This is a genomic window from Parabacteroides sp. ASF519 (assembly GCF_000364265.2).
Classification (GTDB): Bacteria; Bacteroidota; Bacteroidia; order Bacteroidales; family Tannerellaceae; genus Parabacteroides; species Parabacteroides goldsteinii.
The window spans coordinates 5420966-5478636 of record NZ_AQFV02000006.1; the positions used below are offsets into that span (position 1 = coordinate 5420966).

Here is a 57671-nt window from a genome sequence, read left to right on the forward strand (position 1 = left end):
TTGCAACCATATAACGCACCCGATCGGAAACAAGTCCCAGGCCATCATATGTATGAAGATAAGGTTTGGCACTACACTGTTTCGTTTTCCGGTTAAATGTACCGGTGCAACCTTGCACCGGACATTTAATACAATCTTCCGGTATATCGTATCCTTCATCACCCCAGGGAGCTTCTGATTGGTTATTATAATCCAGCAACATCACAAATCGTCCGTAGGGAGCTACTGCAGTAGATTTGGTATTTGCGGTACCAGCATAATCACAAGTGACTTTTGCTGCCACACGTTCCAGATTGATGAAAGCCGGATTGTTCTCTGCTTTTTCTTTAGTAGCATAGAAGTTTCCGGGTATTAGTTCGACAAGTTTTTGGGAATTCATCATCAGGAAATAAGCCGGTTCTTCGTATGTTCCCTCTTCTCCGATCACGGTACGGGAACGGAACATACCGATAGTAGTATTGAATGCAACATCCAATGCGGTGACATGTTCTCCTTTTTCCGTTTTTGCCTTAATCGAATCATTGGGATTGATCACGATTAGCATATCATAATTGCTCCGTTCAAATGTGCGTGCTATTGTCTGAATGAAGATTCTGTTCCCATCAGTGGTCCAATTATAGAGATCACTTCCGGTAACTTTAAAATCATTGTTATCGGGCTGCACCTGTATATCCAGATCCAGACAATATTTAACAACATCACCTTCATAGAGAACCATTCTTACTCCATCTATCAGTATTTCTGAAACACTCCCCCTGTCTACTCCTTCATAGGCTTTCGTACCCATATAATCATTTGGCAAAGGTATTCTCATTGCCAGCGAAAACATATTCCCTGTACCGCTGGGAATACTTTCTTCTGGGATATTTCCAAGATCATCGATAGGGGTTTCTGTGCCCGTACAAGAGACAAGCCATAAGGCTAATCCCAACATCAAAAAAATACGATATACATACTGCTTCATTCTTCTTTCACTAAAATTAATCGCTTAACACGCCCGGTAGAATTTAAGTAAACCAGGTTTCCGCATTCACAACTTCAAACTTTATCTATATGCTGTCAAAGTTCTATTCCCTGCCCCCTTTCCACCCAGGGAAGAATAGTAAATTCAACAGATAACCAAGATTTATCTTTGTCATCCGGTTCGGGTCTGTCTTTCGGTATTTCACCCGTACCATAATTCTTTATACCGGTCAGTAACAGATTATACCAACTATTGCGGACAACTCCATAGCGACCATATGCCATAGACTCACTTTGAAGTTCGTCTCTGAAATGACGGATAGGCACATAGTAATAATTAGGTGCACCTGCCGCAAAGAAACTTACTGTTCCATTCGATTTAACAACATCTTTCGACGTATCGGGAACGTCTGTATATCCATTAAAGTCCTCAGAACCTTTCATACTATCCAAAATAGCAGGTAAAACAATAATACTGGCATTTGTAGCCTCCTCGGTAAGTACCTTCCATGTTTTACCAATACTGGTAATAATTGTCTCCGGATTACTATAAGCAGCATGAATCTGCTGTATATCCGTAAAAGTGAAAGCCATATTACGAAATAAGAAATATGGAGCACCCGGTAGTAAGGATGTGCCAAAATACGTTGTTTTAGGAGTTATAACCGCAGATATCAGAACACAGGTAGTTACATCCTCCCATTGCTCCGATGCGACCATTGTGTTTTCTGTGACATATGCTTCAGTAGGTTCATCAGATGTTGAAGGTTTAAAGGGAAGAGCTATAGTTCCGGATTTATAAATAAATTCATTTGTAAGCGAAGCTATAAGATTTGGATTACGACTATGGCTGAATCCATTCCAGTTAGGATCTGTGGCATACATATATATTCGATTCGTCGCAATAGCGACTTCAGGGATTGTTTGTGTAACAACACCGGATGAAATAGAGTTTTTGTCAAGCATAGGAGCCATATTTCTCATCCAGAATGTTTTCCTGTTAATAACATCGACATCCCATTTAATCTCACCGATATTCGCACCCAGTGTCGCCGAAGCGGCATTAAGATTATCAGCTACGCTCAAAGTCACTTTAGCCACCGCACGTTCAACGTCTAATTTTACAGGTGCAGCTTCAGCCTTGGCCTCGGTATCATAAATATCACTCTTATCCACCTCAACTAAGCCAGCAAAGTTGCTCATCAAAAAGTTGTCCCTTATCTGTTCTCCCATAGTAAGCTGGTCAACAGTGACTTCAGCCGCAGCAGTCATAATAGCTAATTTTTCACCTTTGCCCGTTAAGCCCTTCAGTACGGCAGGAGGATTAATAAATACCGCAAGTTTATAATTATCTTTTATAACTTCCTTCGCTTTTATTCTGTATGTAGTAGTATTCGTCCCCTGTAATATACTGTGGATGTCATTACCCGGCGAAGTCGGAGTACCTATATCCGTCAGCACAAACTGATACTTCACCTCACTAGTAACCGGATCATCACCATTATACAGGACAATCAGGATTGACTTCACTTTATTTTCATCCGCAGTTCCATAATGCAGAGAGTCCAGAGTTTTTGTCTCCGTACCGCGAACACTGCTATTGCTCAGTACAAGGGAGATATAACCAACCGGGCCGTCATTATCGTCTGTTTTACCCTGATCGTTTATTTCATTAGAGCAGGAAGTAAAGATTGCTCCAGCCATCAAAATAGTCAAAACTATTTTTTTGATATATATAATTTTTATAAGAATCCTCTTAATTACGCAAGCTATCATATAGTTTTTACTCTATCTAACCGTTCCAGGTTATAAATAATCATTTCTTGCAGACATGGGAGGATTTCTCCTGGTGTTCGTACTGATAGTTATAAAACTAAAATCAGGCATTTATGCCTCTACTAAAGCACCTCGATACTTTTTCGACTTTTCTAAATTTCTATTAGTGGATTAAAAACAATATTCATTAATGTGGTCTCCACTCCATGTCGCATCCATTAAACACTCATTTTTTACTCTCAATCAAATAACAATTCCTTACTTTGCTTTGTTGAGTATCAGACAAACTTAGATAAAAAGACAGATTAAAACGTACCTTATAAAAAAGTTTTTTATTTATCCTTGTTTGCTATAATAATTTAAGACTACTGTCTTAATGTAGACAAAGATAATATATAGATGTCTTTATAAAGATGTATTGAACTTAAAAAAGGTAGAAATTCAGCAATTTAATATCTATTTGCTTTTGTTAATTATAAACAAAATTGTCGACAGTTATCAGTAACATGACTGAAAACTATCGACAATCGATTTATTGGGAATATAATTTTGTCTAGTATCTATGCTAAACAAATTACATCAGGTTCTATTAAGTTTTTTATTTAATACGTCCCGTGCCATCCAGAAAGTTCAGGTAAGCCTTCTGGCCTGCCGATACGCTTATGGCTTCAGGATCACCTCCGTTCTTCCGGTATTCTATTTTATTGTTCAGGACAATAAACTCACTGCGCCACCAGTCGGTAGACGGCAACTTAACACACATACGTAATGTGCCACCGGCAACAAAAGCAGGTGAAACAAATTCACCTTCCCCGGAAGGTACTGTAAATTTACGGGCTTCATCAAACGTATCCCAACCGCCGGATGGATCACCGGTCACATAAACATCGGGAGTAAGGAATTCAAGCGTATAAACCAGATTCTTTCCATCTACAACAGTTGTCACTACCAAAATATACCAGCCGGCATTTTTAACACCGATATTCTGTCCGCCACTGCCGTCATCTACACCGGACACTCCGGCTAAAGAGGCCGATGCAGCCGGAACAAGACCTTCGGAATAAGCGACCTGATTGCCGTCCCACAAAGGTTGCGCATTGAACTTCATTACGTTATTACCACCAAAATACTGCATGGACCAGAATTTACCCGGAGTATCCGTTACCGGGATCATTTCAACCCATTTACCCCAACTGCTTCCGGAGGCAAAATCGCCGACCAGATACATCTGTTCCGGCAAAGTGACAGGAGGTTCCACATTATAACCCAACACTTTCGGTAGTTCGATGACATTGGACGTGATTTGTCCCGCTCCATTATTCGTAAGGGAAGCGTTCAGACGAACATAAACCGGCATGGGTGTCTCCGGCAATTCGGCACTATCGTTCGAAGCCTTCCACAAATCCAACAAAGCCATGGCAAAGTCAACGGCATCTATATTCAACTCAGGCAGTGGGTAAGCCGGGGATAAAGTGGCATAATTTGCTTTTGTACCGGCTGCCTCATCAGCCTCCTTAAAAGTTTCTTCCAGGGAGAGCTGTACTTTATAGGTGGTAGAAGCCACGTATCCGTAATTAGGTTGCGTACAGGTCAGTTCAATGGAAGAAAGATTCTTCAGATCATATACTTCATTTGCCTGTGCCGGTGTATTCAGGTTGAACTCGGTTGGTTCCTGAAAAACCGGATTATCGTCTCTGTCTTCTCCGCAACCGGTCCAGCATAATGAACCGGCTAAAAGGAGCACATATATATTCAGTTTCTTCATTTGTTTACAGATTTGGAAGTTATTATTTTAATGATTCATATCCCGGGTTTTGCACCAGGTTTGGATTGGCTGTTAAGTCACGGTCGCTAATCGGATAGATATTGAAGCGACTGTCGATATTTGCAACGCCTTCCAGTGTACCCCCTTTATATGCCCAGGCATAATCCTTAGTGAATTTTCCGAAACGTACGAGGTCGGAACGACGCTGTCCTTCCCAATATAATTCGCGGGCACGTTCATCGAGAATAAAATCAAGAGACAGGTCAGAGGCTGTAATATTGGCACTCTTATCACCGTTAGCACGTTCACGCAGTTGGTTTACATACTCAACGGCCTGTTCCTTATTGGTTCCGGCAGCATTGCGTACGGCACATTCCGCATAAATCAGGTAGATGTCTGCCAGACGGAACAACGGGAAGTCGGTGTTCGGATCGGGTGTCGGAGTTACTGCTGCGCCGTCCCAGCCCAGATTCGTAAATTTATGGCACAGGTAGCCGGTGTTCCAGTCCTGCATTTTCGATTCAGGAGTACGCGTTCCGGCACCATCATAGAAAGCATAACGTTTATCTTTCTTCACCAGGCTGCCATGACTGTCGGTTCCCGTGTCCGGACTTTCGTTGAAGAATCCGATCATCTGTTGTGTCGGCTTCAGGCAAGTCCACGAAGAAGACATTCCGAACCAGGTCTGGTCCATATCGCCGCCATAGGCAGCGGCTGTCAGCATAATTGTACTACCATAGCTTTTTGCATTGACATTATCGAAAGGAATCGCGTAGATAATTTCATTCTTATGCATACCCGTCAGATGGTTTTCACCACAGAAAAGGTTGGCATAATTATCTTCCAGACCGAACCCGGCGTCAATTACTTTCTGGGCATATACAGCAGCCTTGTCATACATCGGTTTGCCGGTATAAACTTCTGCATTCAGATACATTTTGGCAAGAAGCGTGTTAATAACCGGTCTGGTTACACGACCGTACGTTGCCATAGAAGGCGTTTCGTCCAAATTACCGTTTTCGGAAAGATCGATCAATTCGGCTACGATCTTGTCAAACAATGCCTCCGCCCCCATCTGTGACGGTTTCCACGACTTATCGTCTGTCGGGCTGTCATCCCAAACAACACCCGGATTGCGATAAAGGTCGATCAGGTAATAATAATTCATTGCCCGGAGTCCGCGCACCTGGTCACGATATTTCTGAATATCCGGAATGTCGCTATCTGCCGCATAAACGTCCAGGAATTCCTTGCAGTAACGAACATTCAGCATGGCACGCTGGTAGAATGAATAAGCATAAGGCAATGTATAATCCCAATTCAGCTGACATAACTCCACAATACCTTCGTCTGCCCAGTTCCAGATCGCTTCATCGGAAGGGAACAATTGCAAGGAGAGCAATCCGCGGAGAAAAACCAGCGAACCCTGGTCGCCCCCCTGCAAGTCCGGTTCGACATTCGTATCGGAAGAGTTTCCCGACAAGCCGAAACCGGAATAGATTTTAGCCAAGAAGGACTGGCAGTCGGCTTCATTATGGATAGAACTGCTGGATTTATCCAGTATCGGTTCCTGATCAAGGTCGCCCAGACAGGAAGTAGCCCATACACAACATAAAGAGGCAAGGCCCAATGATATATATTTTTTCAGTTTCATGATAGATGCATTTTAGAAATTGATGTTAACTCCGAATAATACTGTTATCGGACGCGGATATACATTGTTATCCATACCGTCGTTCACTTCAGGATCGAGACCGTCATACTTGGTTATGATGATCGGGTTCTGCACGGTTGCATAAAAGCGGGCATTCCAGCTACTTTTGATAAACTTGTCGACATTATATCCCAATGTAATATTGTCGATCTTCAGGAACGAAGCATTCTGGATATAGTAATCCGACAAACGCTGGCGTGACTGGAATCCGGTTTTCAAAGCTGATATAGGTTTATTGCTCAACGCATTGTTCCCAAACAATTCGTTGACGCCCAATGCAGCATTGGCGGCCGTCGAGTTGAAATTGTAATTGCCCAGGCTGACACGTCCGTTGAAGCCTAAATCCCACTGCTTATACGTGAATTTGGAGTTGAAGCCCATCAACACGTCTGCGGTCGGTTTCTTATAACGATAGAGGTCGTTATCGGTAATTACACCGTCACCGTTACGGTCCACATACTCACCTTCGATCGGGTTTCCGTCGGCATCATACACTTGCTGGAAAACATAGAATGTACCCGGAGCATAACCAACGCTATGGATCTTCAGACGCAAACCACCGTCACCACCAGTCGATTCAAAGCGTTTACCCGGTGAGTCGGAATTATCGTTATAAGTCAGTTCCGTAATTTTTGTCTTGTTGTAAGCGATATTGAATCCCAGGTCCCAACTAAAGTCACGACTTACTATCGGACGGGTATTGATAGAAAATTCAACCCCTTTGTTTTCGAGCGAACCGATATTCGAAACAACATATTCGGCAAAGTCAGTTCCGGCCGGCACATTCACTTCCGCATTGATAAGGTCTTTTGTCTTACGGATATAACCATCCAAAGAACCGGTAATACGGCCGTTCAGGAATCCGTAATCGATACCGACATTATAGGTCGTCGTTGTCTCCCATTTCAGATTCGGGTTGGCAGCAGTCGGTGCCAATACATTTATCCAGGTCACATTTCCGGCAGCATCATAAACAGGATACATGGCTCCCCCTTTTCCTTCCCGATAAAATGAAAGATACGGATAATCGCCCTGGTTAATATCCTGCTGCCCGGTAACACCCCAGCCTAAACGCAACTTCAATTCATCCAGGCTACTGAAATCTTTCATAAAGCCTTCTTCATTCATCTTCCATCCCAAAGCCAGCGAAGGGAAGAGTCCCCAGCGTTTATCTTTGGCAAAACGGGAAGAGGCATCATCACGCAAGGTGAAAGTCAACAGATATTTATCCATCAACGAGTAATTCATACGTCCGTAGAAAGAGGCCAGTACATATTTGGTATCTGTTTCCTTATATTCGTTGCTTACAGTCGTATTCTGTCCGAACGTTTCCGGCTTACGCGACAAATAATAAGTCACATTATCCGTCTGCGTCTGGTAACTCTGATAAGAATAACCTGCCATGACGTCGAAGCGGCTGGCTACCGACGGCAGTTCTTTGGAATACTGTGCATAGAAATCAAACAGTTTGTTTTTATGTGTACTATTATAGATACGGTTACTTCCGGTGGCGTCATCGTCCGGCTGATAAGAACCGGGAGCATTCGGGTCTATATATTTCTTTCCTTCCACAGATGTATAATCGATACCCATATTCATATTAAAGCGTAAATCCGGCAAGAAGTGCAGTTTGTAATCGAACTGCGCATTTCCGATAAACGACTTGGCTGTCGAACGGTCATCGACCATTTCCAGCATAGAAACAGGGTTGACTCCGGCCGAGGTCGCTCTGGTGCCGTCCGGTGTGTAATCGCCGGTCCAGGTAAAATAACCTCCGTATTTACTGCCGTTTGTTACCGGCTTGGTCGGGTCGAAGCTAACCGCGCTTCCCAAAGCACCCGTATCGGCAAAACGGTTTTTGATATAAACGCCTTTACCATTCAGGTTTACATTCAGGTGATCCTGAAAGAAAGAAGGAGTCAATGAAACACTTCCGGTATATCGCTGGAAATTAGATGTTTTCAGAATACCATTCTGATCAGTATAACCGAAAGAGACACGGTAAGGCATAAATTCTTTGACGGAACCGTAGGCACTGATATTATGGTCGGTCGAAATTGCCGTACGCAACACTTCATCCTGCCAGTCTGTGCTGACATTCGGGAAGAGATTCAACGCATTCAGCATACCCTCCGTCGTGTTCGGAGCATTTGTGATATAATCACGGTATTCATCCCCGCTCATTACATCCACTTTATTACGTTTCGTGCTGACAGACACATTACCGCTGTAATTGATCTTGACACTACCGCTCTTTCCTTTTTTCGTTGTAATGATGATAACACCATTCGAGGCACGGGAACCGTAGATTGCAGTAGCCGATGCATCTTTCAGGACTGTAAAAGACTCGATATCAGATGGATTTATCGTACTCAGCGGATTGCTCAACCCGTCCGGGGCACTGTTACCCATAATCACACCGTCGATAACCACCAACGGATCGTTTTTAGCAGACAGGGAAGAACCGCCACGGATACGGATCGAAGAAGAGGAACCCGGTTGTCCGGTAGAAGAGGCAACAGATACACCGGCCACCTTACCCATCAACATATCCTGGGGACTGACCTGCAAACCACGGTTCTTTTCATCCGGTTTAATGGCAATAACGGAACCGGTAGCATCATTCTTCTTAACCGTACCATATCCGATCACGACAACATTCTCCAACATTTGGGAATCTTCTGCCAGAATAATATTCATATCAGAAGCAACAGGCAATTCCTGCATCTTATATCCGATAAATGAAACAGAGATAATATCGCCTTTAGAGGCAGACAACAGAAACTTACCGTCTATATCGGTAACGGTCCCGTTCGTCGTTCCCTTTATAATAACATTCGCCCCGATAACCGGTTCTCCTGTAGGATCTTTCACAACTCCGGTCACTGTCATTTGCTGGGCAAAAACAGAAACGGACATACACAAGCCTGCGATCAGCATCAACAGTGCTTTAAACCTTAAACGTTTCATGTGCTTAAATTTAAGTTCTTTACAAGTTTACTTAATAACCTTAACAATCCTTTTACCTTATAGATTTTTTAACCCTTTTAATTCTTTCGGGTCGCTCACTTCCTGAATGCTGATAGCAAAGCCACCGCCACTGGCTGCCTTCAAATTCAATTTGCTTTTGCTTGTCAACACACCTTTCTTTATAGTATATGCCTGCGGATTATTTTTCCAGTCGGCATCTTTTGCATCGGCATAAACTACGGCCACATATTTCTTTCCCGGATCAAGGAAGTCGAAAGACAGGCGGGATTCATGTCCGTTCTCATCGGCCGTACAGCCAACGAACCAGTTACCTGTTCCTTTTGCTTTGCGGGCAATCGTGATATAGTCGCCAGGCTCTGCTTCCAGATAGAGAGATTTGTCCCAATCAAGGGCAACGTCTTTAATAAACTGGAAGGCATCGGCATACTGTTCGTAATGTTCGGGAACATCGGCTGCCATCTGGAGCGGACTGTACATCGTTACATAAAGTGCCAACTGGCGTGCCAGTGTCGAACGAACCTGAGAGGTGTTCGACGGATTCATCGCGCTGCAATGTGTTTCGAAGATACCCGGCGTATAATCCATCGGGCCACCGATCAGACGGGTGAAAGGGAGAATCGTTGTATGGTCGACATTGTTACCGCCGAACGATTCATATTCTGTTCCGCGAGCCGATTCATTACCGATCAGGTTCGGATAGGTACGGCACAGGCCGGTCGGGCGTGTTGCTTCGTGAGCGTTTACCATGATCTTGTAGTCGGCTGCTTTCTTCACGGCATACAGATAATGGTTACACATCCACTGTCCGTAATGATGTTCTCCGCGGGGAATGATATCACCTACGTAACCACTCTTCACACTGGTATAGCCATTGTCTACCATAAACTGATAGGCTTGATCCATATGACGTTCATAATTGCGGACAGAAGCGGATGTTTCGTGGTGCATCATCATCTTTATTCCTTTGCTGGCTGCATAACGATGGATTTCTTGTACATCGAAGTCCGGATAGGGAGTAACAAAGTCGAATACATAATCTTTGCTCTTGCCGAACCAGTCTTCCCAACCTTCGTTCCAACCTTCCACCAGGACGGCATCGAAACCATTGGCTGCCGCAAAGTCTATATAACGTTTTACGTTCGTTGTATTGGCGGAGTGACGGCCATTGGGTTTTGTTTTTGTATAATCGGTTTCGCCTAATTTGACACTGCTCAATTCGTCGGTATAAGCCCATGTTCCTTTGTTGGTAATCATATCCCACCATACACCGATATATTTAGTCGGCTTGATCCAGGATACATCGTCCAGCTTACACGGTTCGTTCAGGTTCAATGTGATGCGGGATGCCAGGATATTACGGGCATCATCGCTTACGATAACCGTTCTCCACGGTGACTGGCAAGGTGTCTGCATATATCCTTTATCGCCTTTTGCATCCGGTGTCAACCATGATTCGAACGTCATCGTTTTGTCATCCAGATTCAGATGCATACAGGAATAATCAACTAAAGCGGCCTCATGCAGGTTGATATATAATCCGTTATCCGATTTCATCATTAACGGAGTCTGTACACCGGTCTGCGAGAAAGGTGTTTGTGATGAGTTGGGAGTAACAGCTTCTTTCATCAAACCGCGGATCTCGCTCAGGCGAGAGGTCATGGTACTATATTCCTGTGTATCGTAATCGCCCGGCAACCAGAATGTCTTATGGTCGCCTGCCATAGCGAACTGCGACTTTTCTTCCTTGATCACGAAGTAATTCAACTCTTTTTGCTGAGGGAATTCATAACGGAAACCCAATCCGTCGTTGAACAGGCGGAAGCGAACCACGATAGATCGGTCGTTGGAAGGTTGTTCCAGCGTTACAGCCAGTTCGTTGTAATTATTACGGATTTCTTTTTCCTCGCCCCAAACCGGTTGCCAGGTTTCATTGAAACTGGAAGTACGAGTGTCTTTAATCCGAAAACCGTCATACAGATTCGTTTTCTTATCCAGTGCATCCACGTCCTTGCGTTGCTTGAACTCAAAGTCGACGGCGGCATCCGCATCTTCTTTCTTCAATTCCAATCCCAGATGGCTGGGTTTGATCACTTCTTTCTGTTTATAACTCAGGTCATAAACCGGTGCACCCTTTTCATCCAACCGGAAGTTCATTTCCAGGTTTCCGTCAGGCGACAACAATTGCTGTGCATAACTGATCGTGCTGCATCCGAGCAGGGCGATCCATATTAATACTTTACTTCTCATGGTGTTATTATATGATTTAATTAACTTTTCCGAATTCAAGGATCAATACGCCTTTACCTTTCAGCGGTAAAGAGGTCTGCAAATCGATCTGCCGATCATTCAACAGGTCGTAAGCCCGACGGGCGGGAAGCACTTCCTGATAAGGAGCCAGATCGACCGTGCGGTCGGCATCAGAACCGTTCAGGAAAACGACAACGGAATGATTTCCATACTTACGTTCGTAAACGTATACTTCGTTCTGCGTAATAAAATGTTTGAACGAGCCTTTGGCTATCGCATCATTGCCTTTTCGCCAGTTGAGCAACTTACTTATATATGTATAGGCTTCGTTCTGCTGAGGGGTACGACCGGCCGGAGTAAATGCGTTTTGCTTGTCACCAGCCCATCCGCCAGGGAAGTCACGACGCAGAACACCATCGCCTTCGGCTTTATCGGCAGCCATCAGTATTTCGGTGCCATAATAAATCTGCGGGATACCACGAACGGTCAGCAGGAAAGCCAAAGCCTGTTTGTAACGGTTCAGGTCGCCTGTAGGCGGTACTTTATAAAAACGGGAGGTATCGTGGTTATCGAGGAATACCAACAGATTCATCGGGTCGGCATACACGATATCCTGTGTCAGGTAATCATAGATACGTGCCAGTCCCCTATCCCAGCTGTTCGTCTCTTCATCGAATGCCGACGACATGATATTCATCAATGGGAAATCCATGACCGAAGGCAGGTAAGAGTTCCGGGGATAAGCCACTTTGCTGTCCTTCTGCCAGAAAGAGACACCTACATTATTTCCGATCCACGTCTCTCCTACGATATTGAAATCGGGGTATTCAGCATTAACAGCCCTACACCAGCGTGCCATCATATCGAAATCGGCATACGGATGCGTATCTTGTCGGATACCGTTGATCCCGGCATATTCAATCCACCAGATACTGTTCTGGATCAGGTAAGAAGCCACGTGCCGGTTACGTTGGTTCAGGTCGGGCATCGACTGGGTGAACCAGCCGTCTATATTTTTCACTTTGTCATAATCAGAACGGTAAGTGTCGGCCTGCGGCATCGTCTGGTAACCGGTCTGTACGAAATTATCCTGGAAGTTGAACCAGTTGTCGGACGGCTTATCGGTAAAGAAGAAATGTTCGCTTCCGCAATGGTTAAAGATCATATCCATTACGATCTTCAATCCTTTATCGTGGGCAGCACTAACCAGTTGGCGAAACTCTTCATTATCACCGAAGCGAGGATCGACTTCATAATAATCTGTAATGGCATACCCGTGATAGGAACCTTCGGTCATATCGTTCTTCAGGATAGGATTCAGCCAGATGGCGGTAACGCCCAGGTCGGAGAAATAATCCAGATGATCGGCTATCCCTTTCAGGTCACCTCCATGGCGGGCATACATATCCGTACGATCCACTTTCGACTCGCGCATTCCGGGAACGACATCATTCTTCGGATCACCGTTGGCGAAACGGTCGGGCATGATCAGGTATAAAACGTCTGAAGCATGGAAACCTTTCCGGACAGACGAATCCTTCTCGCGTTCTTTTATCTGATAAGGAATGATCGTTTGTTCCCCGTTCTTTGTCAGTTGAATGTTAAATTCTTGGGGAGCTGTTTCCGACAGATCCAGATAAAGCAGTAAGTAATTCGGATTTTGTAGCTTCACGATCTCTTTCACGCGAATATCGGAAGCAGTTATCGATACGCTATCGGTCGCGATATCCGTACCGTATAATAGGATTTGCAGTTCGGGATTCTTCATACCCGACCACCAGAAAGCAGGTTCCACTTTCTGTATTTTTACGCCTGACAAAACAGGCAGGCAAAAGCCCAGACATAATACAAAGGTTACAATTATCTTTTTCATGGAATGATTTGTTGGTGAACGATGCAAATGTAGCGGGATGGATTACCGGGAAAACGTATTAGAAAAAAAATCAAAACCTTAAAAACTCCTTTTTACCTGTAATACAACACAATAACACATTTCAATCAGGCAAAAAATCAAAACGCATTAGAAGGTATTTCAAATGTATTTCACTACCTTTGCGCTAGATGAATCAAATCAACAACATGAAAAACACGATATATTCTCTTTTTCTACTCCTTTTGTCGATATTGCCGGCATATGCATCCGGCGATAAGCCGACGATCAAATCCCTGCTCAAAGAGCTGGATCGTACTATCGCAATGAAAGCCGACTTTCACAAACAGCGGGAACACGAGATAGACAGTATCCGGAAACTGGCACATGCCACTCCTTCGCCGGAGGAAAAATACCACCTGTACAGCTCCCTGTACGGAATCTACCTACATTACCAGGCCGACTCGGCACTGCATTATCTGGAAAAAAGGAAAGCGCTCCTTCCGTCTCTCCAAAATCCACAGTACGAGAACGATTTATGGATCGCAAGAGCCGAAGTTCTGGGAATCATGGGACTTTACAATGAGGTGGCCGCCCAACTGGAACAGGTACGCCGGGATCAACTGGACAACCAGACCCTGCTTTACTATTATTATACCTGTCGTACTTACTACGGTTGGATAGCAGACTACACCCGTACCGACGAGCGACATAAGTATATCGAAAAAACGAATGCCTACCGCGACTCCATCTTATCCCTCACAACCAACCAGCTTGACCACAGTGTGGTACTGGCCGACAAAATGATCGTAGAGGGACAAGCGGATAAAGCAATCGAACTGATCGATAAAGAATTGGCAGGGTTGGACAATCAGGAGTCACTAGTCTATCTGTTATATAACCTTTCGCAGGCCTATGCCCAGAAAGGCGACACCGAAAAACAAATCTATTACCTGGCACAAACCGCCATAGCCGACCTGAAAACAGCTAAACGTGAATATATCTCCCTGCAAAAACTAGCCTTGCTGATGTTCGATAAAGGAGATATCGAACGAGCCTACAAATACCTGAGTTGCTCGATGGAAGATGCCGTTGCCTGTAATGCCCGTCTCCGTTCGGTAGAAGTAACCGAGTTTTTCCCGATCGTGGATAAAGTGTATAAACTGAAAATAGAGAAAGAGAAACAGATATCGCGCACGTTACTGATCAGTGTGAGCTTTTTATCCTTCTTATTATTGGTAACAATCATCTACCTGTACCGGCAGATGAAGAAACTTTCCCTCATGCGAAAAGCAGTCAGTGCCTCCAATGAGCAATTACAGGAGATCAATAAAGAGTTGAGCCAGGCCAGCAAAATAAAGGAAGAGTACATTGCCCTTTACCTGAACCAATGTGTCATCTATCTGGATAAACTGGATACGTACCGCCGTTCTTTAGCGAAACTGGCTATGGCCTCCAAACTGGATGACTTATTCAAAACAATCAAGTCCGAACAATTCATACGCGATGAACGGAAGAATTTCTACAATGAGTTCGATAAATCGTTCCTGAAGCTATTCCCCCATTTCATCAAATCGTTTAACGACCTGATGAGTGAGGAAGGAAAGCTATGCCCAAAATCAGGAGAGATATTATCTACGGAACTCCGTATCTTCGCCCTGATCCGCCTGGGAATCAACGACAGCAGCAATATCGCCCATTTTCTGGGTTATTCGCTGGCTACCGTTTATTCGTATCGCAGCAAAGTGAGAAGCAAAGCGCTCGACAAAGAGAAGTTTGAAGAGCTGGTTGCTTTGCTTTAAGTCTGAAGTGATTTAAAATCGATAACCCACCGACAAATTCATTCCCTGCAGGGTAAAGCTGTTTAGGGTATAGGTTGCCAGTTTCTTATTGGCACTGCCGGATATGAATTCGTAGACATCGACGGTATCGCTACGGTAACCAGCCTGTAACCCCACTTCAACATAGAAACCCCGCCAGATCGGTTGAAGCCAGCCCACGGAGATCCCGCCGCCATAGAACAAACCAGTACTGTTATCCTCCAGCTCCTCCTTTATACGTACATTAAAACTCCCATACTGCCCGTACACCCCGGCATACAGTCCACGGAAACGACTGTCGCCCCACAACCACCAGCGCGGTTCTACCTCCAGACAGGTCATGCTGAACAGATTATACTGATCCCCTTTATTGTAAGGCATTGCATAGGCAAACGACACCTGCGCCGAGAAACGCTCCATAAAGTACACCTCCGCTGCCACATTCGCTACCGGCGAATACATCGACCCGTCGGGCAACAAACCGGCAAACAACAATGCATTCGTCTTTATCCCCAATCCGACAGTCCCCAGGAGGAAATGGCTGGCTGGTACAGATTTTGAGACAGACTTCGGCGCCGGTTCAGCCACAGTTTTCACCTTCTTCGTTCGGGGTTGCCCTGCTGTAGCCTTCTGCTTGCCGGACGGTTCCATATCTTCTTCGGAAGAACTTGAAACAACCGACTGCCGCTTCGTTACGACCGGATGTTTCTTTACTTCAACAATCACGCGGTTATCCAGATCGGTACGGGCATCGACATCGAGTTCAAACAGGTCGGGATCGTCCAGGCAGCAGCTTCCCGTCAGATACTCCTGCAAAAAGGTGGCCTGTCTCATCGCCAACTCGCGGGCGGCAGAGTCGTAGCGTTTTGAGACACTCTGAAGCGCTGTCAGTGAAACGGTATATTCGCCTGTTGACAGTTGGTGGCTGCAGTCCGACAGCAACGTGATCAGCTCTTCCAGATTATTGGCCGTTTGCAGCCGTTGGTGATTGATACGTTCCGTTCCTTTGATAAAATGGATAGTGTAGCTCTGTCCGGCAGCTGTAAAGGCCAACAAACAGAGTATAGCCAGCAGTCCGGAGAATCGTGTACGTTGTTTCATTTCCGTATATTATTTGATTGATTGTTGTTTCTTTTCATTGTTTCGCCAGGCTTTTCGCCAGATTGCACGCTCGCTGCAACGATATGGGTTCGGTAGCATCTATTCCGTAGTCGGCCAGACAGGGCAGTTCCAGTTGAATACCAGAGGGAAGAGCATCGAACGATGATGTATCGAGCGACGATAATACCCTTATATTCCGGTCATAGATATAGACCCAAAACACTTCTCTCCCATAATAAAGCCGTGCCAACAAACGTAGGGTCATCCCCGGTCGTGTAATGATAGAGGCCGGAATGACAGTCGCTTTCTTTTTACGCCGGGGCTGCATGACTTTTTTGACAGTCCTTGCAGCGGACGGACGGATAGTTTCCGGACGAGTAGTTTCCGGACTAACTGGAACATGTGCGGGTGGTGGTATAGATTCAGTTTGTAACAGGGATTCCTCCGTGTCCTCCGCATTGTTTGTGTCCTCCGTTTCGTCTGTGGTATCCGCATTGCTCACCTCATCCGATATCTCTTCAGCTACCCAGAAGCAGGTGTCCTCTTCGGCAGGTGGAACAGGCGGGGGATATTGAAAATCGGTTTCCTCCGGTACAGGCTGTTTCGTTTCCTGATTCCAGCTCGATACCCACAGGAAGCCGGCCAACAGCAAAAGGTTGGCTCCCAGCAGTACACCGCCCCAAAGCTTTATTCTCTGTTGTTCTTTCCGGATATAACTCAGTTCTTTGCTCTCTTTCCGGATGTTCTCCGAATTACGATCTTCTTCCCCCATCATTACGGTATGTTTTGCTATTAATACTATCAAATATCCTCAATCGTCCATACGATATTTCCTCCTGCCTCCGGTGTTGCCTTTATCCATAACGGATCAGCCTGGTATGCTTTTTTTGCTTGCGGATTTACTTTTAGCGTACGCTGTCCCGTAATATCCACCCCGCCGAACGTTTCCGCCGGATATTCGGCATCCAGCACCGGAACCACTCCCGTACGTCGGCTGGTTACTATCGACAGCTTCCGGCAATTATAAAAGGCCCTCCGACCGATCATCGCCAGTGTTGCAGGCAGGTCGACTTCCCTAAAGCCCGTATCTTCAAAGGCGCTGGCAGCAATAAACGTCACACCCGAAGGAACCTCCAGTTTGTCAACGCTGGTCGACAAACTCGACAGGCTCTCTTTGAACACCTCCACACCGATTTCCGTCAAACGGCAGTTCGACAGGTCCAGTCCCCCCAACGCCGCACACCTCATAAAGGCACGATCGCCCAACTCTCTCAGGGAAACCGGCAGCACCAGCATCCCTGTCAGGTTTTTGCAATTATAGAAAGCCTCCGCACCGATCGTTGTCAGCGACTCCGGTAAATCAAGCGTTCCCGCCAGATTATAACATTCGCTAAAAGCCCCTTCTCCTATCTGCGACAAATTCACCGGTAATGTCAGTTTTGTCAATGTATTGCATGCCCGGAAAGCATCCTTACCGATCGTTCGCAGGCCGGAAGCCCCTACCAGATCCAGATCGTTCGATTCGCTCTCGGTGAATGCACCGGCAAAGGCACGCTCACCGATCGATTGCAGGCTGGAAATAAAAATATTATCCATCTTCAATCCGGAACACCCTTCGAAAGCCCGGTCGCCGATAACCTGCAACACACGCGCCCCTGAATACTTGAGTTCTTTCAGGCGGCTACCTGCAAAGGCCGCATTTCCTACCGACAACAACCTTTCGGGTAATGTGATCTTCTGCAATGTACGGTTTCCTTCAAACGCACTCTCCGGCAGATTCACCATAGCGACACCGGCCAGGTTTATCTCTTCGACTGCCAGCTCTTTATTGCGCAACGTATTGATATCATCCGCATTGATCCCTTTCTGCGAAACCAAACGGATAGACTTATACCTATCCATCTTTGAGAAATCAATGAACGAAGCCAGTGTTCCCGGCCTGTTCAGTTCGATATAGGCTCCTTCGGTACCACTCTGGTTGATCCGGATCTCCACCGGCTCCTTATCTTCAGGTGCCAGGTGGATCACGGCGCTACGCTTGGCGGTCGCACTATTATCATCCACCCGGAAATGAAGTTTTCCGCCACTGGAATAAATATCATGTACCCAATTTGAAGGCTCTCCGGCATCATAGTCTATCGTTGCCCGAAAAGCGCCCAAATTCACCAGTACAGTTTCTATGACCACTCCCCCTTCCAGCAAATTATACAGGCGGGGAATAAGCTCCGTGTCCGTTACTTTGGCTGCCGCCTGTGTAACGGTAATGGTCGCTTCGACAGGTACGTCGCTCTGCAAGCGCAGGACGATCACGGCCGTACGCGCTTCCGGCCGGGTATTCTCTTCGACCTTAAACCGCAAAGTGCCACCCAGTTGTACACCGGTCGACCCGGTCAACCAGGGAGCGTCTTTCGGCAACTCCACTTCAAAAGGGCCGCTGGCTACCACCGGGATATCGAATGTCTCGCCTGCTACCGCCGCTTCGTACGACTTTATTTCGGGCAGAAGTACATTCTCCCGTCCCCGCTGTACCAGTGTAAAGGTATCGGTCAACAGGGCACCTGTACTTGAATCGTTTATTACCAGGCGTGCCTTGCGCGGCTCCGTCTTAGTGTTGGGTTGAAGCGTCAACCGGATACGCTCCTCCGTCGGCACCGCCTTGCTACGAGGCGGCATGGTAATCCACGAAGCTTTGTCGAGCAGACGCAACCCGTTCGATGTCGTATTCTTCATCAGGGAGAGTTCGTACCGTGTATCGGCGGCTCCCACCGTGTCGCGACTAATCACGAAATACTAGGCTCCGCGTCCGCCCTGCGTTACCGTTACTTTTGAGGAGAGCGTGCCGCTGCTGACAGTCACCGTCGCGGTACGTGCATCATAGGTCGGATTCTCATCGTAGGCCAGCAGCAGCTTCTCTTCTTTCACCGCCTTCGTGGCGGAAGGTTTCAACCAGGCGGCATCGCTCGCAACCTCATAGTCCGCCTTGTTGGTGGCAAGGGTGAACTCCACAGAGCCTGCCGGCCAGGCCACGACAGCCGAGTTGCGGTCCAGTCCCAGTACATCCTGCTGCGCCTGCGACACTTTGATTGTACTGATTTTATGGCCTACCTGTATATCCACCTGCGCGCTTCGTGCCACCGTCGACGTATTGGCGGCCGCCGTCAATGTCAGTTCGTAGGTGCCTGCTCCGCCGCTATCCAGCGAGACAGTCAGCCAGGAACCCGACGAAACAGCCGTCCAGGCATGGCTTGTCGTAACCTTTACCGTCTGCGCTCCGGTGACCTGTGCAAACGACAGGTTTTCCTTTCCCGCTTCAATGCGTGCTGAGTGAGGCAATTCCTCCTGGCACCCAGCCAGCAGCAAGGCGATCAGGAAGATCGTTGCTAGTCGTTTTATATGTTTCATTTCCGATTGATTGTTTTGAGAAGGTCTTTACCGGATTTAAAGCCTACCGTTGTGCGCCCGTAAAACATAGCCGGAGCACCGGTCTTGGGGTTACGTACCGGGCGTGCATTTTGTTTACGGGGAGAAAAGCGGCCGAAACCCAAAAATAAAATATCTTCTTCACGTGCCAGGATTTCGGTGGTGAGTGTAAAAAAATCGTTTACGAATTTGTACATTTCAGTTACCGGCCGGTCGGTACGCTTTGCCAGCTCATTAATAAATTCCGTCTTGTTCATAACTTTATATTTTATGCTATTTTTAAATGTTGTTCATCCAGGCTTCGAACTGTTCCCGATAGCTGTTTATTTCTTCGGGTACGGTTATTTCTATATATTCGTCTCCAACCAATGCGGTCATCCGGCCAGAAAGCGAGAACAGGCTAGCCGCCGGGAAATAGATATAGACAAACTTCACACCTTCGGAAGTACTGCCCCGTATCACTTCCAGCTCGGGAAAAAGCCAGGTAGCGAAATAAGCTGAGTAGCCAAAAGCCATCAGTCGATCTTCTTTCAGGTATAAAAAAATCCTGTCCGTATTGGTTCGTTCCTTTTCCAGAATGGTATCTATTCGGTTCATATTATTTGTCCTTCTGAGGTTAATAGTCTCTAACGCATCTATATTTATAAGAAAAGGTCTTTGCTGCGGAATCCGATTGCGGTGCAGCGGTTGTGAAATCCAGATACCAAGCCTCAACCGCCGTATTCTCCGTGGCGGTCCAATACGGGCTTGCGCTTAACTGTCCGCTGGAATAAATAACATCGATCCCTGCCTTGAACAACCACATCAGCATCATCTCCCGCTGCGTAGGCAAGCGCCAGCCACTGGGAAACTCGTCTGTCTTATAACTAGCACATCCACTTGTGATTGCTGTTCCGTCCTGGCCGAGGTTACTATTTGCCGATGCATTGATTCCCATGGCCGCTGCCCAGCTTACCTCTCCGTCTGGCCCGTCTACCGGAGCAATGATAAAGCGGAAAGGTACTTTGTCATTTACAGGGATATTCTCTCCGTTGCCTTTGTCATGAGTATGGCGGATGGTAGAGCCGTTTGTACCGTCTGCATTCTTTACCAGTAACTTCATGCCCAGAGGCCAAACGGCACTTTCAGACATACCGTAAGAGTAGAATACGGCGTAATTGCTGCCAGGATTGCCAGGGTTGGTCCCTATCAGCTTCTCTTTTCTTAATTCCTGTCCGAAGGCGGTTGCGGCCGGAAGCAGGCTAAGTATAACTGCTGCTATGAATAATCTATTTATCATATATTCTGCTTTAAGGTTCATATCGATACTTTTATTTTGCGGTGTTTCCGGGGAGTAAATCTTTAACACATCTCAGGTAATACAAACCAGATGGAGATTCTCCCTTACTTCGACCGGTCCATATCTTTGTTGCCCATACATCCGTAGCATCAGTAGAAGATGTCCAGTAAGTTGCATTATGCAATGTTTTGAGTGTGCTCGAACCGGATATGTAGATACCAAGCGACTGGCCGAATGAAGGCGTATACCATTCCAGGTTAGCGGAAGTTACCCCTACTCCGTTCAGGTCGATACATTTTTGTATTGCCGGATAGTCAGCTTTCTTATCAAACAGGTCCGTCGTATTCTTCTTTCCGTCCATAAGGCTATTGGCTAATAAGGGCATGGATTTACCATCAGCCAGCCATACTCCATTTCCACTACCTACATCCGATATATAGACTTCGATGCGATTTACGTATCGCCAGGTGACGGTAGTGCGCGTGGCACTAGACAAGTTGCCATACTGGTCATACCCTTGAAGCTTCCCCCGAAGTAACCGGGGATGAACTTAATAACGCGCGAGTCGTCGTCGTTTTCGCCGGTTATGGTGATGTTGTAGGTGTATGCATAGTTGGGTGAGACGCTGTAATCGTCGGTAAAATTACTTCCCAGATGGATCTGGTAGACCACGGATTTACTGATTGTACCGCCAGTAGTCGGTTCGATTCCCATAATCTGCAGATAGGTCGAATTGAAAGGAGCGTTGGTTACCCGCTTCTCCGGGGTTGTAAACGGAACCCCATGATGGAGGTTGACCGGCAAATTCGCGGTGATGGTTGCTGCGTACGATGATGAGGCAGAAAACGATATATCACCCAATGCATACTTGCCATACTCGACAGCATCTCCGGGAAAAGCCGGCGTACGCCCTATCGCATGATAAAAACTCGTCTTAGGGATACTCGCAAACTGGTAGTTCCATACAGAATAACCTTTATCTTGCATCTTATCCCCCAGCTTAAGATTAACCGTCACCTTAGCTGTCGAGCGATAGAGCATAATGTCGGCCTGTGTATTTTCTTTTACAATAATGTCGGTACTTCCGGAAAGGACAGGACGGGAGCTACCGTCGGAAAGACTGAACAATGGGAAGTCCGGTTGACTAAAGTTGATTCCCATATTGTTAAAATACTCCAGGCTGCAACTTCCATCGGTCAGCAAACTATTAAAGGTCTCCAAATCAGCATTTGCTATTACGATAATCCTGTTCTTCTCTCCCGATGATAGAGCCAGCGTAACGGTTTTTACAGAGTTGCCTGAGTAAAAATCAGCCTTAGAGAGTGTGCTTACAGGCTCCGTACCGTCAAACTGAAACACCCAGAAGTTCTTAACTTCGTCCATATCGGCTGCCCGCGTTTCCGGAGTTTTCACCAGGCTTATCTCCATGCCTTTACATACCTCTGTGGAGCTAACGGTCTGGCTACCGGCTTTAGTGTCGGCATCGAGGGGCGATTGCAGGGGTTGTACGTTCAGCGATAAATTTACGGGTACGGACTTGCCACGCTTACCGCCATTAGCGGAAAGTGTGTCGGTATAGGTTTCGTCCGTGCAGGCTCCTAGCAGGAGGAGCAGACTTATTGTGTATAGGATTTGTTTCATGTTTGTATAATGGAATTATTTTTGGGGTTTGGGCTTGTTTTTATCTCTTACGCAACGCACGTAAAAAGATTCTTGTTTAGAAAATTTCTTTGGCCAATAATCCGCTCCGCCTTCTTTTACTTTTACTATAGCATAACATTCCGTAGCGCTAGCTTCCGTAGCACTCCAATACTCTTTGCCATTCATGAGATTGGTAGGATAATTCAACATATAGCATTCGCTAATTCTGGGTAACCGCCAGTCTGTATATCCTCCTTCCCTGAGCTCAGCGCATGCTTGTTTAGCCAGAAGGGTTCCTGTTTCTTCATCTTTCCATGAGATTTGCGCTCCCCCTGCTGCTAAGCTATTGGCAGCCTCTAAAACAGCTTGAAAAGGTTCTTCATTTACAGCCCCTCTATATCTATTACCCAACATGCCGCTTTGGGTCGTAATATTTCTGTACTCCCCGTTATTATTTTCGGCCACTTCTCCCAGATAAGTATGGTATCTATAATCGTTAGGGGCTAATTTTTTAGGAGTCACTTCAGCTTCCTGTGTCCAAAGATCAACAAAACTTAGTGCCTTGGGGGTCACATTCGCCGTCCCTTCTCCCAGCATTGTTTCTTTGATGGTGGCTGTCTGCCAACCGGATAGCGAGAGGTTCATGGCCGAGTTATTGTAAACGATGTGATAGGTGTTGTGCATGCCTTTCCGGAAACCGTAGAGAGTGGTGCTGCCAGAATTATCCTGATTCAGATGCGTTTGCGATAATGGGAAGGTGAGCACTTTTTCTTCCTCGGGAGTGTCAGCGCCAGCACTTTCGAGGGTCGTTACTTCGATCACGATATCGGAGTTCTTTATATCCGGACTCATAACAGGCGGAACAAGGAAATTGAATACAGCAGCTGAGGCGCCCGGTGCACCTTCCGTATCCAAAGCAATGGGCTGCGAACCCAGATCTATCTTCAGCGGTCCGGAAACGCTATTGACTATCTTACCTGTTTTCAGATTCAAATTTCCCTTATTTACAATCGTACCCTGCCCGGCATAGGCGTTTCCGATGTTTACGGCTTTCACTTTCACCGTGTTATTCGATGACAATTGCAACAAATTGATTGTCACCCAGCAGAAAGTGTGGGAGAATTTCAAGGGAATAGAACCCATTCCATCGGTTATGTTCTGCAGATCGGTAGGAGATGATAAATAAAGCAGGTCTGTCCAATCCTTCGGGTCCGTGCTGCTCAGGTCGAAAGGGACGGCGGTGGCGGTAGCATCCGCTGTCCACGGATAATAGCCTTTTATGATGATGTTTTCTCCGTTGTTTGCAGCCAGGGAGATGGAGGTCATACCCGTATTATCGGTATGGGTCCACGTTTGTTTGTTGCCGGACACCGTAAGTGTCGACTTCATATTATCACTCGAACCGTCAGCCAGGGCAGTTCCATCCTCGCGGGTGACGAACATACCGAATAGATGCTGCTTACCCTCGCTGAAGGCTTGTCCCGACGTAATCGTCGGCTGGGGTGGCTGCCCTGCTTTGGTGGAGGGGTTGTCGGAGATGGAGGCGGAAAAGCGCAGTTCGACTTTTGCCGCACCTTCCCCGCCTGCAGGCAACTCGCCATTGTCGCAGGCGGCGAGGTATATTCCCAGCGAGCATACGCCGATCATGGCGCATAGCCGGGTTGCTTTTTCTTTTATGGTCATATCTGTTTGCATATTTACGGTAGTTAGTTCTGTTTTCTTACTTGACGGACGCATCTTACTTTATAGGACTCCGATTTAGACACCAGCTTTATTTCCCCATCCCGGTTGACAGTATAGACCTTGTCGTTTTTTCCCTCGGAGCCAGTCCAATAAGTTTCGCCTGACTCGCCGAGCGAGGTAAAGCCTTTGGAACTGTTGATCGTTACTTTATTCATCCAGAGGAGCATCAGTTCCGAGAGCCGTGGCAGTCGCCAGTCGGACTGTCCCTGTCCGCGGTAGTCCCAGCAGACTTTTTTGGCATCGAGGATACGATCTTCTTTAGGAGCGTCCGCCCGTGTGCTTCGCCATACAACACCTTCAGATGCGTTGTCGGGGGCAATAATCAGTGTTGGGTAGGGGCCTTCCCTATCGAGCGCATCCTGCACATCCACATAGGTACCGCCGTTAGTCACTCCATTGAAGGTATTGTCACGGGCTTCCCCCATCATGCCGCTATAATTTAGAGGAATATACTTCATATTGCCATCATCCGTTTTAAAATGGTCTTTTTTCTTGAGGATAGTAAACGGTTTGCTAACTCCATTTTCAGACATATAATCTGCTACTACGGTCCCGTTTATCCCTTGGAAATTCAATCGCACGAACATATCCGGAGCGGGCGAGTCGAGGTCTTCAGTTTTCCAGTCGACAATATCGGCCGTAAAATCCAGTCCGACCGGCCTGCCCTTGTAGGCTGCCTCAGGAGTTGCGTATCCGGACTGGTTTACGTTGGTGATGGAGTAACGGTAGATATGGTTACGCAAGACATCGTGCAAGGGCACATTTGCCGCGTTGTACTTCTCGGTTGTGAAGTCGATGCGGTAGTAGTTAAGTTTACCCAGGTATGTGCCGCCGATGACGAGTGCCATGCGGTTCTCATGGTATCTATCGTAGACGGTTCCTCCTTTGAGAGTGACTTCGGGGAGGTATATTTCGGCTTTGCAAGAGGTATTGTTTGTTATAGTGTATTCTATGTTAGCACTCTGATCCCCGACCTGCGAAGGGGCGGTGACGGAGGGGATGTCGTTTACATCGTATCCAAAATTGCTTAAAACCGGTATGAGCATATACTTATTTTGAGGTTTGAATACGTAGATTTTTTGCAAATCGAAATTGACACCCCCTTTGTCCCATTCACCGCTTTCCTCCTTATAAGCTCCTACTCCCACGTCCACCCGGGCTACGGCACGCAGCAAGTTGGCGGAGAGTGGTGGCATACCTTCCGTTATTTCCAGTGCTTTGTCGGGGCTGTTACCGGCAAAGCCGAACATCGGTATCCCGTGTTCAGCAAATGCCGGTGCAGCCAACTCCCCACTAGTCAAAGCTGCTTGTACCCCCTCGTATGTCATGCCAATATTTACCAGTGGATAAGGGTTTAGGTTAGCGACCAGGAGCAGCTTCGTATCGGCTGCTCCTGATACGCTTCGACGGAGGCTGAAGCTGAATTGTCCACCGCCACCGCCGCTTACCGGTCTCCCGGTTGCATAGTACTTCAGAAAAAAGGCTCCAGTCTCATCCGCCTGGAACGCAAGTATATATAGGTCATGGATAGAGTTCTCCTGCGTGTCGGTCAACCCTGCTTTGGTGGTGGGGTTTTGCTCGCCTGCGGCGGGGCCTGCCGAGAGGGTGACTGTCATGAGTTCACCCTCTTCGACATCCGGTATTCGCTCATAGTTGCAAGCGCATAAGAAAAGGGCGGCGCACAGGGCGGCAGCCTTTCTTAGTTTCAACAGGTGTGAATGTGTCGTGTGCATATCTTGTTTGTTTTTTATCTGAATGATTCTTCTATATCTTCTATGTCTTACGGGTAAGTTACATCGACGTCGCTCGATATCCAGCCGGGCGGTTTTACCTCTGCGCTGCCGTCGGCATTGAAAGCGATCGTCAGCTTCAGCTCCTGGCCTGTCACGGGGACGAGGGGGCGCCGGGTGCTTGTTTGCGTAAGTTCTTTCAGCAGCATCCCGTTGTGATAGATGCCGACCTTTATCCCTTTGTCATCGGGCGGGGGGAAGACACGGAAAGAGGGGATGATGTATTCTTTGCGGGAGTTGAAGGAGCCTGTAACCCGGTGGATGGCAGAGCCTGCGGTGGTCCCTTCGAAGTCGATGCGGGCGGCCGTACGGCTCACCTCGACGGTGTAATCGCCGTCTGTCGTGCCGGTGGCTCTGGACAGTCCGCTGATCGTTATATGTATCGACGCCGTGGCGGGCCGCATTTCCATCGTGAAGGGGGCTCCGCGGGCGATCGTTTTGTTGTCTGTGTCGATGGCTCCCCTGAACAGGTCGGGAGGCGTGTTGAGGTATTGCGTTTCAGCCTTTACGGACGAAAGCGGTGTGAGGGCGAGATATGCTCCGTCGAGCAGGTCGCCTGGTTGCAGCGTCGGAAGCCTGAGGCTTTTGTCGTTGCTGTTACCCCATGCTATGTAGTGTAGGGGCCGGGGGAAGGATAGTCGAGCGAGATGGTCTCGCCGATCGTGCCGGTGGCACGGTTGATCAGTTGTTGTTGGTCGTCAAATACAAACAGTTCTATCTCGCGGATGGCGTCGCCATCGGCAAGCGAAGTGCCGTGGAAGCTGAGCTTAAACTGCCTTTTGCCGGGCAGGCCATCCCTCCAGCAACCTGCGACCGTAAGGAAGAGCACGGCCAGGAACAGCAGCAACAGGTGTTGCAACCGCCACAGGGAGGAACCGGGATATGTGTGTTTGTTTTCGTTCATCTTATTCTTTATTTACAGATCGCGTATACCGGCTGTGATACCGGAGGGTGAGAGGAAGACCTGTCGGAAGCGCCATGACAGTATGTGCTTTCGACAGATCTTTTTTCAGAGGATATTATTCAAACGGTTTTTCTGTAGGTGCCGGATCCCACTCCGCCGGAGTCACCGTAACAGTTACATTCGCTTTGATATTCGGCTCATCCGGTTTATCTTCACCACCACCGGCGTTACCACCGGAAGTTCCCGGACGGAAGTCACCGCTGAATGACAAAGCTACATCGTAGGCTTTTCCTGCTTCGATGATACCCTTATCACCGGGTGCGAAGATTACGTTGAAATTTTTTAATGCATATACATCTTCAGGTATATCATCTCCATTAGCCTCTTTTTCTTTCCATTTAATCTGTACCGCAAGGATTGTCGGATTATCATCCTTGGTAGTAGAAGTCGGTTTATTCTCGAAAACATACCAGTGGGCCAGGTTTTCCACTGGTGTATTATCAACTATAGATGTAATAGCAAGTTTCTCCTCGAAATCTTTAACAATAGGAAGATTACTTGTTCCCCAAGCCTCCTCCCATGTTCCGTTTGCAAACGCCAGATCAGCAGTAGCAGGTAAATAAGTTGGGAAATAGTGAGATTTCGTCTGTACATTCAACAAATAGGCTTTTGTGAATACAAAATCCTTACCATCACCATATTCACCCTGTGCCTGATCTGTTACAGTGATACTTCTTAACGTGATTTTAGCAGCAATGTACTTCAATTCAACAGATGCTTCTGCAGTGAAAGGATCTGTAGGTATTCCACCGGGATTCATCTGTGAAACATCTCCTATGCCTGACATAAGAAGGTTGGTTTTTTCCTGAAAAGGAACCAAAGCTGGCGGCGTTCCGTCCTCGACTACCAGGTCTTGCAGTACAGCTTCAAGTTGAGCTCTGGTACTGACGTTGAGAGCTTTTCCTGTTCCGGTACGATCTTCTCCGATATTTGCAATCACCATTACCTGAGAGGCCGTAGTTCTTGTTTCCACGGTTGCCTTTTTATGTCCCGGATTCTGACCATCATCTGTTAAATCAGGTCCTGTAACAAATGTTCTGGAAACGATCTGGTCCGCACCATTCAGGAAGAATACGGTGATATCGGTGATCGTCTTCTCTTCCGTACCATCCGCTTCCGGAACGCCTGTCGCCTTTGTCATTTCACCGTTTCCAAGGGTGATGTCTACCAGCATCTTATCCCCTTCCTGCGGGCCGCCATGGGGGTCAATAAATTCTTGTCTTGAACAACTCGCTAATGCCGCTATCGCCAGCATCGACAGAAAAACTGTTTTCATTTTCATTTTTACTTTGCTTGATATTAATAATAGTGTAACTTAAAAAATACTCGATTACTTTTGAGTGACTCGCTCACTTCCTATTGAACGGGTCGCTCTCTTTCCTTTGAGCAGGCTGCTCAATTCATTCGATCTCCGGCCTGTCGCCACCACCGGGGGTATCGGGCACCTCGCCTACGACAAAGTTGTCCGGCATCGTTGCCGTGCGGGGCTCTTTCAGCAAAGTAGAACCGTTGCTGGTAAGCTGCGTGCAGAGTGTAACGCCCCAAACAGAGCCGTCGGCAGCCGTAGCAGGCAACACAAAGCCTACCTGCGTAGGGGTATTGGGGTAGAGCTTCGATGCGGGGAAGAAGAATGTTTCGCCGGAATCGCCGTCGGTACGACGGATAGTGACACCGATTTGTTCGCCTTCGCCGCCCACTTTGATATGTTTACCTTTAATGATACAAGTTTGTCCTGCACTAATCGGTACGCCTTCGCCACGGGCTGCGGCTTCGGGATTTTGTGCATCTTGCGCACTCACCACGGTAAATAGCTGCGGACCGCTGACCGATTTCTGTATTTCGACGTCGATTTCGGCATCGGCAAGTGCCTGGCGCATTTCCTGACTCATGGAGTAAGCGATGCCTAGTTTCAGGCGTTTGCGGTCTGGGGCCGACATGAGTTCGCTTTCGAGGAAAACACCCTGGGAGGTGGGGCGGAAATAGCCCAGCAGAGTCGTGATGCTATATCCGGAAGAGAGAAACCAGATCATACGGCGCAGGATCTGATCACCCGTACGGGCTATCTCTTCCACATCTTCCTGGCGGGTGCTGAGGGCAGCTACTTCGCTGGCAAGATCGTGCATATTCAGGCATTTCTGCAACTTGGGTTGCAGGTAACAATCGTTCGTAATATCCTGAGTAAGTGCCAAGTCAAGAGCTTTGAGCGTGAGCTTCGTCTTCTGAGTCGGGTCTTTTGCCATAATTGTCTGTTTTTTAGTTACTGATATATTGTACATATTTTTAGTTTACCAATTAGCCGGGACCCAAAGGATACTAAATTTATATCAGTAGCTCCCTAGTAGAAAAACAGGGATAAAACAGCCGTATTCTTTCCCCTTTTTGCTTTCAGGATGGTCTGACGTAAAACGTAACCACGTGTGCCCTAGTGCTTGCAATTCGTATGATAAAATGACCTAGTTCATTAGAAACTATGATATAAAGACTAAAAATCAAGGCTTATAAATAATCTTATGTTATTAGCCAGTGATAAGTTAGATAGAAAATGGGAAGGTAGGCTATAACTAAAAGTATTCTCTTTTGGTACCCGGTTAGTATGAAAAAAATGAACGAATAAAGTCATATTTGTTCATTTTTTCTCTCACACGATGAATTTTAATCGCAGTTTATTATGATAATCAGATAATTTATATATCTTTGCGCAATCTTGACACAGTTTCTAATGTACTACGTCATTTTTTCTCCATAAAAAAAGAAAATCAAAGCGTTTCTAATTTGTAATGTTATTGCTGCCCAAGAGTATGGTAGCAAGGAAGTTTTCGTTCCATCAACACCTTTGAACAAGACGGACGGGACGGAAAAAATTGTAGATAAGAGTCTTTAAATAATTCTTTTTAGTTTCTTTGGATTTTGTCGGCAATCCCAGACAGCAACGATCTTTATAATATTCTTTTCTATACGATATATTAATTTATAATGCTTACAGGCAACTAAAGAACGATAATTCTTCGGATTTTCTTTTAATACATCTTCTTCTTTTCCTGCTAATGGGAAAGTTAATAAAGTATCTGCCGTATCAAGAAATTCATTATATACTTTTATTGCAGCCTGTTCATTTTTCTTAGCCAAGAAATCATAGATTGTATCAAGATGCTTGACGGCACGTTTCATCCATCTTAGTTTCATTTGTTGCATAACGGATGCTTTTTGCGCAACTGTTCAGTTGTGTAATACCGATTGTGACGATCATCGTCTTCCGATAATTCGATCTCTTCTTTCAGCTCTTCCACTGTAAAGCGACAAGGTGTATCTATATTCCTCTGCCTTATTTTACGCAAATAAGCAAGTGTTTTCCTCATCAACTCTTCGTTATCCATGATAGAGGCTATTTCTGTCAATATGGATGTTCTTAACTCGATACTTGTCATAATGGTAATTATTTTTGTCAATCACAAAGATAATTATTATTTCCGTTCCCTGCATGTCAAAGAGTCTTGTTTTGGAGACAAAATATCACTACATTTGTCACCCATTATATTAAGGAAGGAAATAAATGATCGATCAACCTACCATAGACCGGATACTTGACGCTGCAAACATTGTGGATGTTGTTTCGGAATTCGTTACCCTGCGCAAACGAGGGATAAACTATGTAGGATTATGTCCTTTTCATACTGATAAAACGCCCTCGTTCTACGTCTCTCCGGCTAAAAATATATGTAAGTGCTTTGCCTGTGGCGAAGGTGGTACGGCCGTTCACTTCATTATGAAGCATGAACAGCTGAACTATTTCGATGCCTTGCGTTATCTGGCCAAGAAATATAACATCGAGATACAGGAACGGGAACTGACCGACAAGGAGAAGCAAAGGAAAAGCGACCGCGAAAGTATGCTGATCGTCAATAGCTGGGCACAGCAATACTTTACCACCCAACTATACGAACATGTAGAAGGGAAAACGGTCGGACTCCGTTACTTTGCCGAACGTGGGTTCCGTGAAGACACCATCCGTAAATTCCAGTTGGGTTACAGTCTCGACAAGCGCGATGCATTATACAAGGAAGCAACCAAAAACGGTTATAAGAAAGAGTTTCTGGAAAAGACCGGTTTGGTTATTGCCTACGACAATGGAGGAGTCAATGACCGTTTTCGCGGCCGTGTGATATTTCCGGTACATACGTTAAGCGGAAAAGTCGTAGCCTTTGGCGGCCGTGTGCTCAAGAAAGACGAGAAAACAGCCAAATATGTCAACTCTCCGGAAAGTGAGATTTACCATAAGAGTAATGAACTTTACGGTATCTATTTCGCCAAACAGGCGATTGTCAAGGAAGACCGTTGTTTCCTGGTGGAAGGTTATACCGATGTAATCTCCATGCATCAGGCAGGAATAGAGAACGTGGTTGCCTCCTCCGGTACGGCTCTTACACAGGGACAGATACGGCTTATACATCGTTTCACCAGTAATATAACCGTATTATATGACGGTGATGCCGCCGGTATCAAAGCCGCCCTGCGCGGTATCGACCTGCTGCTGGAAGACGGGATGAATGTGAAAGTGGTTCTCTTGCCGGACGGTGAAGACCCCGACTCGTTTGCCCGCAAACATAATGCCAGCCAGTTTTCCGAATTTATTAAACAAAGCGAAACGGACTTTATCCGTTTCAAAACCCGTTTATTACTGGATGATGCGGGAACCGACCCGATCAAGCGCTCGGCGCTGATTACGGATATTATCCGTACGGTTGCCATCATCCCCGATAATATTGCCCGTTCCATCTATATCCGCGAATGCAGCGCCATGATGGAGATAGACGAACAGGTCTTGCTGAACGAAGTCAATAAGATCCGGTTAAGCAAGGAAGAAAGGCAGAACATGCAGGGACAGGTAACTCCCCCGGTATCCAATACGATGAGTATGATACCGGAATATCCGGACCTGCCCGGTTACCAGCCGGTTGCCGGGGACAGTTTTCTGCCACCGGATGATACCGTGCCATTGCCGGACGATTATATGCCTCCACCACCCCCACCGGAAGAATATCCGATGGAAGAAACCGGGCCTATGGATGTTCCGCCTCCCGATTATCCGCCGGCACAACCGCCACAGACGGTTCAACCAGTACAACCGGTACAAACAGGCCAGCCGAAACGTTCGCCTTACGAGGTGTACGAACTGACGTTACTGAAATATATCGTGCGGTATGGCGAACAAATCCTTTTCGATTATGTGGATGAGGAGACAAACGAACATATTGTGATGCGTGTGGCCGAATATATCCGTTACGACCTGGAGCGTGACGACCTGACTTTCTATACCCCGATCATTAAAAGCATGCTCGACGAAGCCGCAGACAAATGCAAGACCGAGGGATTTATTGCCAGCCGTTATTTCCTGGCCCATCCGGACCCGAACGTAAGCCGACTGGCCGCCAACCTGATCAGCGAAAAGTATCAACTGAGCAAGTATCACAGCAAATACCGCGAGTTGGAACAGGAACAGGATAAACTGGACCAGTTAGTCACCCGCGAAATATATGCGATGAAAGATGCCTATATCCTCCGGCAGATAAAGGAGACACAACTGGGCATCAAAGAGGCGCACGCACAAGGAAATGAAGAAAAGGTGTTCGAGCTGATGAAACAACTCACACGCCTGAATGAAATAAAAAACGTATTGAGTAAGGAATTGGGAGAACGTATCGTATTAAAAATGTAACAACTTATAGCCTATGAACTTTTTGGAAACGGAAGATGTGGTTAAACAATATGCCAATCATCTAGCCCTGAACAAAGTCAGCATACAGGTGCCCGAAGGGAAAATATTCGGGTTACTCGGACCAAACGGTGCCGGAAAAACCACGCTGATTCGTATCATCAACCGCATCACCGCCCCCGACAGCGGCACCGTCCGTTTCAACGGACGCGAATCGAGACCGGAGGATATTTACCAGATCGGTTATCTCCCGGAAGAACGGGGATTGTATAAAAAGATGAAAGTAGGCGAACAGGCCATCTATCTCGCCCAACTTAAAGGACTGTCTTATTCCGAAGCCCGGACCCGCCTGACCCGTTGGTTTGAAAAGTTCGACATCATGCCCTGGTGGAATAAAAAGCTGGAAGAGTTATCGAAAGGGATGCAACAGAAAGTGCAGTTTATCATTACCGTTATCCACGAACCGTCACTGCTTATCTTCGACGAACCGTTCAGCGGTTTCGATCCGGTGAATGCGGAAAGGTTGAAACAGGAAATCCTGGAACTGAAAGAGAAAGGACATACGATTATTTTCTCTACCCACAATATGGCTTCGGTGGAAGAGATATGCGATAACATAGCCCTGATCAACAAATCGCAAGTGGTATTATCAGGAAATGTGGCAGAAGTCAGAAACCGTTTCCGGAACAATACATTTACATTACGTATCTCATCCGATAGTGTCCTTTCAAACGTTCCGTCGGATACCTTCACGCTGCTTTGCGAAAAAGAACAAAGCGGAATACGCGAACTGCAAATCCATAAAGCCGACGGGATCAGTAATTCCACTTTACTGTCTACTCTGTCCGAACAGGTCGAAATCCTGTCGTTTGCAGAGGAACTTCCCTCCATGAATGATATATTTATTAACACCGTATCGGGCACAAACATCCCACAGGCATGAATAAAATAGGACTTATTATCAAAAGAGAATATCTGCGCCGGGTAAGCAAAAAGTCGTTTATCCTGCTTACGCTTCTGACACCGTTTTTGTTTGCTGCACTGGTATTCGTACCGCTATGGCTATCGACAATCAAAGGGGATGAAGTACGTAACGTTGCCATCATCGATACGACCGGGAAATATGCCTCGCTGTTCGAGAATAACGAGAGTTTTCATTTCATCCACAGCGATAAAACGTTAGACGAATATCGCCAGGGTGAAGATAAGGAGGTATTCGCCTTCCTGAGTATCACAGACGATTTGCTGAACAATCCTAAAGCAGCAACCCTTTACTCAGAAAAACAGGTTCCGGCCGAACTGAGCCGTTTGGTCAACCAGACACTCAGCAAGCAGTTGGAAAGCGAAAAACTCGCCTCTTTCAATATCCCTAACCTGAAAGAGATCATCCGGGAAAGCAAAATCAATTTCAACGTACAGACCATAAAATGGAGTGAAGACGGAAAAGAAAGTGCTTCATCGGCAACCGTCGCTTCGATCATCGGGATGGTATTCACGTTCATTATCTATATGTTTATTATGATGTATGGTGCAATGGTGATGCAGGGGGTTATGGAAGAAAAGACCAACCGTATCATTGAGGTGATGATCTCGTCCGTTCGTCCGTTCGACCTGATGATGGGGAAAATTATCGGTATCGGTTTTGTTGGTCTTACACAAGTATTCCTATGGGGTATTATCACGACCATACTGGTCAGTGTAGGAGGTTTTATGTTCTCCGGTGGAGTCGATGTGGCATCCCTGCAAGCTGGGCCTCAAATGGGGATGATGGATGCAAATGCTTTAGCCTCTTCTTCCGGGAATGAAATCATGGGAATCATCAATTCAATCAATATTGCAGAAATCGGTATCTCTTTTATTATCTATTTCATTGGAGGTTATATGTTGTATGCATCCATATTCGCGGCTATCGGCTCGGCGGTAGACAGCCAGGAAGATACCCAGCAGTTTATGGCTCCGGTCACGATCTTTATGATCTTTGCATTATATGCCGGAATTTACAGCATGGAGAATCCGGACGGACCACTGGCATTCTGGTGTTCGATGGTTCCGTTCACTTCACCGATCGTCATGATGGTACGTATTCCTTTTGAAATTCCTTTATGGGAAAAGTTATTATCGGTCTCTTTATTGTATGCTTCCGCCATCGGCATAGTCTGGCTATCCGCCAAAATATACCGGGTAGGTATCCTGATGTACGGTAAAAAACCGAGTATCAAGGAAATGGTGAAATGGATTAAATATAAATAAGATGGAAGCGACAATATCACTTATATTAAGCCGTCATGGAGAGACGGAAGAGAATAAATTGCGTATTATGCAGGGACAGATGCCCGGGCATCTGTCTGAACTAGGTAAACAGCAGGCGGAACAGTTGGCCGACCTGCTGGAAGAGGAAGAAATCGACGTTATTGTCAGCAGCGACCTGGCCCGGAGCTACGACACCGCTATGGCTGTTGCCCGCCGCAAAGGATTGGAGCCTGTCCGGACACCGCTGCTCAGAGAAATGGATTGGGGTATCTATACCGGAAAAGTGGCCAATGAAATGGATTTCAAGAATCTGCCGGAAAGCGTGGAAAGCGTGGAGGCTTTATATAAAAGAGCCGGAGAGTTTCTGCAATTCCTGCAAACGAACTTTCCGGGAAAACGTATCCTGGCTATTGGGCACGGAGGTTTCAACCGTGCCATTATCGTCCGTATAGAAAAAAGGCAGCAAGAGGAAATCCTGAAGCTGCCAATCATGAAAAACACAGCTTGCCTGCGCTTTTCACTCTAAATGATATTTACTTTACACCTGGGGCTGCACGACACTGAATGTACCGGATGCTTTGCTGACCAGTTTATCGTCGCAATAAATCTCACATTCACTGAAATGGACGTGCCGTCCCGGTTTGATAACCGTTCCTCTCGCGATCAGTTCCTTTCCCCAGGCAGCCCTTAAAAAGGATACTTTCAATTCGGCTGTCAATACGTCTTTATCGAGCGGCGTCATCGTATAGGCTGCAAAACCGGCTATCGTATCTGCCAAAGCCGCCAATACACCACCATGAATAACGCCGCTATATTGGCGTTGTTCATCATGCAAAGGCATACGCGCCTCAACGATCCCATCTTCAACAGTAGTGAACTGTACCCCCAAATGATTCACATAAGGGTTTGTCTTCACCCTGTCGAGTAATCTTTCTTTTACTTCTGCATTCATTATTTTTACTCAATTAGTTGGTTTCTTTCTAGCGGATAGTAATCTTACAATCATCCAGATTGTCGATAATAGCCAGGCTTTCCACATGGATACCCGACTCACGCAAGGCTTTTCCTCCATCCTGAAAGGCTTTTTCTATAATAAAGCCCATACCGGAAATGGTTGCACCCGCCTGCTCTGCCAGATCAATCATTCCCAGGGCAGCATTACCGAAAGCCAGAAAATCGTCTATAAAAAGAATATGATCGTCTGCCGTCAGGAAGTTATTACTGATACAAACCGTATAATCACGGTCTTTCGTAAAAGAATGGACTACCGTACTCAGCATGTTCTCCATCGTCTTCGGTTGCTTCTTCTTTACAAATACGACCGGCAACTGCAAAATATATCCCACCATAATAGCCGGAGCAATACCGCTGGCTTCGATCGTTACAATCTTATTAATATGTTCGCCTTTAAAACGATTGATGAACTCTTCGGCAACCTTGTACAGAAGCATCGGGTCCATCTGATGGTTAATGAAACTATCGACTTTCAGGATACCTCCCGGATAACATCTGCCATCTTGCAGAATACGCTGTTTAAGTAATTCCATGTGTTTTATTCTGTTTTATCTACTTGATCTTCCTTTACTCTTATCAAAACATTGGCTATGATAGCTGTTAATCCGCCAGTTGTTATACCTGAAGAAAAGATACCTTTAATCGCTTCGGGAGCCGTTTTCAGAATATCGGGCATCAACTCGACACCGAGTCCCAACGACAAACTGACTGCCAGCACCAGCGTAGCTTTCCGGTTGATTTCCTGTGCGGCAATGATACGGATACCGGCCGCTGCCACCGTACCGAACATCAATAAAGTCGCTCCCCCAAGGACCGGATCGGGCATCAAAGAGAAAATAACCCCGACAACCGGAAATAACCCCAACAGGATCAACATTCCGGCAATATAATAACCGACATATCGGCTGGCAACACCTGTCAACTGGATAATCCCGTTATTTTGTGCAAAGATAGAGTTTGGAAACGAATTAAAGACACCTGCGACGAAAGAATTCACGCCATCCGCCAACACACCGCCGGATACACGCTTCAGATACCCCTCTCCTTCAATCGATTTACCGGAAATCATGGAGTTGGCAGTAACATCGCCGGTCGCCTCGATCGCAGTAATCAGGTAGACCAGCCCAATCGCAATAAAGGAAGATATATTAAAATCCAACCCATACTTAAAGGGTACCGGAATATTGAATCCGCTCAGATTTTGTGAAGCGGCAGCGCTCATATCCACCATGCCCAAAGCAAAGGAGAGTCCGTAACCGATACACAGCCCAAGAACAATCGAGCTCATTCGCAGGTATTTATTCTTACAACGGTTGAAGAACAGGACGCTCAACAACACCGTCGCCGCCACTCCCAGATTCTCCAAACTACCGAACGTTCCGTTATCCATCGCTGCAAAGCCACCTCCGCAGGAAACAACCCCCACTTTAATCAAGCTCAAACCAATCAACAAGACAACGATACCGGAAACCAACGGTGTAATGATAGAACGCATATACTTAAATGTACGGCTGATAATCATCTCGACCGGAGCGGCAGCCATACAAACACCAAAGATAAGCGGCAACCCGCCAGCCAGGCCGGCAGAGATGATCGGTCCGATAAAAGAAAAACTCGTACCCTGTATACAGAGCAACCCTGCCCCTACCGGACCAATCCGCTTACATTGTATGAAGGTCGACACACCGGAAGCAAAAAGAGCCATCGACACCAAAAAACCGGTTGTTTCGAGATCCAGCTTCAATGCCCCCGCAATAATCAAAGGCGGAGTAATGATTGCGACAAAAATGGCTAATAAATGCTGCAAAGCGGCAAACAACGTCTCCTTTAAAGGCGGACGGTCATCGATGCCATAAATCAAATCTGTTTCTTTTACCGGGATAATAGTCTCTTCTAACTCCTCTGTGTTAATCTTCATCTTTACTTTATATATTGATATATTCTATTACAGTTTCAAATCCTGCAAGGTCTCGCCTTTGGCATTCAATACACGCAATGTCATTTCCTTTCCTTTCTTCTGAAGGACCATCACTGTGGCACCGTCCATCCGGTATCCTCCTCCCACCATAATAGGGAAGTTGTTACCGTTGGCAGTACCTTTCGGATAATAGGCATGGCGGTGTGTATGTGCATTTATACAAATATTGAACGGTGCTTTTGCCAGCAGCCCTCCCCATAACTCCAAACACGGATTATAACGATCCACCTCCTTACCATAAATAGGTATATGATGGATTAAGACACGTTTTGCAGCCTGTTTGAATGGTTTCGAGGCCAGTTCTTCTTTCAGAAAACCGACCTGTGCTTCGCGCAAAGCCGAAAAATCATTCAAGCCATAATATACCCAGTGGTCGTCCGGTTTGTCTTCGCCACAGTCGAGCATAACGATACGGGTATCACCCCAGTTGAATGCTCCATACGTTTTATCACTTACATAATCGAACAAGCTACGCAACCCGATTGAATAAGCATTTCTAATCTCATGGTTGCCACGCAAATAAAAAACGGGTACATCAGCAGCACCGACCGTCTCGTTCAGTTCCGAAAGGAAATGAGTCGCTTCGTCATGATCTTTCGGGTCATCGATGCAGTCACCATTAAAGATCACGAAATCATAGTCTACATCCTTCACTTGTTTGTATAGGGCTTGTAATGTCTCAGAATGTTTGTGCAGGTCGTTGAAGATAATAGTCGTAAAATCAGCATCGGAAGAAGCCGGTAAGGTGAATGAATGGAAATCGGAAACAGCCGTTTCGCCGAATACTTTCTTATAGGCCTGATAAAGCATAATTTCCTGTGAGCAAACACGGTAATAATATGTCTTGCCTGGTTCCAGATCGTTCAGTCTTACTTTATTTTGCAAGTCATTGCAAATAACCTGTCCGTCCACGATCGTACGTGCTTTTTTCAACTGGTTCTTATCGGTTCCGTATTCCACCCAGCTATAAGCAGGCACCGTTGTCTGCCACATAACCGTGATACCGTTTCCTACCGGGTTCTGTAAATAAGGTTCTGTACGGAATATCTGTGCGGCAGGCTGCATAAAAGCAATCTCCGCCACAATCGGACGATGATCGGAAGCAGCCGGCTCATTCACGACATAAGCAGAAAGGCGGGTAAATGCCGTTGTGTCCTTGGCATAAGCAGCGATATAATCGATTGTTTCCGTAGGTTCGTCGGCCGGGAAAGTCGGTTGCTTGGTGTTTGTCAGGATAACGAAATCCTTTTGAACCTCCTGTATGACTTCCGAATCAGGATGGGCATTGAAATCGCCGGCTATGAATAAAGGCTTATTGGCTTTTGCCGCTTCCTTACGGATGATATCCAAGGAGGCCAGACGATCTTCCCCTGTCAGCGACAGGTGGGTGCAGCAATAAATATATTTCTCAAATTCAACGATCAGCAAAGCACGTTCTTCCTCTCTTCCCGGAAGAGCCAGATAACGGTAACTAAGCGGTTTCTCTTTACTCAGCATCCCAATGCCGTATTTACCGCCGTCATAATTTATTGCGGGAGCATAAACGGGAAACATAAGTGTCTTATCAGCCAATACACGCAAGATGTCGGTCTGGCCGCTTCTGCCCGTTACACTGTCCACTTCCTGAACAGCGACAACATTCGGACGCACCTTATTGATTACATCAGCCGTACGTTGAATATTGGAGACATTATCCAATCCTCTCCCGTTACGGATATTATAACTCATGATACGCAAGGTGTTATCCTCCCTTGCCCTTTCTCCTGTGAATAAATATTACATAACGGCAATAACATAAAAAGTATCGCCATGAACCTACTCCCGTGTCTCATCTGTTTATTATTTAGTGATTAACAGAGGACAAAAGTAAGAAAAAGGAATGATTTTCCCTTTAGAGGTAGGTCTAATTTCATTTAGAGGTAGGTGTAAATCGATTTAGACGTACCTCTAAATTCATTTACACCTACCTCTTTTCTCAAAAGGTATGGTAGAAAAAACGAGAATGTTCTAAATATCCCGAAATTATTCTCCCATTATTTCTTTCAAATCCTGTTCGAACTGTGCAATATCTTCACCGGTCGTATCCCACGAAGTAACCAGGCGGGCCTCGTTATTTTCTTCGTTCCACATATAGAAGAAATAACGGTCCTGCAATTTCTTCAGCGGTTCTGCCGGGATGGTGAAGAATATCTGATTGGTTTCAACCTTCTGGGTAAACTGTATCTGGGGATATTGTTTGAGTGCCTCAGCCAGTTTAGCTGCACTGATATTGGCTTTCATCGCATTTTCAAGCCAAAGGTTGTTTTCAAGATAAGGAATAAACTGTGCAGACAGATAACGCAACTTGGAGGCCAACTGAGCCGATTGTTTCCGGTAATACTGCAAATTCTCCGTGATCTCAGGACGGAAGGAAACGACAGCCTCCCCCATCATCATTCCGTTTTTGGTCCCCCCAAAACTCAGGATATCCACACCGGCATCTACCGTTACCTGTTTCATGGAACAATTCAGATATGCACAGGCATTTGCCAGACGGGCACCGTCCATGTGCAGATACATATTGTAAGCATGCAACAAATCGGCAATGGCTTTTACTTCTTCTACCGTATAGACCGTTCCCAGTTCAGAAACCTGGGAGATATAAACAGCTTTCGGTTGGGAATGATGGCAAACGCCGAAGTTATGCAAACGCGGTTTTATCAATTCGGGAGTAAGTTTGCCGTCGGTTGTCGGAATAGTAACAACCGCACAGCCGGTCATCCGGGCCGGAGCTCCGCATTCGTCTACATTAATATGTGCCGTCTCAGCACACAAAATACTGTTGAAAGGACGCGTCACAGCTTGTAAAGCCACCGAATTAGCACCGGTACCGTTAAAAACAAAGAACGGAGAGGCTTCTTCACCAAATATGCTTTTAATCTTTGCCACTGCGGCACTTGTCCAGGGGTCGTCGCCATATCCGATTGCGTGATCCTCATTTGCTTTTATCACAGCCTCCATTACGAATGGATGGACGCCCGAATTGTTATCGCTTGCAAAACTTCTCATTGTGTTTTAGTATTTTGCGGCAAAAGTACGGATTTATTCATTAATATGTCATTTTTATCATCTATATATTAAAAAAGAAGAGGCCTCCAACCGGAAGCCTCTTCTTTTTATTAACTTGTTTATTAGAATATTAACCACTAACTCAGGCGAAAATCCTTCAAAACTTTCTGCAACTCCTGGCGGGCAAAGAAGATACGGCTCTTTACCGTTCCCAGTGGTACATTCAATTTGTCAGCGATCTCATTATATTTATAGCCACTTAAAAACATGGAAAAAGGAACTTTCAATTCATCATTCAATCCATTAATGGCTTTTGTGATTTCCTGAATCTGATAAGCTCCGTCCGGAGAATCAAATCCCGAATCATTCACGACGTCCAAATTATACAAATCAACACCCTGATCAACAACGGTTTGCGTACGAACAATCTTATGATAATTGTTTATAAAGATATTACGCATTACGGTCAAGACCCAGCCTTTAAAATTAATATTGTCAACAAACTTTTCCTGATTGTCTAAAACCTTCAGCGTTGTGTCTTGCATCAAATCCTGGGCGTCATCCCGATTTGCGGTGAGCATCAATGCAAAATTCATCATGTTTTCTTGCATGCTCAATAATTTTTTCTGAAATTGCAACGCATTCATATTACTTACTATTTATAAAAGGTTAATACCGGTTAAGTATAGCCCCTCACTATTGAGAGACAATACAAATGTAGGAAATATTATTGATACTGGATGACGCTTTGAGGAATATTAATATTAAAAATCGTAACTTAATATATTTATAACAAATTCAGCTGAAAATGAACAGCTTTTACAAGTTTACAACTTGAAGAATTTCAAAATTTACAAGTTGTATGTTACAATTTTCAATTAAGTATAAAAAGTATAGCTAATTAGATAAAATGATGAAAAATTCAGGATTCTTATTATTACTGTTATTTATAGCGATAACAACCTTTAAATCAACAGCTAAAGAACAAAAACTAGTCTATCAAATCGACATAAAGAAAGAGATTGATAATACTACCCGCTTATACCTTCGTAACGGATTGGAAGAAGCGAAATCATTGGAGGCCGATGCCGTTCTTCTTCATATGAACACCTATGGAGGATTGCTCGAAGCAGCGGATTCAATGCGTACCGCAATCTTGTACAACCCTGTTCCCGTCTACGTTTTTATCGATAATAATGCCGCTTCGGCCGGAGCGCTGATATCGATTGCGTGTAAAAAAATCTTTATGAGGAAAGGCGCCAACATCGGTGCCGCGACTGTCGTTAACCAAACCGGAGCCGCTTTGCCTGATAAATATCAATCATACATGCGTTCGATGATTCGATCGACAGCCGAAGCACACGGAAAAGATACGATCATCCAGGGGACGGATACTACATACAGATGGAAAAGGGATCCGCTGATAGCCGAAGCCATGGTGGACGAACGTGTCATTGTTCCGAATCTGATCGACTCGGGCAAAGTGCTTACCTTCACTGCCGACGAGGCACTGGAATGGGGCTATTGCGACGGCATTGCGGAAACACCCGGTGAAGTGATCACAAAGTATCTGGGATACAACGATTATGAACTGAAGACATACGAACCGTCCTGGTATGACGACCTGAAAGGTTTCCTGATGAATCCGATGTTGCAATCGCTTCTTATCATTATTATTATAGGAGGTATCTATTTCGAAATGCAGACGCCGGGACTCGGCTTCCCGTCGGCAGCCGCCATCGTCGCCGCGATTCTTTATTTCGCTCCTTTATATATGGACGGACTGGCACAGAACTGGGAAATACTGGTCTTTATCATCGGACTACTGTTAATTGCAGCGGAGATATTTATCATCCCGGGATTCGGTATAGCGGGCATCAGCGGCATCATCTTTCTGGTTGCCGGATTGACACTCAGCCTGCTGAATAATACGGATTTCAACTTCGAAGCAGTTTCTTCCAAAGAAATCGGAGAAGCGGCATTGACCGTCCTGATCGGATTGGGGCTGGGCTTCGTGCTGATGATCTGGTTATCCAACAAAATCGGGACAAAAGGTATGTTCCGGAAAGTAGCGCTCCACAAAGACCTTGAAGACGCCCACTCCTCCCCTTCATTGACTCCGCTGATCGGGAAGGAAGGAACAGCTTTCACCGTGCTCCGTCCTTCGGGTAAAGTAATGATCGACAACGAACTCTACGATGGTGTATCGGATTCCGGCTTCATTGAAAAAGGGACAAAAGTGAAAGTGGTCCGTTTTGAGAATGCACAGGTATATGTGGAAACCTCCGATCTATAACGCCAGCTTATCGTTGCCGGGCACCCGTTGATAAAAAATACGTTTATCAACGACCACATATTGCAGGGCATCGATCGCCAGCAAATCGCTCAGAATATTTTTGGCCGTGTAATAATTTACATGGCCAATACGACAAAGCTGACCCGCATTGATATAAGGATATTGCTCCAGGTAAGAGAACAGCCGCTCTACCGGCTTACTGATCTTCACCAGTGTTCCGTCTTTCCGGCGCTTCTTCTCCCACGAAAGAACCAAAATCTCATTTGCCAGGATATTCTCGTCGGCTACACGGATATAGGCTTTATACTTATCCTCTTTATCAGGCGCCAGGTGAGGTTTGTCCGCACTGGGCGCTATATAGATTTCCAAAACGGTTTTCCCGTTTATTTCCCAGCGGGTAGCCTCGAAAGGGACTTCCGGCTGAGTGTACATTTTAGATGCAGCCTCAATCATATAATATTCTTCCTCACTGTGGACACCGGAGATATTCCCATTGTCTTTCACCCCAATCAGCAACCGACCGCCATCGGTATTGGCAAAAGCAGACAAGGTGCGGGCAATCTTCTTACTGTCGCTCACTTCGAACTTAAAATCGAGTTGTTGATGCTCGCCCTGTTCAATCAATGCTTCTATCGGATGTTTCTTCTTCATTTTGGCTCATTATTTGACCTGCAAAATTAAAATAAATGTCTAACTTTGCCAACCGAAAAAGAGTGAAAGCATGTCACAGATCCCTTCATTAATTTCAGACCTGGCAGTAATACTGATTTCTGCGGGGCTTGTTACTTTGCTTTTCAAGAAATTAAAGCAACCGGTCGTACTTGGCTATATTGTTGCCGGAATTCTGGCAGGACCAGCCATTAAAGAAATCCCTACCGTTACAGACGTAGAAAGTATCCGTATCTGGGCCGACATCGGTGTCGTATTCCTGCTTTTTGCCCTGGGACTGGACTTCAGTTTTAAGAAACTGATGAAAGTCGGAGGCACCGCCGTTATCGGAGCAGTCACCGTCGTTATCGGGATGATGACGTTCGGCTATATCACCGGATTGTCGCTCGGCTGGGGGCACATGAATAGTCTTTTCCTGGGCGGAATGCTTTCCATGTCGTCCACGACAATCATATTCAAGGCTTTCGACGATATGGGGCTGCGCAACCAACGGTTTGCCGGAGTGGTGTTCGGGATATTAGTGGTGGAAGACTTATTTGCTGTCCTGCTGATGGTTTTGCTTTCCACACTTGCCGTCAGTAAACATGTCGAAGGGATGGAGTTGCTCGACAGCGTGATCAAACTGGGGGTATTCCTGCTCTTCTGTTTTGTAGTAGGTATTTACCTTATTCCTTCTTTCCTGAAAAGAGCACGGACTTTCCTCAATGACGAAACCCTGCTGATCGTCAGTATCGGCCTATGCCTGGGGATGGTCATGATCGCGACTAAAGCCGGATTTTCTTCTGCACTTGGCGCTTTCGTGATGGGGTCTATCCTTGCTGAGACAATCGATGCGGAACATATAGAACATATCGTAAAACCGGTAAAAGACTTGTTCGGAGCCATTTTCTTCGTTTCTGTCGGCATGCTGATCGACCCGGTATTACTTTGGGAATACAAAATACCGATCCTGATACTGACACTTGTCGTCATGGTCGGACAGATACTTTTTGCCACCTTCGGCGTACTATTATCGGGACAGACTGTCAAAGTCGCCATCCAGTCCGGTTTCTCGCTGGCACAAATCGGTGAGTTCGCCTTTATCATCGCCTCTTTGGGACTGACGCTCAAAGTAACGGATAATTTCCTTTACCCGATCGTTGTGGCCGTATCTGTCATAACAACCTTTTTTACGCCCTATATGATACGTATGGCCGAACCGGCTTATAAAATAGCTGAACGAGTCATCCCGGCAAGCTGGATGAGTTTTCTGGAACGTTATTCTTCTGGCTCCAACACGATCCGGCAGAAAAGTGCCTGGGACAAACTGCTGAAAGCATTGGTGCGTATCGTCGGCACCTATACGGCTGTCACGCTGGTACTGATCTTTATCTGGTTGCAATTCGTCGCTCCGTTCATGATCAATCAGCTACCGGGACTGCAAGGACAAATCATTTCCCTGGTTCTGATCCTTCTCCTAATCTCACCGATGCTGCGTGCCATCATGATGAAAAAGAACCATTCCGTAGAATACCAACAATTGTGGCACGACAGCAAATATAACCGTGGTCCGTTGGTTTCCCTGATTGTGCTCCGTATTATATTATGTATAGGGCTCGTCATGCTGCCGATCGCACGCCTGCTGAACACTGCTGTCGGAATAGGGCTCGCCATCGCAGCCACCGTCATAGCCCTGGTTATCTTCTCTAAGCGGTTGAAGAAGCAGTCGATCCTGATGGAACGCCATTTCTTCACAAACCTGACGGCACGTGAACTGGAGAACGAACGAAACGCTCCCATCAACCAACGGTTCGCCAGCCATCTGCTGGAACGCGACCTTCACCTGGCTGATTTTGAAGTGAAGCAAAACTCCCCCAGTATGGGCAAGACACTCAAAGAACTTAATTTCAGGCAGAAATGTAATGTGAACATCGTTACTATTATCCGGGGAAGCAAGCGTATCAACATACCGGGAGGAAACGAACGGCTTTATCCGTTTGATAAGCTGGTCGTAGTCGGTGCGGATGACGACCTGGCCCATTTCCGTCAATACATAGAGGAGCGTTATAAAGAATCGCTGAATAACCTCCAGGAGACTAAAGAGGTGAATATGGAACAATTCTTTATCAGTGAAGGCTCCGGACTTATCGGCCGGACTATCCTTGAATCCGGAATACGCGATAACTCCGGCTGCCTGGTGATCGGTATCGAACGAGATGCCCGTTCAATCAAAAACCCGCCTCCAACAACCGTATTCGAGCAGGGAGATATTGTATGGATCGTCGGCGAACATGAGAAAGTGCTTCGTCTCAGTGAGGGTAAAACAGTAAAATAATTAACTAACGAATAAAAACAACCGGAGTATGAAGTTTATAGGAATAATACCGGCAAGATATGCCTCCACCCGCTTCCCGGGGAAACCTTTGGCCGACATGGCCGGCAGGCCCATGATACAGCGTGTGTATGAACAAGTGAAGGATGTACTGGATACCGTTTGTGTAGCCACCGACGATAGCCGTATCGAAGCTGCCGTGAAAGCATTCGGCGGAAATGTCGTTATGACTTCCGACCAGCACCGGAGTGGCACCGACCGTGTTTACGAAGCCTACACTAAAGTTGGACAAGGATACGATGTCGTTGTCAATATCCAGGGAGACGAACCTTTCATCCATCCGGAACAGATCGAGACGTTAAAAGCATGTTTTACTGATGTCGGCACGCAGATTGCCACACTGGTAAAACCATTCCGTCCGGACGATGACTTCGAAACGACATTATTCAATGCAAACTCACCGAAAGTAGTTCTCAACAAGAATAACGAAGCAATGTATTTCAGCCGTTCCATCATTCCTTATATGCGCGGCAAAAATTACCAGGAATGGTTACCCAACCATACGTATTACAAACATATCGGTTTGTATGCTTACCGGGCCGATACGCTGAAAGAAATCACCCACCTGCCCCAATCACCACTGGAGCTTGCCGAAAGCCTGGAACAACTCAGATGGCTCGAAAACGGCTACAAGATAAAAGTCGGCATCACCCAGCAGGAGACAATCGGTATCGACACGCCTGAAGACATGGAGAAAGCACTTGCTTTTCTCAGCCAACAGCATGGCTGAACGCAGTAAGCGCCAGCAATACCAGTAAAAGTCCGGAAGTGACAGATACAGACCATACACTGATCTGCATATACCGGACTTTCTTAAACTGCGTAGCCACCAACACACAAGCCAGCATGATAGCCGGGAAAAATGCCGGAAGCCATGCCTGTGGATATTGATATGCCTGTTCTTCTGAAAGTGAGTACAGTTCTTTCAGGAATTCAGGCAGCACAGTACCCGTTATCAACAGCAAAGCCCAATACACCCAATGCTTCTCTCCTATTTCCGCCTCGTACAACAGCACAAGGATTACAAAAATAAACAACCGGCTCCCCACCATACAATAAACCGCAAACAACAAAATAAACCCCGTCACCCAAGAGAGCCATTTTACCTTTATCTGTATATAACCACAAAATATATACAAAACAATAACCAAAGAAAGAATAGAATTCAAATGATAATAAGGACTACAATAGGTTCCCCACTCCATAACAACCGGAAACAGAGCATACAAAGGAGCCATATCCCCTACATTGAATTTCCGCAGAATAAATAAAGAAGCCCACCATTCCAGCATCAACACGGCCGTAATCAAAACAGCCCCGCCACCGACAGGAACAAACAAAGACGTAAGTACTTTCGCCATTGAACAAGCCAGCCATGCAGGTTTCCCCCAATAGCCGACCAACACTTCCGGCAAACTCGCAACACTTACCACCTCTTCCTTCAGGAACAAATGATCCGAATCAAAAAACTGGAAAAAGATAACGCATAGCAATGCAAAGAGTCCAGCTACCCTCTTTTGCAAAAGCTTTTCTTTCTTATCCATCAGTGAACTATTTTTATACCTATTAAACTCAAAACGTAAAGCCGGTACTTGCTATTCCGACCGGATAAGTCGTCAACGTAAGCATAATCATCAATAGTTGACTTATATATCAATAGTGCAAATATATAAATATTTTAATACAACGCACACCACATTTCTTCAAATTCAAGCGATTGTACAAAATATACAACTTATTGCATAATCCGGACACAAAAAAAGGCGTGCCTGAGTCTTTTCCGGACCGGCACGCCTCTCTTTTATTTATCTTGCAGAAAAAGCTGTTATCTTTTCTTTTTCTGATCCTGTTGTTTCTTCAACTGCTCCTGCTGCATACGCTGCGCTTCTTCCAGACGTTTCATGAAACCTGATTTCTTCTGAGGCTTCTTCTTGTTGGCTTCCAGCTTAGCCAGCAGCTTATCTTCATTAATCGTATAACGGAACACCAATGTCTGAACAATCGTGATCAGCGTAGAAATGAAGTAATAGTAAGTCAGACCCGATGCATACTGGTTGAAGAATACCAGGAACATCAGCGGCATCATATACATCATCGCCTTCATACCCGGCATCTGTTGCTGTCCGGTATTGGTCATTTCCATATTATACTTGGTATAGATAACGTTGGTGATTGTCATCAGCAGACAGAACAAACTGATGTGGTTACCAAAATACGGAGTGATAATAGGAATGTATTTGTTCCAACTGAAAATAGCATCGTATGTTGACAAATCGTGCGCCCAAAGGAAACTCTGGTGACGCAGTTCGATTGCCGACGGGAAGAACATGAACAAGGCGATCAAAATCGGCATCTGCAACAGCATCGGGATACAACCTGCCATCGGGCTTGCCCGGCTCGGCTATACAATTCCATAGTTGCACGCTGGCGTTCCACCGCTTTATCCTGTCCCGGATATTTGGCATTAAGCTCTTCCACCTGCGGACGAAGCACACGCATCTTCGCTGACGACATATATGATTTATATGTCAACGGGAATAAAATCAGTTTCACGATAATCGTCATCAACAGGATGATCAGACCGTAACTCTTGATATATTTACCCAGGAAGTCAAACATCGGAATGACGAAATACTGGTTCACCCAACGGAAGACACTGGCACCCAGCGGAACCAAACGTTCCAGATCCAACTGCTGGTCCGAAGCAACCCCTTTGTCATACGATTTCAGCAACGGATAGCTGTTCGGTCCGAAGAAATAACGGAAAGTCGTTGCCTCATTGCCTCTCAGGTCGAAAGGAACGGCTGTTGTAGTCTTAAACTCTTTAACGATACCGTCTGCCTCAACCATCTTTGAATCGAAAGTAGCGCTTTCAAAACCTTCATCGGCAATCATCACCGTCGAGAAGAATTTATCTTTATAAGCAATCCATTTCAGACGGCCCGACACCTTCTTGTCTTCGCTCTTGCTTTCGCTCAGCTGCTCCACATCATCGGACAGGAATTTATAATACAAGGCAGTATATCTGTTTTCATATTTGATACCCTGTTCCTGCTGGCGGATTTTCTGACGCCATACCATATCCAAAGCAGTCGTACTCGGAGCCAGGACACCGTTCAGGCCCGTTCCCTTAATATCGAACTGAACCATATAATCGTCCGGCTTGACTGTATAGATAAAGTCCAGTGAACTGCCTTCACCTGTATTCAGTCGCATCACCAACCGGTTCGGGTCCTGTGTTTTCACCGGAGTGAAATACAGGTCGGCTGTGTTCAATACGCGGTTGGTTGCTGTTACCAGGGTAAAGTCAAGCGAAGCCTCTTTTCCTTCAAACAGGATGACCGGCTTATCATCATATGTTGTATAATCCTTCAGGCGGGCATATGAAATACGTCCTCCCTTATTACTGATATGCAGTTCGATCAGATCATTTTCCAAAACAGTTACATCATCTGTACCTGTCATTGCTTCAGCGAATACACCGAAACTGCTCTTCAGCCGGGCATCTCTCGCAGAATCCGGCAAGCTATCAAAAGAATTATCGGCAGTGCTTTTGCTGTCTTCGCGTTGCAACTCCGCCTGTTTAGCCAGTTCGATCTGAGCGATCGAGTCCTGATAACGGCGCTGGGCTTCCAACTGCTCAGGCGTCGGTTTGTTAAACCAGCTGAATGCAAATAAAACAATACCAATAAGCAGAAAACCAATTAATGTGTTTTTATCCATCTATAACGTTGTTATTTATTATCAATAGCGGCTTTCACAAAGCTCACGAAAAGTGGGTTCGGATTAACTACCGTACTGTTGTATTCCGGATGGAACTGAACACCAACGAACCATTTCAACGCAGGAATTTCTACCACTTCCACCAGACCGGTTTCCGGATTCTCGCCTGCACATTTCATGCCGGCTTCTTCAAACTGTTCGCGATACTGGCTGTTGAATTCGAAACGGTGACGGTGACGTTCCTGGATATGTTCTTTTCCATAAGCCTCATAGGCTTTGGAACCTTTCTTCAGGATACAGTCGTAAGCTCCCAGACGCATAGAACCTCCCATATTGGTAATGTTCTTCTGTTCTTCCATCAGGTCGATCACCTTAAACGGCGTATTCGGCTCCATCTCGGTCGAATTGGCATCCGTCATACCCAAAACGTCGCGGGCAAATTCAATCACCATACATTGCATACCCAGGCAGATACCCAGGCAAGGCACATCGTTTTCGCGGGCATATTTCAAGGCAGCGAACTTTCCTTCGATACCGCGCTGTCCGAATCCCGGAGCAATCAGGATACCATCCATGTCCTTCAACTGTTCAGCCGCATTGGCTTCAGTCAGTTTTTCCGAATGGAACAAATGAAGATCCAGTTTGCGGTCGTTGTAGATAGCAGCCTGCAACAATGATTCGTCGATTGACTTATAAGCATCCTGTAATTCCACATATTTACCAACCAGACCGATCTTAACTGTTTCGGTAGCATCCGTCTTTTTCTTCAGGAACTCTTTCCAGGGTTTCATTTCCGGAGTCGGCCCTACTTCCAATCCCATCTTTTTCAGGATAGTTACATCCATGTTCTGACGCTGCAATACCAGCGGAACTTCATAAATAGTAGGAACGTCGACCGACTGCACTACAGCGTCGGCGTCTACGTTACAGAACAAAGCAACCTTGCGGGTAATATCATTACTCAGCAAATGTTCAGTTCTCAAGACCAGTACATCCGGCTGGATACCCAGTTCCTGCAACTGTTTTACAGAATGCTGTGTAGGTTTCGTTTTAAATTCTTTCGCAGCTGCGATATAAGGTACATAAGTAAGATGTACGCACATACAGTTCTTACCCAGTTCCCATTTCAGCTGGCGAACGCTTTCGATGAAAGGCAGCGATTCGATATCGCCTACTGTTCCACCGATTTCCGTGATCACAAAGTCAAACTTGTACTTCGATCCCAGCAGCTTCACATTTCTCTTGATCTCGTCGGTGATATGAGGAACAACCTGCACAGTCTTGCCCAGATAATCGCCCTTGCGTTCCTTATTTATCACACTCTGATAAATACGACCTGTCGTAATATTGTTCGAGCGTGTAGTCGGAACATTCAGGAAACGTTCATAATGTCCCAGGTCCAGGTCCGCTTCATGTCCGTCTACGGTTACATAACATTCACCGTGCTCATAAGGGTTCAATGTACCCGGATCGATATTAATGTAGGGGTCAAACTTTTGGATAGTAACCTTGTAACCTCTCGCCTGAAGGAGTTTACCCAATGATGCAGCAATAATTCCCTTACCTAAAGAAGAGACTACGCCGCCCGTAACGAAGATGTACTTTGTATCTGCCACGATAGTAATATTTTAATTGTCTTTAATTGCTCACTCGCATTTCAAAACTGCAAAGTTAGTCATTTTCATTCAGACAGCAAGTGTCTCGGATATTTTTTCAAAGCACATTCATCCGCATTCCGGTTTCCCTATTAGTTCAGATTGTTATATGATGTGAAAGATTAGTAGATTTCATACTTTTTATCTAATTTCGCACCGTAGATACTTATAGATTGTAAATAAAAAGGAATTATGGTTATCAAGAGATACTTCATTCTATTTTCTATACTTTCATTATTGACAAACCTGGCAAATGCACAGGAAGTGACAACTATTACCGGAACCAATCTTAAAGATACAGTACAGAGTAATGCGGCTGATACTATCCCAATGATTGAAATCGAAGATCTGGACCTGGATAATATCATAAGCCTGCGGGCACAATTCGAGAAACAAAACCAGTCATATTCAGCACCGGTCACACCGAATGAAAATCTGCTTCGCTTCCTGAAAAAAGACGAAGTGGAACTGTCGGACGAAGCCATGTACTGGGCACGTCTGGTGCGCGATGCTTCCACTATCTTCGACGCGAATATGACATTTCAGGATACAGTCATAGCAGACCCGCTGTTTTTACCGCTCATATTCAAAGGGAAACTCCTTCCGAAAGATCTTTCCTTCTACGATGAAGATGCATGGAAAAATAAAATCGATATCCCGCAACCTTTTCTTCAGGACACCATATTTAAAGAAGAGGTGTTCAGACAGCAGTTCCGCGAGAAAGCACAAAGAAATATAGAAGCCAACCATCCTGAATATTTCCGTTATTCAATGAGGGATCTACCTCAGGACAAAGTAGTTGCCAAAGTGATCAGAAAGCCGACCTACCAACCGGACCTGATCAAGGTAGAAAGCGAAGCAGACTTCAGTGACGTGGATGCACCGGTAAAATTCATTCCCGAAAGACGTTACTGGACGTCACATTTCGAAAGTTCTTTACAGTTTGCTCAGAATTACATCTCTCCGAACTGGCATAAAGGGGGTGTAAGTACGCTGAACCTGACCAACCGCGAACTGTTTACATATAATTATAATAAGGAAAAGATAAAGTTCGACAATTCACTGGAAATAAAGAACAACCTGTATACCGCTCCCAAAGATACTTTGCGCGATTACAAAGTCGGAGATGACGTGTTCCGTATCTACAGTAACTTTGGTTATAAGGCATTCAACAAATGGTACTACACACTGGATCTTGACTTCAAAACCCAGCTTTTCAGCAGTTATGCCGAAAACCAGAACGTTAAACTGGCCGGACTGCTCTCACCTTTCAGTATTAATTTCGGTCTTGGTATGAAATATGACCTGGATAAAACGTTCGCGTCGTCCAAACACAAAAAAGTAACGTTAAGTGCCAACCTTGCACCGTTATCTTATACGTACGTTCGTACATTAGATAAAGACATCGACCTGGGCCGGCATTTCCAGAAGAGAGACGGAGAAGAAGAGTTTCCTTACAAACAAAGCCTGTTCGGTTCTACCGTCAACGCAACTATGACATTCCAGTTCAGCCGGAATATCATCTGGTATTCGCGTTTCTATTACATGACAGATTATAAGCGTATCCAAGGTGAGTTCGAAAACCGTCTGAATATGGCAATAAGTCGATTCTTCTCGACTATCATCTCGCTGAACTTACGTTATGATGATGGTATCTCCAAGCATGAAGACTTCGACAGCTACTTACAGATTAACGAGTTGTTGAGCTTTGGCTTTAATTACAAATGGTAAGCTGAACACGATTATTTCTGTAATAAACTTTGTTAATCGTGACATAATATCCAAATAATCCTTACTTTTGCCCCTGATTTTGCAATGTCGAGATTACAAACATGAGTGAAAGTATCAATCACAACGGAATAATAGAGAAGATCGATGGCAATGCGGTCTTTGTCAGAATCATTCAACAATCGGCCTGCTCCGGTTGCCACGCACAAAGCATGTGCAGCGCATCTGAAAAGAAGGAAAAGATCATTGAAGTGAACGACAATAACCCCGGCAGATTCCATGTGAACGAAGAAGTAACCCTATGTGGCCAGAGTTCGCTCGGCCTGCAAGCGGTTTTTCTGGCCTTTGTGCTTCCTCTGATTGTTGTAGTTGCGGCGATTGTAGCAGGAAGCTGTTTGCAATGGGACGAAACAACCAGCGGGTTAACCGGTCTATTACTACTAGTTCCCTACTACAGTATATTATACTTTTTACGCGAGAAACTGAAAAGAAAATTTATATTTACCTTGAAAAAACTTAATTGATCAAATATCATGATTTTAATTGCCGTTATTTCATTAGGAGCCATTGGAGCCATCGGCGCAGTATTCCTCTACGCCGCCTCCAAGAAGTTTGAAGTATACGAAGATCCTCGTATCGCAGAGGTCCAGGAGGCATTGCCCGGAGCCAACTGCGGAGGTTGCGGTTACCCCGGTTGCGGTGGTTTTGCAGCAGCCTGTGTAAAGGCCGATTCACTGGAAGGACTGCTTTGTCCGGTCGGTGGCGCCGAAACAATGGGTAAGGTCGCATCCATCCTCGGTATGGAAGCTGCTACAGCCGAACCAATGGTAGCAGTTGTCCGTTGCAACGGAACCTGCCAGGCCCGTCCGCGCACCAACCAGTATGATGGCGTAAAAAGCTGTGCCATAGCATCCTCTTTGTACGGAGGCGAAACGAACTGTACGTTCGGTTGCCTGGGTTACGGCGACTGCGAAAGTGCCTGTACCTTCGACGCCATCCACGTCAATCTGACAACCGGACTGCCGGAAGTGGACGAGGACAAATGTACTTCATGCGGAGCCTGCGTCAAAGCTTGTCCGAAAAACATTATCGAACTGCGCAAAAAGGGACCGAAATCACGCCGTATCTTCGTCAGCTGCGTAAACAAAGACAAAGGAGCTGCTGCCCGTAAAGCATGTGCGAACGCTTGTATCGGTTGTGGTAAATGTGTGAAAGAATGTCCGTTCGAAGCAATCACGCTCGAAAACAACGTGGCTTATATCGACTACCGCAAATGCCGTCTGTGCCGTAAATGCGTAGCAGTATGTCCGACCGGAGCAATTCACGAATTGAACTTTCCGCCCCGTAAAGAAGCCTCCCCTGCTGTGGACGCCGACAAAGTAAAGCCAGTAACGCCTAAAGCTGCACCGGCCCTTAAAGCCGAAGCACCGACAAAAGTCGAAGTTACACCGGCAACAGCGCCTGAAACAATAACAAAAGAAGAAACAACTCAAAAATAAAAATCTAATAGTATGCTAAGGACATTTCGAATCGGAGGTATACATCCACCCGAAAATAAATTGTCTGCCGGGAAGAAAATAACCGGACTGGCTATACCCAAGCAGGTTATTATACCGCTAAGCCAGCATATCGGGGCTCCTGCCCAGGCTGTGGTAAAGAAGGGTGATACGGTTAAAGTAGGTACGCTTCTCGCCAAAGCCGGAGGTTTTGTATCGGCGAATATCCACTCGTCGGTATCCGGTAAAGTAAACAAGATAGATAACGCTCTCGACACAAGCGGATACAAACGTCCCGCTATCTATATTGATGTGGAAGGTGACGAATGGGAAGAGTCGATCGACCGCAGCGAAACGCTCGTGAAAGAGTGCCCGCTTCCTTCCAAAGAGATCGTAGACAAGATCGCCGCAGCCGGTATCGTGGGTCTGGGTGGTGCGACATTCCCCACACAGGTCAAACTGATGCCGCCTCCCGGAAGCAAAGCCGAGATCATCATTATCAATGCCGTAGAATGTGAGCCGTATCTGACTTCCGACCATTCATTGATGATGGAGAAGGCAGAGCAGATTCTGGTCGGCGTTACGCTGTTGATGAAAGCTGTAAATGTAACAAAAGCAGTGATCGGTATCGAAAACAACAAGCCTGACGCCATCGCTCATCTGAGTAAACTGGCTACAGCCTATAAAGGTATCGAGATTATGCCGCTGAAAGTACAGTATCCGCAAGGAGGTGAAAAGCAATTAATCGACGCTGTGATTCGCCGTCAGGTGAAGAGCGGTGCACTGCCTATTTCCGCCGGAGCTGTAGTACAAAATGTAGGAACTGCTTTTGCAGTGTATGAAGCGGTAATGAAAAACAAACCTTTGTTTGAACGCGTCGTTACCGTGACAGGTAAAGCAGTTACCAATCCTTCCAACTTCCTGGTCCGTATGGGTACGCCTATCAGTGCACTGATTGAAGCTGCCGGTGGTGTTCCTGAAAATACAGGAAAGATAATCGGTGGCGGCCCGATGATGGGAAAAGCCCTGATTGCTCCGGAAGTACCGGTAACGAAAGGTAGTTCAGGCGTATTGCTCCTGACAAAAGAAGAGTCTGTCCGCAAACCGATGCGCGACTGTATCCGCTGTGCCAAATGTGTCAGCGTTTGTCCGATGGGCCTCAACCCTACCCTGCTGATGAATGCAACAGAATTTGCAGAATGGGATTTGGCCGAGAAGAATTATATCACCGACTGTATCGAGTGCGGTTCTTGTAGTTATACCTGCCCGGCCAACCGTCCGTTGCTGGATTATATCCGTTCGGGTAAAGGAAAGGTAATGGGTATCATACGGGCACGAAAGTCATAAAAACAGAGCAATATGGAAAATAATTTAATAGTATCTCCTTCGCCCCATATCCACGGCGGCGATAGCATAAGCAAAAATATGTATGGTGTACTGATTGCCCTTGTTCCGGCTTTCCTGGTATCCCTCTACTACTTCGGGCTGGGTGCGCTGATCGTTACTGCAACATCGGTCATAGCCTGCGTCCTCTTTGAATATCTGATCCAGAAGTTCCTGATGAAAAAGGAACCGACCGTATGTGACGGTTCGGCTATCCTGACCGGTGTACTGCTGGCATTCAACCTGCCGTCGAACCTGCCTGTATGGATCATCCTGATCGGTGCACTGGCAGCAATCGGTATCGGTAAGATGTCGTTCGGCGGACTGGGTAACAATATTTTTAACCCGGCATTAGTCGGACGTGTATTCCTGCTGATCTCTTTCCCGGCACAGATGACGATGTGGCCGGAAGTCGGACAGCTGACAGCCTACACCGACGCAACCACCGGTGCAACTGTTTTATCACTGATGAACGAAGGGGCACTCGACAAGTTGCCTACCCTGGTAGATATGTTGTTAGGTAAAATGGGCGGCAGCCTTGGTGAAGTAAGTGCACTGGCATTGCTGCTGGGACTCGTCTTTATATTATGGAAAAAGATTATTACCTGGCAGATTCCGGTTTCTATCCTGCTGACCGTATTTGTATTCACAGGTATTATGCACCTGGTTAATCCGGTACAATACGCAAGTCCGTTCGTTCACCTGCTGTCGGGAGGTCTGATGCTGGGAGCCATCTTTATGGCAACCGACTATGTGACTTCGCCCATGAGTAAGAACGGTATGCTGGTTTACGGTGTCGGTATCGGTATTCTGACCACCGTTATCCGTCTGTTTGGTTCTTATCCGGAAGGTATGTCGTTTGCTATTCTTATTATGAATGCATTTACCCCGCTGATCAACAGTTATATCAAACCTAAACATTTTGGAGGGAAATAAGCATGGCAAAACTAAAATCAACATTACCCAATATGCTCTTGTCGCTTACCATCATCTGTTTGGTTGCGGGAGCGATATTAGCCGGAGTAAATATGTACACTACCGGCCCGATTGCAGCCTCCAAAGCTGCTGCGCTGGAAGCTGCTATCAAAGCTGTTACACCTGAATTCGACAACAAACCGTCAGAGGACGCTTATATGGCAGTTACAGGCGACGGCGATTCCCTGAAAATCTATCCGGCTACCAAAGGCGGAGAGTTCGTAGGTGCAGCTGTCGAAAGTAATACAAAAAAGGATTCAGCGGAGAGATCAAAGTGATCGTCGGATTCGA

General features: G+C 46.1%; 46 protein-coding genes and 2 pseudogenes (2 of these 48 running past the window's edge). 14 read left to right on the top strand and 34 right to left on the bottom strand.

Translation table 11 applies throughout. From position 1 onward, the window contains the following. The 7 genes from C825_RS21730 to C825_RS21760 form a co-directional block, all read right to left on the bottom strand. Window positions 1-964: the beginning of a fimbria major subunit gene (locus C825_RS21730; protein ID WP_010800155.1), read on the bottom strand. 974 nt of this gene lie to the left of the window's left edge; only the first 964 of its 1938 coding nucleotides appear in the window; the start codon lies at window positions 962-964; the stop codon falls past the left edge of the window. Window positions 965-1059: 95 nt separating this feature from the next. Next, entirely contained in the window at window positions 1060-2739 is a 1680-nt protein-coding gene (locus C825_RS21735) for an Mfa1 family fimbria major subunit (protein ID WP_010800156.1), read from the bottom strand. 598 nt (window positions 2740-3337) lie between these two features. Further along, window positions 3338-4504, bottom strand: a complete 1167-nt coding sequence (locus C825_RS21740) for a SusF/SusE family carbohydrate-binding protein (RefSeq protein ID WP_010800157.1) — start codon at window positions 4502-4504, stop codon at window positions 3338-3340. Window positions 4505-4526: 22 nt separating this feature from the next. Continuing rightward, a complete protein-coding gene (locus tag C825_RS21745) occupies window positions 4527-6158 on the bottom strand; it encodes a RagB/SusD family nutrient uptake outer membrane protein (RefSeq protein WP_010800158.1) in 1632 nt (543 codons plus the stop codon). 12 nt (window positions 6159-6170) lie between these two features. After that, window positions 6171-9188, bottom strand: a complete 3018-nt coding sequence (locus tag C825_RS21750; RefSeq protein ID WP_010800159.1) for a SusC/RagA family TonB-linked outer membrane protein — start codon at window positions 9186-9188, stop codon at window positions 6171-6173. A gap of 57 nt (window positions 9189-9245) precedes the next feature. Next, entirely contained in the window at window positions 9246-11456 is a 2211-nt protein-coding gene (locus C825_RS21755) for a glycoside hydrolase family 97 protein (RefSeq protein ID WP_007657675.1), read from the bottom strand. Window positions 11457-11472: 16 nt separating this feature from the next. Further along, window positions 11473-13329: a glycoside hydrolase family 13 protein gene (locus C825_RS21760; RefSeq protein WP_010800160.1), complete on the bottom strand. Its 1857-nt coding sequence runs from the start codon at window positions 13327-13329 to the stop codon at window positions 11473-11475. Between the two features lie 206 nt (window positions 13330-13535). On the opposite strand from C825_RS21760, the gene susR reads away from it, so the two are divergent. After that, a complete protein-coding gene (gene susR / locus C825_RS21765) occupies window positions 13536-15128 on the top strand; it encodes a SusR family glycan utilization regulator (protein ID WP_044215168.1) in 1593 nt (530 codons plus the stop codon). A gap of 12 nt (window positions 15129-15140) precedes the next feature. Here the strand turns inward: susR and C825_RS21770 are convergent, their stop codons facing one another. The 17 genes from C825_RS21770 to C825_RS21850 all read right to left on the bottom strand — a co-directional run bounded on the left by C825_RS21770 (window position 15141) and on the right by C825_RS21850 (window position 30509). Continuing rightward, complete coding sequence (locus tag C825_RS21770; protein ID WP_010800162.1) at window positions 15141-16247, bottom strand: DUF3575 domain-containing protein; 1107 nt, start codon at window positions 16245-16247, stop codon at window positions 15141-15143. Between the two features lie 34 nt (window positions 16248-16281). Further along, a complete protein-coding gene (locus tag C825_RS21775) occupies window positions 16282-17022 on the bottom strand; it encodes a hypothetical protein (protein ID WP_228100128.1) in 741 nt (246 codons plus the stop codon). A 26-nt stretch (window positions 17023-17048) separates the two neighbouring features. Then, window positions 17049-19031, bottom strand: coding sequence for a leucine-rich repeat protein (locus C825_RS21780; RefSeq protein WP_121719517.1), 1983 nt, complete (start codon window positions 19029-19031; stop codon window positions 17049-17051). 6 nt (window positions 19032-19037) lie between these two features. Further along, entirely contained in the window at window positions 19038-19649 is a 612-nt protein-coding gene (locus C825_RS21785; RefSeq protein WP_010800165.1) for a BACON domain-containing protein, read from the bottom strand. Beyond that, entirely contained in the window at window positions 19646-19924 is a 279-nt protein-coding gene (locus C825_RS21790) for an HU family DNA-binding protein (protein ID WP_010800166.1), read from the bottom strand. Before C825_RS21790 ends, C825_RS21785 begins: the two co-directional genes overlap by 4 nt. Before the next feature lie 22 nt (window positions 19925-19946). Then, entirely contained in the window at window positions 19947-20264 is a 318-nt protein-coding gene (locus C825_RS21795) for a hypothetical protein (RefSeq protein WP_010800167.1), read from the bottom strand. Window positions 20265-20283: 19 nt separating this feature from the next. Then, entirely contained in the window at window positions 20284-20946 is a 663-nt protein-coding gene (locus C825_RS21800) for an Lcl C-terminal domain-containing protein (RefSeq protein ID WP_228100127.1), read from the bottom strand. Between the two features lie 31 nt (window positions 20947-20977). After that, complete coding sequence (locus C825_RS21805; RefSeq protein WP_250690612.1) at window positions 20978-21442, bottom strand: hypothetical protein; 465 nt, start codon at window positions 21440-21442, stop codon at window positions 20978-20980. After that, window positions 21400-22587: a DUF4906 domain-containing protein gene (locus C825_RS21810; RefSeq protein WP_250690613.1), complete on the bottom strand. Its 1188-nt coding sequence runs from the start codon at window positions 22585-22587 to the stop codon at window positions 21400-21402. Before C825_RS21810 ends, C825_RS21805 begins: the two co-directional genes overlap by 43 nt. A 15-nt stretch (window positions 22588-22602) precedes the next feature. After that, window positions 22603-24282, bottom strand: a complete 1680-nt coding sequence (locus C825_RS21815) for an Lcl domain-containing protein (protein ID WP_010800170.1) — start codon at window positions 24280-24282, stop codon at window positions 22603-22605. Between the two features lie 11 nt (window positions 24283-24293). Further along, a complete protein-coding gene (locus tag C825_RS21820) occupies window positions 24294-26063 on the bottom strand; it encodes an Lcl domain-containing protein (RefSeq protein ID WP_010800171.1) in 1770 nt (589 codons plus the stop codon). Window positions 26064-26110: 47 nt separating this feature from the next. Beyond that, a complete protein-coding gene (locus C825_RS21825) occupies window positions 26111-26731 on the bottom strand; it encodes a FimB/Mfa2 family fimbrial subunit (protein ID WP_350339015.1) in 621 nt (206 codons plus the stop codon). Further along, window positions 26728-27024 (bottom strand): hypothetical protein, encoded by a 297-nt coding sequence (locus C825_RS21830; RefSeq protein ID WP_250690614.1) that lies wholly within the window; start codon window positions 27022-27024, stop codon window positions 26728-26730. Before C825_RS21830 ends, C825_RS21825 begins: the two co-directional genes overlap by 4 nt. Before the next feature lie 115 nt (window positions 27025-27139). Next, window positions 27140-28360: a fimbrial protein gene (locus C825_RS21835; protein WP_010800173.1), complete on the bottom strand. Its 1221-nt coding sequence runs from the start codon at window positions 28358-28360 to the stop codon at window positions 27140-27142. Window positions 28361-28484: 124 nt separating this feature from the next. After that, a complete protein-coding gene (locus C825_RS21840) occupies window positions 28485-29324 on the bottom strand; it encodes a DUF4469 domain-containing protein (protein WP_007657644.1) in 840 nt (279 codons plus the stop codon). Window positions 29325-29961: 637 nt separating this feature from the next. Continuing rightward, window positions 29962-30276 (bottom strand): type II toxin-antitoxin system RelE/ParE family toxin, encoded by a 315-nt coding sequence (locus C825_RS21845; RefSeq protein WP_224264592.1) that lies wholly within the window; start codon window positions 30274-30276, stop codon window positions 29962-29964. After that, on the bottom strand, window positions 30264-30509 hold the full coding sequence (locus C825_RS21850; protein WP_007657640.1) for a hypothetical protein: 246 nt from the start codon (window positions 30507-30509) through the stop codon (window positions 30264-30266). The genes C825_RS21845 and C825_RS21850 overlap by 13 nt, the downstream gene beginning before the upstream one ends. Window positions 30510-30634: 125 nt before the next feature. Between C825_RS21850 and dnaG the strand changes: the two genes are divergently transcribed. The 4 genes from dnaG to C825_RS21870 are packed head-to-tail and all read left to right on the top strand — an operon-like array spanning window position 30635 to window position 35570. After that, a complete protein-coding gene (dnaG, locus tag C825_RS21855) occupies window positions 30635-32797 on the top strand; it encodes a DNA primase (RefSeq protein ID WP_010800174.1) in 2163 nt (720 codons plus the stop codon). A 13-nt stretch (window positions 32798-32810) separates the two neighbouring features. Next, complete coding sequence (locus C825_RS21860) at window positions 32811-33737, top strand: ABC transporter ATP-binding protein (RefSeq protein ID WP_010800175.1); 927 nt, start codon at window positions 32811-32813, stop codon at window positions 33735-33737. Further along, entirely contained in the window at window positions 33734-35044 is a 1311-nt protein-coding gene (locus C825_RS21865) for an ABC transporter permease (RefSeq protein ID WP_007657635.1), read from the top strand. The genes C825_RS21860 and C825_RS21865 overlap by 4 nt, the downstream gene beginning before the upstream one ends. A gap of 1 nt (window position 35045) precedes the next feature. Continuing rightward, entirely contained in the window at window positions 35046-35570 is a 525-nt protein-coding gene (locus C825_RS21870) for a histidine phosphatase family protein (RefSeq protein WP_010800176.1), read from the top strand. A 12-nt stretch (window positions 35571-35582) separates the two neighbouring features. Here C825_RS21870 and C825_RS21875 read toward each other — a convergent pair whose 3' ends face one another. From C825_RS21875 to C825_RS21900, 6 genes are all read right to left on the bottom strand, one after another. Further along, window positions 35583-35996, bottom strand: a complete 414-nt coding sequence (locus C825_RS21875; protein WP_007657632.1) for a PaaI family thioesterase — start codon at window positions 35994-35996, stop codon at window positions 35583-35585. 28 nt (window positions 35997-36024) lie between these two features. Continuing rightward, window positions 36025-36591, bottom strand: a complete 567-nt coding sequence (gene xpt, locus C825_RS21880; protein WP_007657631.1) for a xanthine phosphoribosyltransferase — start codon at window positions 36589-36591, stop codon at window positions 36025-36027. 5 nt (window positions 36592-36596) lie between these two features. Beyond that, window positions 36597-37976, bottom strand: a complete 1380-nt coding sequence (locus tag C825_RS21885; RefSeq protein WP_007657629.1) for a nucleobase:cation symporter-2 family protein — start codon at window positions 37974-37976, stop codon at window positions 36597-36599. 27 nt (window positions 37977-38003) lie between these two features. Further along, a complete protein-coding gene (locus C825_RS21890) occupies window positions 38004-39764 on the bottom strand; it encodes an endonuclease/exonuclease/phosphatase family protein (protein ID WP_250690615.1) in 1761 nt (586 codons plus the stop codon). A gap of 294 nt (window positions 39765-40058) precedes the next feature. Then, on the bottom strand, window positions 40059-41084 hold the full coding sequence (locus C825_RS21895; protein ID WP_010800178.1) for a threonine aldolase family protein: 1026 nt from the start codon (window positions 41082-41084) through the stop codon (window positions 40059-40061). A 137-nt stretch (window positions 41085-41221) separates the two neighbouring features. Next, window positions 41222-41731, bottom strand: a complete 510-nt coding sequence (locus C825_RS21900) for an RNA polymerase sigma factor (protein WP_007657623.1) — start codon at window positions 41729-41731, stop codon at window positions 41222-41224. 263 nt (window positions 41732-41994) lie between these two features. Between C825_RS21900 and C825_RS21905 the strand changes: the two genes are divergently transcribed. Continuing rightward, the gene (locus C825_RS21905) at window positions 41995-43380 is read left to right on the top strand and encodes an NfeD family protein (RefSeq protein WP_044215169.1); all 1386 of its coding nucleotides are present in this window, start codon (window positions 41995-41997) and stop codon (window positions 43378-43380) included. On the opposite strand, the gene C825_RS21910 is transcribed toward C825_RS21905, so the two are convergent. Next, the gene (locus C825_RS21910; RefSeq protein ID WP_010800180.1) at window positions 43375-44031 is read right to left on the bottom strand and encodes an AlbA family DNA-binding domain-containing protein; all 657 of its coding nucleotides are present in this window, start codon (window positions 44029-44031) and stop codon (window positions 43375-43377) included. The genes C825_RS21905 and C825_RS21910 overlap by 6 nt on opposite strands. A gap of 70 nt (window positions 44032-44101) precedes the next feature. Here C825_RS21910 and C825_RS21915 point away from each other — a divergent pair, with 70 nt between their 5' ends. Both C825_RS21915 and kdsB read left to right on the top strand, forming a co-directional pair. Further along, on the top strand, window positions 44102-46363 hold the full coding sequence (locus C825_RS21915; protein ID WP_010800181.1) for a cation:proton antiporter domain-containing protein: 2262 nt from the start codon (window positions 44102-44104) through the stop codon (window positions 46361-46363). Between the two features lie 28 nt (window positions 46364-46391). Beyond that, complete coding sequence (gene kdsB, locus C825_RS21920) at window positions 46392-47150, top strand: 3-deoxy-manno-octulosonate cytidylyltransferase (protein WP_010800182.1); 759 nt, start codon at window positions 46392-46394, stop codon at window positions 47148-47150. Here kdsB and C825_RS21925 read toward each other — a convergent pair. The 3 genes and pseudogenes from C825_RS21925 to pyrG all read right to left on the bottom strand — a co-directional run bounded on the left by C825_RS21925 (window position 47131) and on the right by pyrG (window position 51759). Further along, window positions 47131-47964, bottom strand: a complete 834-nt coding sequence (locus C825_RS21925; protein ID WP_007657615.1) for a DUF6057 family protein — start codon at window positions 47962-47964, stop codon at window positions 47131-47133. The two genes, kdsB and C825_RS21925, sit on opposite strands and share 20 nt — an antisense overlap. Window positions 47965-48245: 281 nt before the next feature. Next, window positions 48246-50143 (bottom strand): annotated as a pseudogene (gene yidC / locus C825_RS21930) (membrane protein insertase YidC). A gap of 11 nt (window positions 50144-50154) precedes the next feature. Further along, the gene (gene pyrG, locus C825_RS21935) at window positions 50155-51759 is read right to left on the bottom strand and encodes a CTP synthase (protein ID WP_007657611.1); all 1605 of its coding nucleotides are present in this window, start codon (window positions 51757-51759) and stop codon (window positions 50155-50157) included. A gap of 231 nt (window positions 51760-51990) precedes the next feature. Here pyrG and C825_RS21940 point away from each other — a divergent pair, with 231 nt between their 5' ends. The 6 genes and pseudogenes from C825_RS21940 to C825_RS21965 all read left to right on the top strand — a co-directional run. Next, on the top strand, window positions 51991-53529 hold the full coding sequence (locus tag C825_RS21940) for a DUF3078 domain-containing protein (RefSeq protein ID WP_010800183.1): 1539 nt from the start codon (window positions 51991-51993) through the stop codon (window positions 53527-53529). A 101-nt stretch (window positions 53530-53630) separates the two neighbouring features. Further along, complete coding sequence (locus C825_RS21945; protein WP_007657607.1) at window positions 53631-54050, top strand: SoxR reducing system RseC family protein; 420 nt, start codon at window positions 53631-53633, stop codon at window positions 54048-54050. A gap of 9 nt (window positions 54051-54059) precedes the next feature. Next, window positions 54060-55025, top strand: a complete 966-nt coding sequence (locus C825_RS21950; protein ID WP_010800184.1) for a Fe-S cluster domain-containing protein — start codon at window positions 54060-54062, stop codon at window positions 55023-55025. A 12-nt stretch (window positions 55026-55037) separates the two neighbouring features. Beyond that, window positions 55038-56369: an electron transport complex subunit RsxC gene (gene rsxC, locus C825_RS21955; RefSeq protein WP_010800185.1), complete on the top strand. Its 1332-nt coding sequence runs from the start codon at window positions 55038-55040 to the stop codon at window positions 56367-56369. 12 nt (window positions 56370-56381) lie between these two features. Then, entirely contained in the window at window positions 56382-57341 is a 960-nt protein-coding gene (locus C825_RS21960) for an RnfABCDGE type electron transport complex subunit D (RefSeq protein WP_010800186.1), read from the top strand. 2 nt (window positions 57342-57343) lie between these two features. After that, a pseudogene (locus C825_RS21965) lies at window positions 57344-57671 on the top strand (RnfABCDGE type electron transport complex subunit G); it runs 307 nt beyond the window's last position.

Bases quoted from the DNA above. Each gene is read 5' to 3' on its own strand.
- C825_RS21735 (WP_010800156.1), bottom strand. From the start codon at position 2,739: ATGATAGCTTGCGTAATTAAGAGGATTCTTATAAAAATTATATATATC.
- C825_RS21740 (WP_010800157.1), bottom strand. From the start codon at position 4,504: ATGAAGAAACTGAATATATATGTGCTCCTTTTAGCCGGTTCATTATGC.
- C825_RS21745 (WP_010800158.1), bottom strand. From the start codon at position 6,158: ATGAAACTGAAAAAATATATATCATTGGGCCTTGCCTCTTTATGTTGT.
- C825_RS21750 (WP_010800159.1), bottom strand. From the start codon at position 9,188: ATGAAACGTTTAAGGTTTAAAGCACTGTTGATGCTGATCGCAGGCTTG.
- C825_RS21755 (WP_007657675.1), bottom strand. From the start codon at position 11,456: ATGAGAAGTAAAGTATTAATATGGATCGCCCTGCTCGGATGCAGCACG.
- C825_RS21760 (WP_010800160.1), bottom strand. From the start codon at position 13,329: ATGAAAAAGATAATTGTAACCTTTGTATTATGTCTGGGCTTTTGCCTG.
- susR (WP_044215168.1), top strand. From the start codon at position 13,536: ATGAAAAACACGATATATTCTCTTTTTCTACTCCTTTTGTCGATATTG.
- C825_RS21770 (WP_010800162.1), bottom strand. From the start codon at position 16,247: ATGAAACAACGTACACGATTCTCCGGACTGCTGGCTATACTCTGTTTG.
- C825_RS21775 (WP_228100128.1), bottom strand. From the start codon at position 17,022: ATGATGGGGGAAGAAGATCGTAATTCGGAGAACATCCGGAAAGAGAGC.
- C825_RS21785 (WP_010800165.1), bottom strand. From the start codon at position 19,649: ATGAAACATATAAAACGACTAGCAACGATCTTCCTGATCGCCTTGCTG.
- C825_RS21790 (WP_010800166.1), bottom strand. From the start codon at position 19,924: ATGAACAAGACGGAATTTATTAATGAGCTGGCAAAGCGTACCGACCGG.
- C825_RS21795 (WP_010800167.1), bottom strand. From the start codon at position 20,264: ATGAACCGAATAGATACCATTCTGGAAAAGGAACGAACCAATACGGAC.
- C825_RS21800 (WP_228100127.1), bottom strand. From the start codon at position 20,946: ATGATAAATAGATTATTCATAGCAGCAGTTATACTTAGCCTGCTTCCG.
- C825_RS21810 (WP_250690613.1), bottom strand. From the start codon at position 22,587: ATGAAACAAATCCTATACACAATAAGTCTGCTCCTCCTGCTAGGAGCC.
- C825_RS21815 (WP_010800170.1), bottom strand. From the start codon at position 24,282: ATGCAAACAGATATGACCATAAAAGAAAAAGCAACCCGGCTATGCGCC.
- C825_RS21820 (WP_010800171.1), bottom strand. From the start codon at position 26,063: ATGCACACGACACATTCACACCTGTTGAAACTAAGAAAGGCTGCCGCC.
- C825_RS21830 (WP_250690614.1), bottom strand. From the start codon at position 27,024: ATGAACGAAAACAAACACACATATCCCGGTTCCTCCCTGTGGCGGTTG.
- C825_RS21835 (WP_010800173.1), bottom strand. From the start codon at position 28,360: ATGAAAACAGTTTTTCTGTCGATGCTGGCGATAGCGGCATTAGCGAGT.
- C825_RS21840 (WP_007657644.1), bottom strand. From the start codon at position 29,324: ATGGCAAAAGACCCGACTCAGAAGACGAAGCTCACGCTCAAAGCTCTT.
- C825_RS21845 (WP_224264592.1), bottom strand. From the start codon at position 30,276: ATGCAACAAATGAAACTAAGATGGATGAAACGTGCCGTCAAGCATCTT.
- C825_RS21850 (WP_007657640.1), bottom strand. From the start codon at position 30,509: ATGACAAGTATCGAGTTAAGAACATCCATATTGACAGAAATAGCCTCT.
- dnaG (WP_010800174.1), top strand. From the start codon at position 30,635: ATGATCGATCAACCTACCATAGACCGGATACTTGACGCTGCAAACATT.
- C825_RS21860 (WP_010800175.1), top strand. From the start codon at position 32,811: ATGAACTTTTTGGAAACGGAAGATGTGGTTAAACAATATGCCAATCAT.
- C825_RS21865 (WP_007657635.1), top strand. From the start codon at position 33,734: ATGAATAAAATAGGACTTATTATCAAAAGAGAATATCTGCGCCGGGTA.
- C825_RS21870 (WP_010800176.1), top strand. From the start codon at position 35,046: ATGGAAGCGACAATATCACTTATATTAAGCCGTCATGGAGAGACGGAA.
- C825_RS21875 (WP_007657632.1), bottom strand. From the start codon at position 35,996: ATGAATGCAGAAGTAAAAGAAAGATTACTCGACAGGGTGAAGACAAAC.
- xpt (WP_007657631.1), bottom strand. From the start codon at position 36,591: ATGGAATTACTTAAACAGCGTATTCTGCAAGATGGCAGATGTTATCCG.
- C825_RS21885 (WP_007657629.1), bottom strand. From the start codon at position 37,976: ATGAAGATTAACACAGAGGAGTTAGAAGAGACTATTATCCCGGTAAAA.
- C825_RS21890 (WP_250690615.1), bottom strand. From the start codon at position 39,764: ATGAGTTATAATATCCGTAACGGGAGAGGATTGGATAATGTCTCCAAT.
- C825_RS21895 (WP_010800178.1), bottom strand. From the start codon at position 41,084: ATGAGAAGTTTTGCAAGCGATAACAATTCGGGCGTCCATCCATTCGTA.
- C825_RS21900 (WP_007657623.1), bottom strand. From the start codon at position 41,731: ATGAATGCGTTGCAATTTCAGAAAAAATTATTGAGCATGCAAGAAAAC.
- C825_RS21905 (WP_044215169.1), top strand. From the start codon at position 41,995: ATGATGAAAAATTCAGGATTCTTATTATTACTGTTATTTATAGCGATA.
- C825_RS21910 (WP_010800180.1), bottom strand. From the start codon at position 44,031: ATGAAGAAGAAACATCCGATAGAAGCATTGATTGAACAGGGCGAGCAT.
- C825_RS21915 (WP_010800181.1), top strand. From the start codon at position 44,102: ATGTCACAGATCCCTTCATTAATTTCAGACCTGGCAGTAATACTGATT.
- kdsB (WP_010800182.1), top strand. From the start codon at position 46,392: ATGAAGTTTATAGGAATAATACCGGCAAGATATGCCTCCACCCGCTTC.
- C825_RS21925 (WP_007657615.1), bottom strand. From the start codon at position 47,964: ATGGATAAGAAAGAAAAGCTTTTGCAAAAGAGGGTAGCTGGACTCTTT.
- C825_RS21940 (WP_010800183.1), top strand. From the start codon at position 51,991: ATGGTTATCAAGAGATACTTCATTCTATTTTCTATACTTTCATTATTG.
- C825_RS21945 (WP_007657607.1), top strand. From the start codon at position 53,631: ATGAGTGAAAGTATCAATCACAACGGAATAATAGAGAAGATCGATGGC.
- C825_RS21950 (WP_010800184.1), top strand. From the start codon at position 54,060: ATGATTTTAATTGCCGTTATTTCATTAGGAGCCATTGGAGCCATCGGC.
- rsxC (WP_010800185.1), top strand. From the start codon at position 55,038: ATGCTAAGGACATTTCGAATCGGAGGTATACATCCACCCGAAAATAAA.
- C825_RS21960 (WP_010800186.1), top strand. From the start codon at position 56,382: ATGGAAAATAATTTAATAGTATCTCCTTCGCCCCATATCCACGGCGGC.